This is a genomic window from Luoshenia tenuis, assembly GCF_014384745.1.
GTDB lineage: Bacteria > Bacillota > Clostridia > Christensenellales.
The window spans coordinates 112,754-170,424 of sequence record NZ_JACRSO010000005.1; the positions used below are offsets into that span (position 1 = coordinate 112,754).

Sequence of the window (57,671 nt, forward strand, 5' to 3'; positions counted from 1 at the left end):
CGGGTGGCGCAGATGCCCTTTGGGCAGGAGGCCGAGGCGCTGGTGCGCCGCGCCGTAGCGCGTACGCTGCAGCTCCAGGGGGAGACCGACCGCGTACAGGTGAGCATCCTGCTGCTGGATGACGAGGGCGTGCGCGCCTTAAACCGCGAGTACCGCGGGATCGACCGGGCCACCGACGTGCTGAGCTTCCCGCTTTTGGAGTACGACGGACTGGAGGCGGACGACGAGGGACTGGACCCGGAGGAACTGCAGGAGAGCACCGACCCGGAGACCGGGGAGATCATGCTGGGGGACATCGCCATCTCTTTGGAGCGGGCCAAGGTCCAGGCCGAGGATTTCGGCCATTCCCTTTCCCGGGAGGTGGCCTATCTGACGGTGCACGCCATGCTGCACCTTTTGGGGTACGACCATGTGAACCTGGAGGACCGGGCCCTGATGCGCCAGCGCGAAGAGGTCATTTTGACCGATCTGGGGCTGACCCGGGAGGCGTAGGGCATGGGTGGCCTGAAAAAGCAGTTTAGAAATTTTAATTATGCTATCGCGGGCCTGGTATACTGCGTGCGCACCCAGCGCTCCATGCGCATCCACTTTATCCTGGCCATCATGGCGGTGATTGCGGGCATCGTGCTGCGCATCAGCCGGGTGCAGATGGTGCTGCTGATGCTGACCATCGCCCTTGTGGTGTTCGCCGAGATGATCAACACCGCCATCGAAGGGGTGGTGGATATGGTCACCAAGGAGTACCACCCCTTAGCGGAAATGGTCAAGGACGTGGCGGCCGGGGCGGTGCTGGTCACCGCCGTGGTGGCCATCGGGGTGGGCTACCTGATCTTTTTCGAGCGGATCACCAACATCGCGCTGGTGGGCATCACCACGGTGCGCAACCTGCCGGTACACGTGACCTATGCCAGCCTGGCTGTGGTGGTGCTGGTGGTGATCGCGGTCAAATCCCTGGGGATCAACCGGCGGGGCACGTTTTTAAGCGGAGGGTTCCCCAGCGGCCACAGCGCGCTGGCCTTTTCGCTTTTTACCGCGATGACCGTAGTAGCGGGCGACCCGCTGGTGGCCACGCTGGGGCTGCTGCTGGCGCTGCTGGTGGCCCAGAGCCGCATCGAAAGCCACACCCATTCGCCCTTTGAGGTGATCGCCGGCGGGGTGATCGGCGTACTGGTCACGATATTGCTGATGCAGCTGGCCACGGTGGCGCTGGTGTAGCGCAAGGCCCGGAAAGGAAAATATGATGACAGCAGAGCGGATCGAAACACTCAAGGCGCGGGCCCTGCAGGCTATGCAGGGGGCATACGCGCCTTATTCCCACTTCCGCGTGGGCGCGGCAGTACTCGCGGCAGACGGCGCGATTTATACCGGCTGCAATATTGAAAACAGCGCCTACAGCGCCACCTGCTGCGCGGAGCGGGTGGCGGTATTCTCCGCCGTGGCGGCGGGGGCCAGGCAGATAACGGCCGTGGCCATCGTATCGGACAGCCAGGGGGCTACCTACCCCTGCGGGGTGTGCCGCCAGGTGCTCAGCGAGTTTGCCGCGGACGGAGAGATGCAGGTCTATTGCGGCAGCGCGGGCGGGCAATGGCTGGAGACCACTCTGTCGCGCTTGCTGCCCCACGCCTTTAAGGCGGCGGATATGCCAGGACATGAGGAAAAGGAGTAAGTGATTTGGAGAAACAATACCGTTCCGGCTTCGTAGCGATCCTGGGCCGGCCCAATGTGGGCAAGTCCACGCTGCTCAACGCTTTGGTGGGGGAGAAGATCGCCATCGTATCCCACAAGCCCCAGACCACCCGCAACACCATCCAGGGGGTGCTCACCGGGGAGGGCTTTCAAATCGTATTTTTGGATACCCCGGGCATCCATCAGCCCAAAAACAAGCTGGGAGAGTACATGGTCAAGACCGCCTGGCGCTCGCTGGACGAGGTGGAGGCTATCCTGATGCTGGTGGACGCGGCCGCCGGCATCGGCGAGGGGGATCGGGCGCTGTTCCAGTCCCTGCAAAACCGCAAGGCCCCCCTGATTTTGGCCGTCAATAAGATGGACGCGGCCAACGAGGATACGGCCAGGGCGCAGGTGGCGCACCTGCTCACCCTGGGCAGCGCCGACGAGGTGGTCTACATCTCGGCCCGCCGCCGCAAAGGACTAAATGAGCTGGAAGCGGCGCTGCAAAAGCGCCTGCCCGAGGGGCCGCAGTACTTCCCGGAGGATATGATCACCGATCAGCCCGAGCAGCGGCTGATCTGCGAGATGATAAGGGAAAAGATGCTGATCCTGCTGCAAGAGGAGGTGCCCCACGGCATTGGCGTTGAGCTGATGGCCCTGCGCGAGCGCCAGGGCCAGGCGCTGATCGATATCGAGGCCACCATCTTTTGCGAACGCAGCAGCCACAAGGGCATCATCATCGGCAAGCAGGGCAGCATGCTGCGCAAGATCGGGCAGCAGGCCCGCTACGATATCGAAAAGCTGCTGGGCTGCCAGGTGAATCTGCAGCTCTGGGTCAAGGTGCGGGAAAACTGGCGCAATTCTCCCCTGGCCCTTAAAGAGCTGGGCTATCAGGATTGAGGTGAAAAGCCGTGCCGCCTACCCTTAAGACCCTGGGCCTTACGGTACGCTATGCCAATTATAAGGATTATGACCGGATGCTCAGCGTGCTCACCCCCACCGAGGGGCGGATCGACGCCATCGCCCGGGGCTGCCGCAGGCCCAAAAGCCGGCTGTCCGCCGCGGCGCAGCCCTTTGCCATGGGGGAGTTTACCTTCAGCCTGCGGGGGCAGCGCCATGCGCTGAACCAGTTTGAACTGCAGGAGAGCTACTATCCCCTGCGGGAGGACCTGGGCCGCTTGAGCTATGCCAGCTATGTTACCGCCATGGCGGCGGAAGCCATCCAACCCCGCCAGCGGGCGGTGGATGAGTTTGCCCTGACGCTGCACGCCCTGGCCTTTCTGGCCTATTCGCAGATGCCGCCACAGGATGTGGCCATCATCTATACCATCCAGCTGATGGCCATGCTGGGCTACCGGATTGAAACGGGGCGGTGTGTGGCCTGCGGCCGGCGGGTGCAGGAGGGGGAGGCCGTGGGGTTTGATCCCCGGGCGGGCGGCGTGCTGTGCGCGGCTTGCACTGTGCGCGCCCCGCAGGCGCTGGCGGTGGACAAGGGTACCCTTAAAATGATGGGGTATATCGAGTCCATCGACCCGTCGCGCATGAACGTGCTGCGCTTAAGCGCCCGGGCGCGCGAGCAGCTGGGGGCGATCCTGCGGGGCTTTGCCGCCCACCGGATGGACGGGGCCCGGCGGCTGGGCCGCTTTATCGAAAAGATCGAGCAGGTGGAGGACAGCTTGCAAACCTTTATGAATAATGAAAGAAATACCCCGCAGGGCGGCTAAAATGGTTGCATTTAGCGGGCAATTGTATTAAAATATTAACGACTTGTCCGGCGGCTGTCGGAAAATCGGGCTTTTTTGCCTAACAAACCGGGCTTGCCCGGTTTTGCATATGGAAAATTTTGAGGAGGAATTGGTGAATGTCTAACAAGTACGTATACCTGTTCTCGGAAGGGAACGCCGAGATGCGAAACCTGTTGGGCGGCAAAGGCGCCAACCTGGCCGAGATGACCGGTCTGGGCCTGCCTGTGCCCCAGGGCTTTACGGTAACGACGGAAGCGTGCACGCGCTATTATGAGGACGGCAAAGTCATTGCCGACGAGATCGTAGACCAGATCTATGAGGCTCTGGCCAAGACGGAAGAGATCAACGGCAAAAAGTTTGGGGATCTGGAGAACCCCTTCCTGGTATCGGTCCGTTCCGGCGCCCGCGTGTCCATGCCTGGTATGATGGATACCATCCTGAACCTGGGCCTGAACGATGTGGCCGTTAAGGGTCTGGCTAAGCTGACCCAGAACGAGCGCTTCGCTTATGACAGCTATCGCCGTTTCATCCAGATGTTCTCCGACGTCGTGATGGAGATCGACAAGCGCAAGTTTGAAGATATCCTGGACGAGGTGAAGACCTCTGTGGGCGCCAAGGTGGATACCGACCTGAGCGCGGATGACCTGAAGGTGGTCGTGGAGAAGTACAAGGCCCTGTACCTCAAGGAGATGGGCGTGGAGTTCCCGCAGGATCCCAAGGTTCAGCTGCTCGAGTCCGTTAAGGCCGTGTTCCGCTCCTGGGACAACCCCCGCGCCAACGTATATCGCCGCATGAACGACATCCCGGGCGACTGGGGCACCGCCGTTAACGTGCAGGCCATGGTATTTGGTAACATGGGTGACGATTCCGGTACGGGCGTTGCCTTTACCCGTAACCCCGCCACCGGCGAGAACAAGCTGTATGGCGAGTACCTGTTCAACGCCCAGGGCGAGGACGTGGTTGCCGGTATCCGTACCCCCAACCCCATCGCCGACCTGCATAAGACCATGCCGGCCGTGTACGACCAGTTTGCCGAGATCGCCAACACCCTGGAGAAGCACTACCGCGACATGCAGGATATGGAGTTCACCATCGAGCGCGGCAAGCTCTACATGCTCCAGACCCGTAACGGCAAGCGTACCGCCGCCGCGGCGCTGAAGATCGCCGTGGACCTGGTGAACGAGGGCATGCTCACCAAGGAAGAGGCCGTGATGAAGGTCGAGCCCAAGCAGCTGGATAGCCTGCTGCACCCGCAGTTCAACGCTGACGCGCTGAAGAAAGCGGAAGTTATCGCCCGCGGCCTGCCCGCCTCCCCCGGCGCTGCCTGCGGTAAAGTTTACTTCACCGCGGAAGAGGCTGTGGAAGCGGCCAAGGACGGCAGCAAGGTCGTTCTGGTTCGTCTGGAGACCAGCCCGGAGGATATCGAGGGCATGTATGCTTCTCAGGGTATCCTGACCGCCCGCGGCGGCATGACCAGCCACGCGGCCGTTGTGGCCCGCGGCATGGGCACCTGCTGTGTTGCCGGCTGCGGCGACATCCGCATCAACGAAGAAGCCAAGACCTTTGAGGCCGCTGGCAAGACCTATAAAGAGGGCGACTACATCTCCATCGACGGCAGCACCGGTAATGTTTACGGCGAGGCCGTGGAGACCATCGACGCCGCTGTGACGGGCGACTTCGCCACCCTGATGGGCTGGGCGGACGACATCCGTACCCTGAATGTGCGCACCAATGCCGACACGCCGCGCGACGCCCGCCAGGCCGTCAAGTTCGGCGCCGAGGGCATCGGCCTGTGCCGTACCGAGCATATGTTCTTCGATGAGGACCGCATCCCCGCCATGCGCGAGATGATCGTGGCCAAGACCGAGGAGCAGCGCCGCGCGGCACTGAACAAGCTGCTGCCCATGCAGAAGGCTGACTTTAAGGGCATTTACGAGGCCATGGAGGGCCGCCCGGTGACCATCCGGTTCCTGGATCCCCCGCTGCACGAGTTCCTGCCCCACAACGATGAGGACATCGCGGCGCTGGCCAAGGAAATGGGCCTGACCTTTGATGAGCTCAAGGGCACCGTTGAGAGCCTGCATGAGTTTAACCCCATGCTGGGCCACCGCGGCTGCCGCCTGTCCGTCACCTATCCCGAGATCGCTGAGATGCAGACCCGCGCGGTCATCGAGGCGGCCATCGAGGTGAAGGCGGAGAAGGGCTATGACATCCTGCCCGAGATCATGATCCCGCTGGTAGGCGAGGTCAAGGAGCTCAAGTACGTCAAGGCCGTCGTGGTGGAGACCGCCCAGAAGGTCATGGACGAAAAGGGCGTGAAGATCGACTACAAGGTGGGTACCATGATCGAGATCCCGCGCGCGGCGCTGACCGCTGACGAGATCGCCACCGAGGCGGAGTTCTTCTCCTTCGGTACCAACGACCTGACCCAGATGACCTTCGGCTTCAGCCGTGACGACGCCGGCAACTTCCTGGATGATTACTATGCCAAGAAGATCTTCGAGAGCGATCCCTTCGCCCGTGTGGACCAGGTTGGCGTTGGCAAGCTGATGAAGATGGCCGTTGAGCTGGGCCGCACCACCCGTCCGGGGATGAAGATGGGCATCTGCGGTGAGCACGGCGGCGACCCGAGCACGGTGGTGTTCTGCCACAACATCGGGCTGAACTACGTGTCCTGCTCGCCCTTCCGCGTGCCGATCGCGCGCCTGGCTGCTGCGCAGGCCGTGGTCATGGGCAAATAAGCCTGCACACAAAACCAAACAGCATTGATAAAAGCGCTGCGGATTTTCCGCAGCGCTTTTTCTATCCGCCCGCATATGAATGCGCTTTGCAGGCACTTCTGGTTGAGGGCCGGATTTGAACAGCCGGCCAAACGGGGCCGCTGTTTGGCAACGGTTACGCTTCGCCGCTGTAAGGGGAGTTGAAGAGCTTGTCTATTAGTTTTGATGATGCTATAATAAAAAACAACATTCAACCAAAATGTATATCATTTCAAAAAGGTGGATTCTAATGAACAATATCCTTTACATCGTGATCCCCTGCTATAATGAAGAAGAAGTATTGCCGGAAACGGCTAAACGTCTGAAAGTCAAAATGAATAGCCTGATCGAAAAGCGCAAGATCTCGCCTGAGAGCCGCGTGGTAATGGTGAACGACGGCTCAAAGGACAAGACCTGGCCGATCATCAGCGCCCTGCACGAAGAGGATCTGCTCTTTAGCGGCATCAATTTAAGCCGCAACCGCGGCCATCAAAACGCGCTGCTGGCGGGCCTTATGACCGTAAAGGACCTAGCCGATGCGGTGATCTCCATGGATGCGGACCTGCAGGACGATATTAACGCCATCGACGAGATGGTGGACAAGTTCCTGGACGGGTGCGACATCGTGTATGGTGTGCGCTCCAAACGGACTACGGACAGCTTTTTCAAGCGTTTTACTGCCGAGAGTTTTTACCGGCTGATGAACGCGATGGGGGCCAATACGGTCTTTAACCATGCGGATTACCGCCTGATGAGCAAGCGCGCCCTGGAGGGGTTGGCTCAGTTTAAGGAGGTCAACCTGTTCTTGCGCGGTATCGTCCCCATGATCGGCTACCGCACGGATACCGTGACCTATGAGCGCAGCGAGCGCTTTGCCGGAGAAAGCAAGTATCCCCTTAAAAAGATGGTCGCCTTTGCCATGGAGGGCATCACCTCGCTGAGCGTCAAGCCCATCCGGCTGATCACGGGGCTGGGGTTTGTGGTCTTTATGGTCAGTATCATCATGCTGATCTATATCTTCGTGCGCTTTTGCATGGGCGCCACCGTGGCGGGCTGGGCCAGCGTGGCCGTATCGGTCTGGGCCATCGGGGGGCTGATGCTGCTGTCCATCGGCGTGGTGGGCGAGTATATCGGCAAGATCTACCTGGAATCCAAGGCGCGGCCGCGCTTTATTATCGAGCAATTTTTAAATGAGAGCCACGAAAAGGGCGGAGAGGAAAAGTAGGCGATGGCTAAAATATTTGATATGAAGCTGATCAAGTTTATCCTCGTAGGCGTGGCCAATACCCTGCTGAGCGCGGCGATCATGTTTTTGCTCTACAATCTGGCGCACTTTGGGTACTGGGGGTCGTCTGCCATCTCCTATGTGTTGGGCAGTATTTTAAGCTTTGTGCTCAACAAGACCTATACCTTTAAAAATAAGGATTCCATCTGGAAAACGGCGCTTAAATTTGCCCTGAATGTAGCGATATGCTATGTGATCGCCTATAGCCTGGCCCAGCCGGTGGTGACGACATTGCTGCGCAATACGGGGTGGGAGACCAGCGTAGTCGAGCAGATATCCATGCTCGTTGGCATGTGCCTGTTTACTGCGCTCAACTATATTGGCCAGCGATTTTTTGCCTTTAAAGAAAAGGGAGATGACAAAAAGGCAGCATAATGCTGGAAGCAGTTGGCCTTACCGGGAGCGCAGCTGTTCAATACTTGCGTAAGAGTTTTAAGATCGAGAAGGATTAAAACGTGCTGTATGGCTGAAAATAGGGGAGCGCCCGAGTCACTCGGGCGCTTCAGCTGTTTTAGCGGTGTTCATAACCTGGGTGTACGGACCAAAATGTTAACAGTTTTTTAGCGAAAGGTTAACGTTGTTTAATATCTGTAAAAAAAGGTGAAGGATGGTTTGACGCCAGGGCTTGACATGCTATAATGAAATACATGGCTGAATTTGTCATACCCTATGAGTAAAGGCGGTAGTATATTGACAGAGCAACTCCCTATTTTCGACCTGCACACCCACTCCACCGCGTCCGATGGAGCCTGCACGCCAGGCCAGGTGGTGCAGCAGGCGGCATGCCAGGGCGTAACTACCCTTGCCCTGACCGATCACGATACCGTATCCGGCGTGGCGGAGGCTATGAGCGCCGGGGAGAAGTTGGGGGTACGGGTGATACCGGGAGTGGAGCTGAGCGTGGAGCGCGCCTTTACCCTGCACATGCTGGGGTATTTTGTGGATACGCAAAAGGGTCCCCTGGTCGACCTGTTAAGCAGGATGCAGGCTCTGCGGCTGGAGCGCACGGCGCGCATGGTCGAGAAACTGCAAAAGCTGGGGATGGATATCACCTACGATGGGGTGCGCAAGTTTGCCTCGGGAGAGGTGATCGCCCGGCCGCACGTGGCCCGGGCGCTGATGGAAAAAGGCTATGTAGATAGCGTCAAGGAGGCGTTTGAAAAGTATATCGGCTTGGGCGGGCCCGCTTACGTGCCGAAAAGCAGCATGGACGCGCGGGAAGCCATTGGTGTGATCCGCGCCTCGGGCGGGGCTGCGGTGCTGGCGCACCCTCGGCTGATGCACCTGCCGCCGGACCAGACCGAGAGCCTGATCCGGGAGATGGCGCAGGCGGGGATGCGGGGGTTGGAGTGCTATTACCCCAAAAATCCGCCGGAGTTTACCGCATGGTGTGTGGGCTTGTGTGAGAAATACGGCCTGGTGGCTACCGGCGGCAGCGATTTTCACGGAGAGAACCGGCCGGGGCAGCCGGTGGGCACGGCGCAAAAGGGGGGCCGGCATCCGGCCGGTTACCCTGACTGCCTGCTGAATGATTAGCGTACGCGCTGAAAGTATGGGGATTGTGAGAGGTTGTTCATGAATAAATTTCGTTTTTCAAGCACGCGCAAGAAGAGAAAGTACCGGGTGCGTAACGCTAAGGCTTTGATCGCCGCGGGCGTGACGCTGGTGGCGGTCATCGCGGCGGTGATCGTATTAAATATCCAGATCGGCCGCAGTTATGAGAGCCAGGTGCTGCACCGGGGCGTAGTGATCGAGGGCGTGGAGCTGGGCGGCAAAACGCCGCAGGAGGCCCTGGCGCTGGTGCAGGAGCAGGAGAAGGCGCGCTTGGCCGAGATCAACCTGACGCTGACCTTTGAGGAGGAATCCTGGAATTTTGATGCCGAGAGCCTGGGGGTCACCTCGGACGCACAGGCGCTGATCGATCAGGCGTTTAACCAGGCCAAGGAGATGAGCTGGTTTGACCACCTGAAGATGGTGCTGGGCTTTGGGCAGGGCTTTTCAAGCCCGGTCACCTTCAGCTATGACGAGGAGAAGGTGGACGCCATCATCACCCAGGTGGCCGAAAAGGTCAACGTGCCCATGCAAAACGCCAAGATGGAGTTTGACCCCAACAAGAGCGGCTCGGAGATGTTCCATGTAGTCGCCGAGGTGCAGGGCCGCCAGATCGATACCGAGGCGCTGGATACCAACATCCTCTCTGCGCTGATGAGTGACCCTCAGGCGCAGCTGGAGATCCCCACCAAGACCATAGAGCCGACGCTTTTGGCCAGCGACCTGCAAAAAACCACCAAGCTGCGCGGCCGGTTTGTCACCAATTTGGGCAACAGCTCCGCTGCGCGCACCCATAACGTCAAAGAATCCCTCAAGCAGTTTAACGGGATGGTGGTCAACCCCGGGCAGGAGGTTTCCTTTAACGATACCACCGGCCCCCGTACGGCGGAGAACGGCTACCAGGATGCGCCGCTGATCGCCTCGGATAAATCGCTGCAGGATGGGCCGGGGGGCGGCGTATGCCAGTCCTCCACCACGATCTATAACGCCATTTTGAAGGCGGGGCTCAACTCCACCGTGCGCGCGCACCATTCTTTCCCTTCCTCTTACGTGGATAAGGGGTTTGACGCGACGGTAAACTACGGCTATCAGGATTATAAATTTATCAACGATACCGATCTGCCCTTTTATATCAAGACCTACGTCAGCGGCAAGGACGTGGTGGTGGAGATCTACGGCGAGCCGCTGGAAGAAGGGGTGTCCATCTCTCTTGAGAGCGAACTGGTCAACACCACGCCCAAGGAGGAGCCCGAGATCGTGCAGGATACCGAGGGCAAGTATGTGACCTATACCGATGAAAAGAAGGAGGTCGTCCTTTCGCGGGACGGCTATGTGGTCAAAGCCTGGCGCATTTGGAAAAAAGACGGCGAGGAGATCAAGCGCGAGCTGCTGCATACGGATAACTACGAGGCCATCCGCGGCAAGACCTATGTGGGCGTGAAGGAGCGCGGCGCGGACACGCCGGCCACCGCATCGCCCAGCAAGGATGGAAATAACGATAACGGAGATACTAACCCGAACGAAAACGGCGGCAACGGAGAGGGCTCGCAAGAATAATGGCGCTTCACAGGCCGGGTTAAAGGATAGCAGGAGTGAAAGGCATGGGTCTTGGAAAGGGCGGGTCCCAGGCCGCAGGGTTTGGCGGTTTTCGAAGGATCCTTTTTACAAAGTGGCATAAGATACTGCTGCTGTTCGTACTGGTGGCGGCGGTATCCGGGCTGATGATCTGGAACGCGCTGGGACTTGGACAGGCCGTCGACCGGCGCACGGAGGTCTACGTTTCGGATGTGAGCACCCAGCTGGCCGGCGATATCGACTATCGCCTGGGCAAAAATATCCTGGACCTGACGCTGATGGAGGATGGATTGCTGACCAGCCTGGGCGATCCGTCGGAGAACAATAACGAGTTGGAAGCCTATCTTGAAGGGCGCGCGGCGCTTTTAGGCTTTAATAAAATCGTTATCACCCTGAAGGAGGAGCAACCGCTCGGCAGCGCCCTGGTGGACCAGAGCGTTGCCGGCTATCCCGGGGTGCAGGCGGCCCTTGAGGGAGAAAACGGCGTCTCTTTTCTCGACCAGCAAAGCCTGCTGTACTCGGTCCCCCTGCACGATGGGGATGAGATCATCGGCGCGCTGAGCGGCGTGCGGGACAAGGCCAACATGCAGCGGCTGATCCAGCCGTCCAGCTTTTCCGGTAGTGGGCTGACCTGCATCATCAATCATCAAGGCGAGGTCATCATTTCGCCCACCGAGCTGGATGTCTTTATGCAGCTGGAAAGCATTTTTCAAGATGGCGCCGGCGGACAGACCGCGCAGCATATCCACCAAATGGAGGAGAATATGAAAAGCGGCCAAAGCGGCGTGTTTTCCTTCACCGCGGTAGATGGCACGCGGTTGGTCTTATCCTACCAGCCGCTGCACAGCTACAACTGGGTGCTGCTCACGCTGGTCCCGGCGGATATCATTTCCCGCGAGACCGATCAATACATCCATCAGTCCTTTATCATCGTCACGGCGGCGGTACTGGTGCTGGTGGTGCTGGTGGTGCTTCTGCTAAAAAATTACCAGACCCATTACCGCAAGCTGGAGCGGATCGCCTTTGTGGATCCCGTGACCGGGGGGATGAACGGGCCGGCCTTTAGTCTGCGCTGCGGGGAGCTGATCGGGGCTGCACCGCCGGACAGCTATTGTGTAGTAGCGCTAAATATTTCTGACCTTACCCTGATCAACGAGAGCTTTGGCAGTGTTGAGCGGGACAGGACCTTGCGCTATGTGATGCAGGTGCTGCAAGGCGCTGTAACCCAGGATGAGGCTGCGGCCTATGCGGCCAGGGACTACTTTTTCCTCTGCCTGCGGGAAAGCAATCCCGAGAATATCTCGCGCCGCCTGGCGGAGCTGGTTCAGCGCATCAACGCCTTTAACGCAGACCTGCGGGAACCATATTATCTCAGAATTCAGCAGGGCGTCTATATCGTAGAAGAACCCGGGCAGGATACCACCATTATCCGCGACCGGGCGCTGACCGCCTGCCGGAACCATCTGCCCGATAGCCAGGAGGTTTGTGCGTTTTACGACCAGGCGTTAACGCAGATGCTGCAAAGGGAGCATGAATTGAATGTCCTGTTTGAGGCTGCCCTGGCGAATGAGGAGTTCGAGGTCTACCTCCAGCCCAAGGTATCGCTGACGGACGGGCATGTGCACGGGGCCGAAGCGCTGGTGCGCTGGGTACGTTCTAAACAGGGCACGATCTTCCCGTCTGACTTTATCCCGGTATTTGAGCGCAACGGCAAGATATGCCAGCTGGATTTTTACGTGTTTGAGCAGGTCTGTAAGACCCTGCGGCGCTGGCTGGACGAGGGCCGCGCGCCGATGGTAGTATCGGTCAACCTGTCGCGCCAGCATTTTAAAAATCCGGACTTTTTGCAGGCGTATGCGCAGACCGCCCGTCAATATGGGATACCGGAGGGCGTGATCGAGTTTGAACTGACGGAATCCATCTTTTTTGATGACCAGGGCATCGCCCATGTAAAAGAGCAGATCGGGCAGATGCACCGCTTGGGCTTTGGCTGCTCGCTGGACGACTTTGGCGCGGGTTATTCCTCCCTGGGGTTGCTGATGGAGTTCGACGTGGACGTGATCAAACTGGACCGGCGCTTTTTCACCAGCGTGGATAACCCCAAGACCCGTAAAGTGGTGGACGCCATCGTATCCCTGGCGCGGGAGCTGAAGATGGATACCGTGGCCGAGGGCATTGAGACCCAGGAGCAGCTTGAGTTCCTGCGGCAGGTCCACTGCGACAGGGTGCAGGGCTATATCTATTCGCGTCCGCTGCCCATACCGGAATTTGAGGCGTGGCTGGATGGGCGCGGGAAGGATACCGAAACACGGAACTGATGCCTAAAGGGATAGAAAAAGGACCGCGATGAGAAATCGCGGTCCTTTATTGAGTGATGGGCTTACGCCTTGCCGCAGAGCATGCGGGCCACCCGCTCTACCGTGCCCGCGCCAATGACCAGTACCAGATCCCCGGGCTGCCAGCGGCCCTGGATGTCGGATACGATCTGCGCAAAGGGGCCGATGTAGCGGCAGTTTACGCCCTTTTGGGCCAGCGCGTCGCACAGGGCCTGGGCGGTGATGCCAATGGTGTTCTGCTCGCGCGCGGCGTAAATATCGGTGACGATCACCTCGTCGGCCTGGTCAAAGGCCGTTAAAAATTCGTTAAACAGCGCGGCCGTGCGGGTAAAGGTGTGAGGCTGAAATACCGCGATCAGCCGGTTATGCTTGCGGCGCGCGGCGGTCTCCAACAGCATGCGGATCTCGGTGGGATGGTGGGCATAATCCTGCACCACTTCGACCCCGCAGGGCGTGCCGATGGTCTGGAAGCGGCGGTTAGCCCCGGCAAAGGCCCGCAGCCCGCTAAGCGCGGCCTCCACCGTGATACCGTGCTGCAGGGCGGCCACAAAGGCGGCCAGTGCGTCCAGTACGTTGTGCCGGCCGGGCACCTGCAGCTGTACGCGGCCCAAAGAATGACCCTCATGGATGATGGAAAAGCCCGCGCAGCCCATATCGTCAAATTCAATGTCGGTAGCATAATAGTCGTTTTGCCGGCCAAAGCCGTAGGAGATGGCCTTGCGCCCGGCCTGCGCCATCAGGCGGACGACCCGCTCTTCATCCCCGCAGCCGATCAGCAGCCCGTCGGGCGGCAGCAGCTGGGTATAGGCGTAAAAGGCGCTGTAAATATCCTCGATGTCCTTAAAAAAGTCCAGATGATCCGCCTCGATGTTGGTGACGATGGCGCAGGTGGGGTGCAGCGTGAGGAAGCTTTTGACGTACTCGCAGGCCTCCGTAACGAAGATATCCCCCTTGCCGGATTTGACGCTGCCGCCGATCAGCTCCAGCTCCCCGCCGATATGGATGGTGGGGTCGGCCCCGGCCAGCTCTAAAACGGTGGCCAGCATGGCGGTGGTGGTGGTCTTGCCATGGGTGCCCGCCACCCCGATGGAACGGCTGTAGCGGTCCATGATCTGCCCCAGCAGCGTAGCCCGGTCCATCATGGGCAGGTCCAGCTCCTGGGCGCGCAGGTACTCCGGGTTATCCCGGGCGATGGCGGCGGTGTAGACCACAAGGTCCGCGCCGTCCACCTGCTCGGCCTTGTGGCCGATAAAGACGGTGACGCCCTGGCGAGTCAGCTTTTCGCACGCCAGCGAGGCGCTCATATCCGAGCCTGTAACGATAAAGTTGTTATTTTGAAGGATGGTGGCCAGCCCGCTCATGGAGCTGCCGCCGATACCGATCATATGGACGCGCTTGCCTGAAAAATCGATTATACTGGGCTGCAACGTTTTAAACCTCCTTGGATATTCCTAAAGCTCATATCATTATACTTCTCCCGGGGCTAGATTATCAACTTTTTTATCGATAATGCTTTCATTATTACAAAAAGTGAATTATAATAGTAAAGGTTTTAGAAATGTTCGGAATTTTTGGGAGGTGCAATGTGGAAAAGGTCAAGCGGAACGAGCGCATCGGCGCGCTGATCAAGATTTTGACGGAGGCCCCCAACAGGATATTTACCCTTTCTTATTTCAGCGAGATGTTTGGCGCGGCAAAATCCACCATCAGCGAGGATATCGATATCGTTCGGGATATCTTTAAAAAATACGGGCTGGGCGAGATGGAAACGGTGACCGGGGCTGCCGGCGGGGTCAAGTACCTGCCGGTGCCGGCGCGGGACAAGGCACTGGCCTTTACAAACGAGATGGCCCTGCGGCTGTGCGCGCCGGACCGCATCCTGCCCGGGGGCTACCTTTATATGGGGGATGTGCTCTCCACGCCCGGGCATATCGAGCGGATGGGCGAGATACTGGCGGCCCAGTTTTACCGCAACAGCCCGGATTTTGTGCTGACCTGCGAGACCATGGGGGTGCCGGTGGCCATGATGTGCGCCCGGGTACTCAACGTGCCCATGATCATCGCCCGCCGCAACCGGGGCGCGGGGGTGGCCGAGGGCTCGGTCATCACCATCAACTACGTTTCCGCCTCCTCCAAGCGCCTGCAGACCATGACACTGCCCAAGCGCCTGGTGGGCAGCGGCCAGCGCGCGCTGATCATCGACGATTTTATGAAGGGCGGCGGCACCGCCAAGGGCATGATCGATATGATGAAGGAGTTCGCCGTCACCGTGGTGGGCGTGGGCGTGGTCATGGCCACGGCTCTGCCGCAGCACAAGCTGGTAGATAATTATAAATCCTTGTTGGTGCTCGACGAGATCGACGAGGCGCGCAGCCTGGTCAAGGTCAGCCCGGCGGCCTGGTTGACAAATTTTTAGAATAGTATAAAAAGTGGAATAAATGTGAAAAAATCGAGAATTCTCGCGGCAGGAATCATCCCTTAAAACGTCGAAATATGGGCTAAACTCCTAGCGTAGACAGAGACAGACAAAGGAGAAAAGGCTAATATGAAGGGGCGTGTACTTATGAACATTACGGACATTCGTGTGAGAGAAGTACAGACTGACAGCAAGATGAAGGCCGTTGCATCCATTACGTTTGACAACAGCTTCGTCGTGCACGACATCAAGATCGTAGAAGGACAGGAAGGGATGTTTATCGCCATGCCCAGCCGAAAGCTTTCCGATGGAAGCTTCCGCGACATTGCACACCCGATCAACACCTCCGCGCGGGCGGAACTGCAACAGCTGATTCTGGATAAGTACCAGCAGCTTAAAACGCCCCAATCCTAAAGGGCTTTGGGGGATTTGAACGGCAATATAGGGGGATGCGCCTTTACGGTGCGTCCCTTTTTTTATGTGCTTAGGGGTTTACACTTCCCTTGACAGGCCCATCCTTTTCGCCTAAACTTGAAAAGGATATCGTATTCTTGCAATCACGCTTTTAATAGGAAGATCGCTTTGTTTAAGGGGGATAAAAATGGACGTTAAAACGTTGATCATGGCCGCTGGCGCGGGCACGCGCATGAAGAGCGAGCTGCCCAAGGTGCTGCACAAGGTGTGCGGCCGCAGCCTGGTGGAGTGGGTACTGTGCGCCGCGGGCGAGGTTTCGGATGAAAAGCCGGTGGCGATTATCGGCCACGGGGCCGAGCAGGTGCGTGCGCACCTGGAGGGCCGGGCCCAGTTCGCGGTGCAGGCCGAGCGCAAGGGCACCGGCCACGCGGTGATGATGGCGCGGGATTATATTGCCGACGGCAAGGGCTATACCCTGATCCTGGCGGGGGACATGCCCCTGATCGGCGGGGAGACGCTGCGGGCGCTCTGCCAGCAGACGCAGGACGCCGGCGCGGCGGTGACGCTGCTGACGGCTAAGCTTTCTGACCCCACCGGCTATGGCCGCGTGCTGCGGGATGGCGAAGGGAACGTGAAGGGCATCGTCGAACAGAAGGACGCGACCCCCGAGCAGCTGGCAGTATGCGAGGTCAACGCCTCGGTCTATTGCTTTGAGACCGAAAAACTGCTCTGGGCGCTGAACCGGATCGACGATAACAATGCCCAGCACGAGTATTACCTGACCGATACCATCGGCCTTTTGGTGGCGGATGGGCAAAAGGTGGCGGCCTATTGTACAGATGACTTTACCCAGTGCATGGGCGTCAACACCCGGGCCCAGCTGGCCGAGGCCGGGGAGATCTTGCGCCGGCGCATCAACCATGCCTGGATGGTTGCGGGCGTGACCATTCTCGACCCCAACGCCACCTATATCGACGCGCAGGTGCGCATCGGCGTGGACACGGTGATCTATCCGGGCAATATCCTGGAGGGGGAGACCGTGATCGGCAGCGGCTGCACGCTGCTGCAAAATAACCGCATTTCCGGCAGCCGCGTGGGCGACGGCGCGCAGGTTCAGTCCTCCGTGCTGCTGGACTGCGCCGTGGGCGCGCACACCCAGGTGGGGCCCTTTGCCTACCTGCGGCCCAAGGCCAACGTGGGGCAGGGCTGCCGCGTGGGCGATTTTGTGGAGCTGAAAAACGCCAATATCGGCGATGGTACCAAGATCAGCCACCTGACGTACGTGGGGGACAGCGACGTGGGCGAGCGGGTCAACCTGGGGTGCGGGGTGGTGTTCGTCAATTACGATGGACAGGTCAAACAGCGCTGCACCGTGGGGAACGACGCCTTTATCGGCTGCAACGTCAACCTGGTCGCCCCGGTCAAGGTGGAAGATGGGGCGTATATCGCCGCGGGTTCCACCATCACCGAGGATGTGCCCGGGGACGCGCTGGCCATCGCCCGCTGCCGCCAGACGGTAAAAGCGGGTTGGGCCGCGCAAAAGCGGCAGGCGCGCAAAAAATAAAAGAGAGATTAAACGGGGGGACTTGGGGCAATGATCACACACGGCAAGAATATCGTCGTCTTTTCCGGCAACAGCAACCCCGGCATGGCCGCGGATATCGCGCGCCTGCTGGATCGGCCGCTGGGCGAGAGCAAGGTGGGCCGCTTTTCCGATGGGGAGATCAGCGTGAACATCGGCCAGACGGTGCGGGGAATGGACGTGTTTTTGGTCCAGTCCACCTGCACGCCGGTCAACGAGAACCTGATGGAATTGTTGATCATGATCGACGCATTTCGCCGCGCCTCCGCCGGGCGGATCACCGCGGTGATCCCCTACTTTGGCTATGCCCGGCAGGACCGCAAGACTAAGCCCCGGGACCCGATCACCGCTAAATTAGTGGCCGATTTGATCACCGCCGCGGGGGCGGACCGGGTGCTGACCATGGACCTGCACGCCGCCCAGATCCAGGGCTTTTTCGATATCCCGGTGGATCACCTGCGCGGGGCGCCGGCCCTGGCCGCCTACTATGTAGAAAAGGGCTATGCCGGGGAGGACCTGGTGGTGGTCTCGCCGGACTTAGGCTCGGTCACCCGGGCGCGCAACTTTGCTAACCGCCTGGGCGCGCGGCTGGCTATCGTGGATAAGCGGCGGCCCCGGCCCAACGTCAGCGAGGTGATGAACATCATCGGCGAGGTCAAGGGCTGCCGGGCGATCCTGGTGGACGACCTGCTGGATACCGGCGGCACCCTGGTCAAGGCGGCGGAGGCGCTGATGAAGATGGGCGCCAAAGAGGTATCGGCCTGCTGTACCCACGGGGTGCTCAGCGGGGAGGCCGTTTCCCGCATTGCTGCTTCCCCTCTGCGGGAGTTGGTGATTACCGATACCGTGCCGCTTGGCGATAAGCACTGCGATAAGATCGTGGTGCTGTCGGTGGCATCGGTATTCTCCCAGGCCATCGAGCGTATTTATAACGACCTGCCGGTCTCTACCCTTTACGAGTAGGGCCGCAATTATACGAATGGATGAAAAAGGAGATTATGATCAAGGCATTTTTATTTGACCTGGACGGGACACTTTTGCCCATGGAGGTAGACCGGTTCTTAAAACTCTATCTGGGGGATTTAGGGCAGGCACTGGCGCCGCACTTCCCGGGCGAGCAGCTGGTGGAGCCGGTGGTCAAGGCCACCTATGATATGATCGCCCAGCCCCAGGATGGGATGACCAACGAGCAGGGCTTTATTGCCGCCTTTACCCGCCGCACAGGCCGGGAATGGGCGGCCTACGAGGGCCCGCTGAACGATTATTACGCGGGGCGCTTCCCCAAGCTGGGGGTGCACTTCCCGCCCCACCCGATGGTAGCGGGCATCGTCAAAAAACTCAAGGACGCGGGCAAGACGCTGGTGGTGGCCACCAACCCGGTTTTTCCGGACGCGGCGCTGCGCGCCCGCGTATGCTGGACGGGGCTGGATCCGGCGGACTTTGCCTTTATCACCACCTATGAAAACAGCCACGCCGCTAAGCCCCACGCGGCCTATTATGAGGAGATCATGGCCAAGCTGGGGCTGGAGCCGGGGCAGTGCTGCATGGTGGGCAACGATATCGGCGAGGATATGCTTGCTCCCATGGCCCTTGGGATGCACACCTTCTTTTTGAACGAGCAGCCTTTGGGCGACTGGGGCGAGGTGACGCCCTGCCGCGGGGGCGGCTATGCGGAGCTGGACCGCTTTATCGACGAAGTACTGGAGGCGGAATAATGCCGCTGCCATGGCAAAGGAGCAAACAGGACGTGTACCTGATCGCAGGCCTGGGCAACCCGGGCGTAAAATATGCCCGCACCCGGCACAACGCGGGCTTTGAGGTGGTGGAAAAGCTCTCGGGGCTGCTGCGTATCCTGCCCCAGCGCCAGAAGTTTGACGCGCTGCTGGGCGAGGGACGGGTGGGGGATAAGCGGGTGATCCTGGCCCAGCCCATGACCTATATGAACGAGAGCGGACGGGCGATATGCGCCATCGCCCGGTTTTATAAGATCCCGCCGGAGCGGATCCTGGTGATCTACGACGATATCGACCTGCCCGAGGGGAAGGTGCGCATCCGCGCCAAGGGCGGTCCGGGCACCCATAACGGCATGCGCTCCATCGTGGGGGCCCTGGGGACGCAGAACTTTCCCCGGGTGCGCATCGGCGTGGGCGCGCCGCCGCCCCAGTGGAATTTGGTGGATTACGTGCTGGGCGGCTATCCGCCCGCCAGCCGGGCGGAAATGGAGCTGGCCTTTGCCGCCGGCGCCGAGGCCGCGCGCTGTTTTGTGGAAAACGGCATCGATATTGCCATGAACCGCTATAATACCCGCTGAAAGCGGACAAAATTAGACACATTGCCTGATTTTAGCGCCCTTTAAAAGCCGCGCGAAAAGGCATAAAATAAAATGAAGATCGCGATGATGCATGAACCCGGCAAGGACGGTAAACAGCCTTGCCGGGTAAGGCGCGTTTGGAGGAAAAAGATGCCAGAACTTTCGCCGCTGTGGCGGCAACCGCTGGAAAAGCAGCCGGAGTTTTTGCGGTTGGAGCAGGCCTACCGGGCGGGGCGCACGCCGCTGATGGTCTACGGCCTAAGCGAGGGACAAAAGGCCCACGTGCTGTGCGCCTTAGAGCAGGAGCGGGCGCTGGTGCTCGTCACCCACACCCTGCCCCAGGCCCATATGCTGGCCGCGGATGTGGCGGCCCTGTCCGGCCGGCGCACGGGCGTGCTGCCCCCGCGGGAGCAGCAGCTTTTCCGGGCGGCCGCTGCCTCACGGGAGCTGAGCGCCCAGCGCATCCGCACCCTGTACGGCTGGGCCGCCGGAGAGATCGACGTGCTGGTGGCCCCGGTAGATGCGCTGCTGCAAAGCGTGATGCCACGGGAGGAATTTGCCGGCCATACGCTGAAGATCAATGCCGGCGCGCGCCTGGCCCAGGAGGAGCTAAGCGCCCTTTTGGTGGCGGCGGGCTACCACCGGGAGGAGATGGTGGAGGCGCCGGGGCAGTTTGCCCTGCGCGGCGGCATTGTGGATATCTTCCCCATGCAGGAGGAGTGGCCCAGCCGCATCGAGTTTTTTGACGACGAGGTGGATTCCATCCGCACCTTTGACCCGGACACCCAGCGCTCCCGCGAAAAGCGGGAGGCACTTTCCGTGCTGCCCGCGCTGGAGGTGATCCCCGGGGAGGCGGCCTGGGCCAGGGCCAAAGCCCAGCTGGCCGCCGCCGTGCGGGAGGGCAAGCGCCGGCAAAAGCGGCGGTTTGACCAGCTGCAAAAAGAGCGGGCGCGGGACGCCTTCCCCGAGGGAGAGAGCGAAGGGGACGCGCCGGACCGGGATAACGGTTTTATCGACGCGGCCCTGCGATTGGAGCAGCTGGCCAAGGCCATGACGGAGGCCGTGACGGCCCGGGAGCCCTTCCAGGGGATGGAGCACTACCTGGGGTTGTTTTACGAGCGGCCCGAGAGCCTGCTCGCCTGGCGGGAGAACGTCGCCGTCGCCCTGGATGAGCCTGCCCGCATTCGCGAGCGGGCCCAGGATGTGGCGCTGACCTTTGCGGAAATGCTGACCATGCAGCTGGAGCAGGGGCAGGCCCTGCCCGCCATCGCCAAAGGGCAGCTGGGGTACGAGCAGCTGCTAGAGGAAATCGCCCTTTATAAGGTGGTGGCCTTTCAGGGCCTGGTGCGGGCCGTGCCGGAGCTGCACGCCCGGGAGACCTTCCAGTTTCTGGTGCGCTCGGTGCCCGCCTTCCCTGGCCGCATTGAACTTTTGGCCGAGGAGATACGCACCTGGCATGCCCAGCAGTACAGCGTCTTGCTGCTCTCGGGCGAAAAGGCCCGGGGCAAGCACCTGCAAAGCGCGCTGCTGGACCAGGGGGTGGAGGCCGTCTATGTGGATGGGCTGGAGCGGCCCGCGCAGGGCGGGGAGACCCTGATCCTCCCCATTGGCTTGAGCCACGGGTTCGAGTATCCGGAGGCGAAGTTTGCGGTGATCGCTACCGGCGAGGTGCTTTCCGCGCCCCGGCAGCAGAAAAGCACCCTGCGCAGCCGCCACGCGGGCAAGGGGCAAAAGATCGGCTCGCTGTTTACCGACCTGAAGGTGGGGGACTACGTGGTGCACGAGCTGCACGGCGTGGGGCTGTACCACGGCATCCAGCGCATTACGGTGGAGGGCAAGTCCCGGGATTATCTGGACTTGAGCTTTGCCGGCGGGGATAAGCTGTTTGTGCCCACGGACCAGATGGACCGGGTGCAAAAGTACATCGGCGTGGATGAGGGCGCGGCCCCCAAGCTCAGCCGCATCGGCGGGTCGGAGTGGAAGCGCACCAAAAAGAAGGTCTCCCAATCGGTCGCCCTGCTGGCCGAGGATTTGGTGGCCCTGTACGCCCAGCGGGCGCAGACCCCGGGTTACGCCTTTTCGCCGGATACGCCCTGGCAGCGCGAGTTTGAGGATAACTTCCCCTATCAGGAAACGGCGGATCAGCTGGCCTGCATCGAGGAGATCAAGCGGGATATGGAAAGCCCCCGGCCCATGGACCGGCTGCTGTGCGGGGACGTGGGCTACGGCAAGACCGAGGTGGCCATCCGCGCGGCCTTTAAGGCGGTGGCCGATTCCAAACAGGTGGCCTTTCTGGTGCCCACCACTATCCTGGCCCAGCAACACTACAACACCCTGGTGCAGCGCCTGGGAGATCTGCCGGTGCGCTGCGAGGTGCTAAGCCGGTTTAAGACCGCGGCCGAGCAAAAGGACATCCTGCGCCGGTTGGCAACGGGGCAGGTGGATATCATCGTGGGCACCCACCGCCTGCTGGGCAAGGATGTGCGCTTTAAAGACCTGGGGCTGCTGGTGGTGGACGAGGAGCAACGCTTTGGCGTGGCGCATAAGGAGAAGATCAAAAAACTTAAAAAGAATATCGACGTGCTCACCCTCTCGGCCACGCCCATCCCGCGCACGCTGCATATGTCCATGATCGGCATTCGCGATCTTTCGGTGCTGGAGAACCCGCCCGAGGAGCGGTATCCGGTGCAGACCTACGTCATAGAGTATAACGAGGCGCTGGTGCGCGAGGCGGTAAACCGGGAGCTCTCCCGGGGCGGGCAGGTATATATGGTCTATAACCGCGTGGCGGGGATCGACCGGTTCGCCGCCCATCTGCGGGGGCTGATGCCGGGGGTGCGCATCGGCGTAGCCCATGGGCAGATGCCCGAAGGGGCGCTGGAGGACGTGATGATGGCCTTTATGAACCATGAGATCGACCTTTTGCTGTGCACCACCATCATCGAAAACGGGCTGGACATCCCCACCACCAATACCATTATCGTGTGCGATTCCGAGCGATTGGGCTTAAGCCAGCTTTACCAGCTGCGCGGGCGGGTGGGCCGCTCCAACCGGCTGGCCTACGCCTACTTTACCTACCGGCCGGATCGGATCATGAGCGAGGTGGCCGAAAAGCGGCTGCGGGCCATCCGGGAGTTTACCGAATTCGGCTCGGGCTTTAAGGTCGCCATGCGGGATCTGGAGATCCGCGGCGCGGGCAACCTGGTGGGGGCCCAGCAGCACGGGCACATGGCCGCCGTGGGGTATGAGATGTACGTCAAGCTCATCGAGGAGGCCGTGCAGGCCCTGGGCGGCGGGCCCAAGGAGGAAAAACGGCCCGAGACCCAGGTGGAGGCTCGGGTGGACGCCTTTATTCCCTCCAACTATATCCGCGGCGAGGCCGGCCGCATCGCCATGTACCAGCGCATTGCCGCCATCGCCTCCCGGGAGGAGATGGACGACGTGATCGACGAGATCATCGACCGCTACGGCGACCCGCCCGAACCCGTGATGGGCCTGCTGGCGGTGGCCCTGGCCCGGGCGCTGGCCACCAAGATGGGCGCGCAGAAGCTCAGCGTCAAACCCGGCTTTGCCACGCTGCTGTTTTACGAGGATGCCAAGCTGGACCCCCAGGCCCTTTTTGAGGTGCTGGGGCGCTATAAGGGCCGCGCCAAGCTCAGCGCCGCGGTGCCCCCCTCGCTGCAGCTGCGGGGCAAGGATGCCACGGCCGAGGCGCTGCTAGAGGAGATGACGCGCCTGATGGAAGAAGTTTTGAATTGCAAAACCGGCCCGGATTCTGTATAATGTTGCTATTCTTGTATGGTTCAGGGCCCGGGGCAGGGCAGCCATAAAGGGGCGCTGATACGGGCCCCAGTTGCGATAGAGAAAGGATGATCCTGATGAAGAAGTGGGGAGCCAAGTGTGCGGCCGGCCTGATGGCGGCGGCCATGGCCTTTTCCCTTACCGGGTGTAACATCGTCGAGGTAGATGAAGCGAAAGACCGCCAGCAGGTGGTGGCCAAGGTGGGGGATGTGGAGATCCTCAAAGGCGAGCTGCTGGACCTTTACGACCAGCAAAAGGCTTATTACGGCATTACGGAGGATTATGAAAAGAGCAGTCCGGACCAGGTCAAGGAGTTTAAGACCGTGGTGCTGGATGCCATCATCGCCCAGCACGTGATGGAGGCCCAGGCCGAAAAGGAGGGCTATACCGACTTTACCAACGAAGAGCAGGCCGCCGCTGAAAAGCAGGTGGATGAGATGCTTGACGCCCAGCGCGAGCAGTTTTTGACCGAAGCGCAGGCCGAAAAAGAAGAGGATCCCTCCATCGACGTGGAGGCCAGGGCGGACGAGAAGCTGGCCGAGCTGATGGAGAAGAATAAGATGACCCGGGAATCCCTGATCGAAGATCAGCTGATGGAAACGGCCATCCAGAAGATGCAGGATGAGCTGTTTAAGGATATCGAAGTCACCGATGACGAGATCAAGGAAAAGTACGATACCCTGGTGGAAGAGGCCAAGGAGAAGTACGACGAGAGCATCGACCAGTTCTATTACGAGCAGAGCTATGGCTACACCATTTACTACCAGCCCGAGGGCTTCTTCTACGTCAAGCATATCCTCATCGGCATCCCGGAGGATAAGCAAAGCGAGATTGCCGCCCTGCGTAAGGATGGGGACACCGCTGGGGCGGATGCGCTGCGGGATGAGGAACTGGCCAAGATCAAAGAGCAGGCCGACCTGGTGCTGCAAAAGGTAAACGACGGGGAGGATTTTGACGCCCTGATCGCCGAATACGGCGCGGATAAGGGCATGGAGGTCTCCCCGGCTAAGGAAAAGGGTTACCTGGTGGGCGAAAAGTCCAGCTTTGTGACCGAGTTCTTAAACGCTGCGCTGGGGCTAAGCGAGGTGGGGGATACCACGGATCTGGTGGCCTCGGATTACGGCTATCACATCATCCGCAAGGTAGCGGATGCCAAACCCGGCCCGGTGGATCTCAACGAGGTCAAAGACGCGGTGCGCTCCTCCCTGCTGAGCGACAAGCAGAACGAAAAGCTCTCCACCCAGGTGGAAGAGTGGCGCAAGGGGATGGATGTGCAGGTGTACGAAAACCGCTATTAAATTGTAAAGCAAAAGCCGGCCTATGGCCGGCTTTTTTGTTAGACGAAAGGAGGGCCCTGCAATGCCAAACCGGGAATTGCTGCACCGCTGCCCCCTGATCGGCCGGGGCCGGCAGGCCGAGGTCTACTTGTACGAGGGCGCGGCTTATAAAGTCTTTAGGCCGGATTATCCCGAAAGCTGGGTGCGCTATGAGCTGGAGGTGCAGCGGGAGATCTGCAGGACCGGCCTGCCCGTGGTGCGCTATTGGGAGACAGAGGATGCGCACATCATCAAAATGGGGTATATCCCCGGCCCGGCGCTGGGGGAGCGGATGGGCGAGGAACCCGCCGGCAGCCTTGCGCAGCTGGCCGCGCTGCACCTACGGGTGCACGCGGTAAAGGGGTTAAAGCTGGCGCGGCTGCAAGAGACGCTGGCCGGGCAGATCGACCGGGCGCTGGCGGACGCCTGCCATAAGGCGCGCGCACGGGCGGCGCTGGCGGCGGTAGGGGAGGGCGATGCGCTTTGCCATCTTGATTTTCACCCTTATAATATCCTCTGCGGGGAGGGGCAGCTTTATATCATCGACTGGGTGAACGCCCGGATGGGCAACCCGATATTCGACCTGGCGCGCACCTATGTGCTGCTGTACGAGGCCGCGCCCCAGGCGGCCAGGGGGTACTATGCCGCCCTGGAAGCGCAGGGCGCGGCATTAGACGATTTTGAAAGAGCGCTCTACGTTATGGCGCTTTGCCGCCTGTGCGATTGTGATAATCCCGCCGCGCGGGCACTGTTGGCGGAACTGCAAACGTGCATTTGGTAAAACGCAACATTAGTTGCAGGATTTGGGCATAAAAACCTTGCGGATTGCGGATAATGATGGGCGTAGACTTTATTATCTAAAGCAAGGAGGACCCAAAATGAAAGCCACGGGCATTGTGAGAAGAATCGACGATCTGGGCCGCGTCGTCATCCCCAAGGAGATCCGCCGCACGCTGCGCATCCGGGAGGGCGACCCGCTGGAGATCTTTACCGACCGGGAGGGCGAGGTCATCTTAAAAAAATACTCCCCGATTGGGGAGCTGAGCGATTTTGCCAAAGAGTATGCGGAAACGCTGGCCGCCACGTCGGGCCATCTGGTGGTGATCTGCGATAAAGACCTGGTCATCGCCGTATCCGGCGGGCCTAAGCGGGATTATATGGATAAGGCCATCAGCCCGGATCTGGATAAGGCCATCCGCGAGCGCAGGGCGGTCACCACGGCCAAGGGCGGCACGATGCTGGCCATCACCGCCGAGGACGAGGCGAACTATACGGCCCAGGTGGTAGCGCCCATCATCTCCCAGGGGGACGCCATCGGCGCGGTGGTGCTGCTCTCCACCAAAGAGGGGGCGGCCATGGACAATACCGAATTGAAACTGGCCCAGACGGCGGCGGGTTTTCTGGGCAGCCAGATGCTGCAATAGCCTTTGCTTTTATGGGGCGGCGCAAGATGCGCCGCCTTTTTTATACCGCATAAAGCGCGGGGCGTATGAAAAAGCCGCGCGGGGAATCTCCCGCGCGGCTGCAAACGCCCTGTCCTTTAATCCATGGTGTCGGACCAGTCCGACCACTGCTGGCCGGCGGCGGTCACCTTGCCGTTTGTCACCTTGCCGGTGGTGGTATACTGGTACTGGCCGGTGGCCATGTCGTACTTATAAACCTTAATGTTATCGGCGGATTCGTCCGCGCCGTAGCGCACCTCGGTCAAATAAATGCGGTAGCCTGCGGTGGTCCTGACGATGGACCAGGAGACCTCATCCAGCGCGGCGCGCTGCCCGGCGGGGAGGGATTGGTAGATGGCGTGGGCAAAGGTCCCCTCGGTCTTTGCGTTCACCCCGTCAATAGCGGTGGCACTAAAGGGCTTGCCGCCCTCGACGCCCGCAAAACCGGCGCTTGTTGCGGTATTAAAGCCCTGCACGACGGATTGCAGCGCCGTGCCCATATCGCTTTTCACCGCGCCCTGGCGCAGGTCGTACACATCGCGATTGCCGCATCCATCGGCCCCGGCATGGCGGCAGTAAAAGATCTGGGCGCCGCCCGCATCGGTATAGAGCAGGTGGGCGATGGTACCGCTGTCCGTATCGATGCCGATGTTGGATACGCTGCCGTCCACCTGGGCCAGGTCCAGCACCGCCTGCGCGTCCAGCACCGGCGTCTCGCCCGGGCGGTATTTTTCCGAGAGCAGGGTCTGCGCGGCCAGCACGCAGGTGCGACAGCCCACCACCGCCGTCTTCTCCTCGGCTTTTTTGATCCAGCCGATCATGGAGGGCACCAGGATCGCCGCCAAAATGGCTAATATCACCACCACGACGATGACCTCTACCAGCGTAAAGCCCTGGCTGCGCTTTTTCTTCATAGCTGACCACTCTCCCGCCTTTTTCCCATAAGCGCCTGTCCATAGGGGGGCGGGCACTACCCGTATCGTACCACAGCGGCAGCGCTACGGCAAGAAAATGCCGAATATTGTTGGCACTAGGAAACCATGTGGCTGCCCACCGTATAGCGCCACACACCGTCCTGCTTTAGGGCCGTACAATCGTAGAACACATAGGCGCCCAGGGCGCTGCGCCACTTTTCCGCGTCAAAGGTGATGCGCCCGTCCGCCTGTTCTTTGAGCTTGAGGCTAAACAGCAGCCCGTCCTCAAAATAGGGCTCGGCCGGGTCGATGCTGCCCTCGCTTTGCAGGGTTTCATAGCTGCCCGTCTCAGCCTCATACCCCAGCGCCTGGCCCATGCGGTAGACAAGGGCGCTCTTTTCGCTCTCGCTCAGGTTTCCGGCGGCGGAAAGATCGAATACCGTACGGGAAATGCCCTCGTTTAATCTCTCGTCCGCGCGGAACAGGTCCTGCAGCACTTGGGCGTAAAGGCCCACCCAGTCTTCGCCGGTCTCAATCACCCGCAGGCTGACCGGGCCCGCCAGCTGGGCGGGGTAGGTCTCCAGAATTACGCCGCTGTAGCCCACCTCGACCTCCATGCCGCCGGATAGCCCAACTTTAAGCGGTTCGCCATAAGCGTCGGTCAGGGCCACGTCCTTTAGCGCCAGGGTGCAAAGGTCGCCCTGGCCGCCCTGGCCGGCCAAAAGCAGGGTATCCGTCCCGGCCTGCACAACTTTGCCCCGGTAGCTGGCCTGCGCCCCGGCGGGCGCCTGGGAGGGCGCGGCGGCGCTGGCCTGCGGCGTGGGAGAGGGTACGGCGCTGGGTTGGGGCTCGCTCTTAGGCGGTGCGCAGCCCCACAGCGCCAGGCAGCCAAGTGCAAGGCAAAGGGCTAGTATGCGTTTCATCAGCTCCTACCTCCTTTATCGCTTCTTTAATATCAGTATAACAGATGCTGCGGCCGCATTTGCGGGCGCACACTTTGCAAAAATGTAAAATATGGTTTTGAGATAGGGCAAATAATGATATAATACTGATAACGCCTCTTGGGCGGCTAAATGGATGAATATGAAATAGTGCGCGCCCGGCGAAGCAGCCAGGGCGCGCGCCCATGATTTAGAATAACCGCCTTCCCCTTTGGAGAGCGGCAGGGCAAGAAAGGCTGGAAGCATGAGCAAAACAACCAAATCGTTTGTCGCGGGCGCGGCCATACTGGGCTTTGCCGGGCTGATCGTCAAGATCATCGGCGCTTTTTACCGCATTCCGCTGACCAATATGATCGGCACCGAGGGCATGGGCATCTATCAGGTGGCCTACCCCATCTATTCTACGCTGCTGGTGATCTCCACCTCCGGCATTCCAACGGCTATCAGCAAGATGGTGGCGGAAAAGACCGCCGTGGGGGATTACCGAAATGCGCACCGCATCTTTCAAGTCGCCTTCCGGGTGCTGCTGATCATCGGCCTGATCACCAGTCTGGTGATGCTGGCGGGCAACCGCCTCATCGCCCAGGGCCTGGGCGATGAGATGGCGGCAAGCTCCATCATGGCCATCGCGCCGGCGCTGTTCTTCGTCTCCCTGCTCTCGGCCTACCGGGGCTATTTCCAGGGCCTGCAGCGCATGGTGCCTACCGCGGCCAGCCAGGTGGTCGAGCAGATCGGCAAGCTGGCCATCGGATTATACCTGGCCTACCAGATGTACCTGACCGGCGGCCCGGCCGCGGGCGCGGCGGGCGCGCTTTTGGGCGTCACTTTAAGCGAAGTGGCGGCGTTGGTGCTGCTGATCGGCATGTATAACCGCAATAAAGGGGAGATCAAGCAGGATATCCGCCAAAGCCCGCGCAGGCACATCCTCTCTTTCCGCGCGGTGTTGCGCAACCTGGCGGCCATGGCCATCCCCATCACCCTGGGCGGCATCATCATGCCGGTGGCGCAGATGATCGATACCGCCATGATCCACGGGCGGCTGGAGGCCATCGGCTACGCGCTGGAAGCCCGGCGCACGCTGCTGGGCATCCTGACCGGCCAGGTCAATACCCTGGTCAACATGCCCGCAGTGCTGACGGTGGCCCTGTCCATGAGCCTGGTGCCGGCCATCTCCGCCTCGGTGGCGGAGCGCTCGCCGGTGGCGGTGCGCACCAAGGCCGAAACCGGGCTTAAGCTGGCCATCCTCATCGGCCTGCCCTGCGCGGTGGGCATGTACCTGATGGCGGAACCCATCTTATCCATGCTCTACCGCACCGGCACGGCGGATGAAATGGCCATCGCGGTGGAACTGCTGGGGGTGATGAGCATTGCGGTGTTCTTCCTGAGCATCGTGCAGACCATGACCGGCGTGCTCCAGGGCCTGGGCAAGGTCGGGGTGCCGGTGTTCGCGCTGCTGATCGGCGCGCTGACCAAGGTGGTGGTCAACTACATTTTGCTGGGCATCCCCGAGATCAATATCAAAGGCGCGGCGATCTCTACCATCTGCTGCTACTCGGTAGCGGCGCTGGTGGATGTGGTGATGGCCGCCAAGCTCTCGCATATGCGGCTGCGCTTTGGGGATATGCTGGTGCGCCCGCTGCTCTCGGCCGGGGGCATGGGCGTGGCGGTCTACTTTGTCAACCTGTGGGCGCGCAAGCTCATCCACAGCAATACCATCGTCACGATCCTGGCCATCGGCGTGGCGGCGCTGGTGTACGTATTCATGCTGCTGATCACCAAGGCCATCCGCCCGGCGGATATGGCCTATATCCCCGGCGGGGCCAAGATCACGCGGCTGCTGTGCCGGATGCATATTTGGAAAACGCCCCGCAAAGTCAAGGGAGGGAACGGACGATGAAGCAGTTAACGCTGGTAGGCCTGGGGCCGGAGCAGGCCAAATGGCTGACGCTGGAGGCCGTGCAGGCGCTAAGCGGCGCGGACGCGGTGCTGCTGCGCACGCAAAAGCATGGCGCCGCAGACTATCTAAAGGAAAACGGGCTGGCCTTTACGGCGCTGGACGCGCTATATGAGGAAGCGGCGGATTTTGACGCGCTCAACGCCGCGCTGATCGCGCGCATCCTCTCCACACCGGGGGAAAATGTGGCCTTCGGCGTGCCGGGGGACGGCATTCACGGCGAGGCCGTGGTGCAGCCGCTGCTGCGCGAGGCCAGGGCGCGGGGCATCGCCTGCCGCTTTGTGGCCGGGGTATCGGCCGCCGCGCCCGCCGCAGGGGCTGCGGCGCTGGAGGGCCTGTTGCCCGAGGGGGAAGGGTATACCCTGCTCAGCGCGCAGGACCTGCCCGATACCCGGCCAAACCCCGAACTGCCGCTGATCGTCGCCCAGCTGGACAACCCTTTGCTGGCGGGGGCGTGTAAGCTGGCGCTGGCCGAAAGCTATGGGGACGATATGCCCGCCTGCCTGTATGATGCCGGCGAGGATAAGGCCCAGACGCTGCCCCTTTACGAGCTGGATCGCCAGAGCGTTACCCACCTGAGCACCCTGGTGCTGCCCGCCCAGGCGCGCAGGGAGCGGGTGCGCTATACTTTTGATGATCTGCTCTCCATCATGCGCACGCTGCGCGGGCCCCAGGGCTGCCCCTGGGATAAGGAGCAGACCCACGAGAGCTTAAAGCCGTATGTGATCGAGGAGGCCTACGAGGTGGCGGATGCCATCGCCCTGCAGGATATGGACAAGCTCTCCGACGAGCTGGGGGATCTGCTGTTGCAGGTGGTGTTCCACGCCCAGGTGGCTGCTGAACGCGGGGATTTTGACGACCGGGACATCTGCACCCACATCTGCGAGAAGATGATCCGCCGCCATCCCCACATCTTTGCAGATGGTAAGGCGGGCGATGCCGAGGCGGTGCTGGATACCTGGGAGGAGATCAAGAAAAAGGAAAAGCAGCTGCGCACCCAGACCGAGGTGATGCAGGACGTGCCCCGCACCTTCCCGGCGCTGATGCGGGCGGCAAAAGTGCAGCAAAAGGCCAAAAAAGTGGGGTTTGACTGGGAATATATTGAAGACGCCCTGGGGAAGATAGAAGAAGAATCGCGGGAATTCATGGCGGAGTACAAGGCGCAGCCCCGCAGTGAGGATAAGCTGACCCTGGAGATGGGCGACCTGCTCTTTGCCGTGGTCAACGTGGCCAGGATGGCCGGCGTACAGCCGGAAATGGCGCTTAACGCCTCTACGGAGAAGTTCATCCGCCGTTTTAACTATGTGGAAAGCCGCGCCGCCCAGCTGGGCCGCAGCCTGCAGGAGATGACGCTGCCCGAGATGGACGCCCTGTGGGAGGAGGCCAAGGCTAAAGGCATCGGCTAAAGGGCTTGGATACAGAATATTTACGGTTTTTTTCGGCCGTAAGAGAAGGAGATTCCAATTATATAGCGAATTAAGATTAATTCAGGTTCGTTTATCTTTTAAGTAAAATAGGAGGTTTCAACTTATGAACAAAGCAGAATTGGTTATGGCGGTTGCCGAAAAGTGCGATTGCACGAAGAAAGATGCAGAAGCGGCCGTAAATGCCTTTGTGTCGGTTGTGTCGGAAGCGTTGGCAAAGGGCGACAAGGTCCAGATCGTGGGCTTTGGCAACTTTGAGGTGCGTGAGCGCGCCGAGCGCATGGGCCGCAATCCTTTGACGAAGGAAGAGATCACCATCCCGGCGTCCAAGAGCCCGGTTTTCAAACCCGGCAAGCTGCTCAAGGATTCCGTGAACCACTAAACCATAAAATGGGTTGGCCGGGCTGCGCGCATGCGGGCCCGGCTTTCTTATGCTATAGGGGGATAAGATGAGGTTAGATAAGTATTTGAAGGTTTCGCGCATCATCAAACGCCGCACCGTGGCCAACGAGGCCTGCGATGCGGGCCGCGTATCGCTCAACGGCCGGCAGGCCAAGGCGGGCAGCGAGGTCAAGCCGGGGGATGAGATCGCCATCCAGTTTGGCGAAAAGCTGCTGCGCTATGAGGTGCTGCGGGTATCCGAGCACGTGCCCAAGGGCGAGGCGGCGGAGATGTACCGCCCGCTGAACTAGGGGGCGCATTTGGGTATGGAGGTAGGAGCGGTCATCGTCGCGGCCGGGCGGGGCAACCGCATGGGCGCGGATGTGAATAAGGTGTTTTTGCCGCTATGCGGTAAAAGCGTTTTGGCCTGGTCGGTTCAGGCTTTTATGGACTTTGGGGTGCGCCGCATCGCCGTGGTGCTGGCCCCCGGCGAGGAGGGGGCGGCGCGTGAAGCGCTGAAGCCCTTGAAAGGGGAGGCCCAGGTGACGTTTGCCAATGGGGGCGCCCAGCGCACCCAATCGGTCTGCGCGGGGCTGTGCGCCCTGGGGGAGGGGATCGATTACGTACTGATCCACGACGGGGCGCGGCCGCTGGTCACGGGCGAGGTGATCGGCGCGGCGCTGGCCTCGGCCCGGGAGAAGGGCAGCGGCATTGCGGCCCTGCCGGTGAAGGATACCATCAAGCTGACCGACGGAGAGGGGAAGATCCTCTCCACGCCTGAGCGGGCCAACCTGTACGCGGTGCAGACCCCGCAGGCCTTCTGCTTTGAGGCGATCATGCAGGCCCATGCCGCCGCGGCGCAGGCGGGCGCCAACGCCACGGACGACGCGGCCCTGCTCGAGGAGATGGGACAAATGGTTTACTTATCCAAAGGGGACGAGGAGAATATCAAGCTGACCACGCCCCAGGACATGGCGCTGGCCCGCCAGATCCTGCGGCGCAGGCAGGGTGCGCGGCCCGGCCCGCGGATCGGCACCGGCTTTGACGTGCACGCGCTGGTGCAGGGGCGGGCGCTGATCCTGGGCGGGGTCAATATCCCCTACGAAAAGGGGCTTTTGGGCCATAGCGATGCGGACGTGCTGACCCACGCGGTGATGGATGCGCTGCTGGGCGCCGCTGCGCTGGGGGATATCGGCAAGCTGTTTCCGGATAACGACCCGGCCTATGCGGGGGCGGACAGCATCGCGCTGCTGGAGCAGGTGGCCGCGCGCGTGCGGCAGGCCGGGTATGCCATCGGAAATGTGGATGCCACCATCGTGGCCCAGGCCCCCAAGTGCGCCCCGCATATTGGGCGCATGCGGGAGAATCTGGCCCGGGCCATGGGCATCGGCTTAGGGCAGGTGGGGCTCAAGGCCACCACCACCGAGCATATGGGCTTTGAGGGCCGGGGCGAGGGCATCAGCGCCCAGGCGGCCGCAATCCTCTATCCATCGGATGCGGATATTTAAGCGCCGCCCGCGCATAGGCTATTATAACCAATACGTGCGCCGCGGTATTTGCGGCGACGCCGTTTATTGGTATAATGAGGGCATCAATAAAGAGCTGAGAGGTCAATATGCAGCGCAAGCGTTATCACCACAACCGCAAACGCAACCCCATGGCCGTAGCGCCAAGGCCCCGCGCGGGGAGCAGACCGGCCCCTGCCCGCGGCAAGGCTATTGCCGCAGGGGCCGGCGCGTTGGCCCTGGCAGCGGCGCTGGGGCTATTTCTGTGGCGCCCCTGGGTAGATGAGCCGGCGCCTGTCAGTGTAAGCGCACCTGGCGGGGAGATTACGTTAGCGCCTGCAACGCCCGGCCCAGGCGAATCCCGGGCGCAGGCGGGGGACGCTACCGCGGGCGTGTGGGCGCCGGAGCTGGATTTTCAGTACCTGAACCAGCCCTGCCTTTATGGGGATGAGCTGCTCTTTTCCGCCGGGGATGGGGCGATCGATAAACCGGTGCTCAGCGGGCTGTACCTGTACTCGCTGCGGGATGAGACCTGCCAGCAGGTGGCTAAGACCGAGATCGAAAACGGGGAGATCTACGAAACCCAGATAAACGACCGGTATATCTGCTATGTGGATAGCGATATGGCCCAGAATAACGTGATCTATTGTATCGACCGGGCGAGCGGGGCGCGCACCCGGATCAAGGAGTGCCCCAACGGCAAGCCCAAGCTGCGCCTGGCGGGGGACAGCCTGATCTGGATGGAGCAGACCGACGAGAATGTGGATAAGCTCTACCTGATCGACCTGAAATCGCAGGAGAATATCGCCCTTGCCACCTTTGAGGATGCGGCCACCTATGGGGTGAGCGCGCCCTGCATTACGGATAGCGCCATCCTTTGGGCCGCGCCGGATCCGGACCAGAGCGCGCAGCAACGGGAGGCGGGCGAAAAGAGCGTGATCCAGGTGTTCCAGTATCTCTCCGAATCCCAGGTGGACGAGGAGGGCAACCTGATCTTTGACACCTATGCGCCCGGCACCTATGTGCACGAGCCGGTGGCCTGTGGGGACGCCATCGCGTGGATCGACGCCAATAAGGCGCCGGAATCCAAGCTGTACTTGAGCGTGGGCCAGGGCAAGGCCCATCTGGTAGATGAGAATGTGACCGCCTACGCCATAGGCGAGGGATACCTGTGCTACAGCCGGGATGAGGCGATATGGGCCTACCGCTGGGCGGATGGGCAGTACTTCCGACTCTCGCCCGAGGGGCAAAAGGCCATGCTGCCCGCCATGGCGGGCAAGACCGTGCTCTGGTTCGACGTGACGAATTTGCAGGAGCAAAAGGACAAGTATTGCCTCCAGCGCCTGGATTGCGAGGGCGGCATGGCGGCCTACCGGGCAGAGCTGGCCGCGCAGCCCGCGCCGGAGCCCGAGGCTACGCCGGAGACGGAACCTGCGCCAGAGCCCACGCCGCAGGAAGATTCGTAAAGGGGAAGGATAGAGCGATGGCCAAGGAAAAGACGGTTTTTTTCTGCTCCAACTGCGGGCAGGAGTCCATCCGGTGGGTGGGGCGCTGCCCTGGCTGCGGGGAATATAATACCATGACCGAGCAGAAGGTGGCCGCGGCCGCCAAGCCCGGGGCCCGGGGGGCGCGCAGCACCGCGCACAAGATGCGGCCGGTGCGGATCGACGAGATCCCCGCGCAGGACCATGCGCGCCGCTCCACCGGCTTTACGGAGCTGGACCGGGTGCTGGGGGGCGGGCTGGTGCCGGGCAGCCTGGTGCTGCTGGGGGGCGACCCGGGCATCGGCAAATCCACCATCCTTTTGCAGGTATCCGGCGCGCTGGCGGCGGGGGGTACCCGGGTGCTGTACGTGTCCGGGGAGGAATCCGCCCGGCAGATCAAGATGCGGGCGGCCCGGCTTTCTGTGGACGCGCCGGAGCTTTACGTCCTGGCTGAAACGCAGATGGAGGCGGTGCTCTCCGAGGCCGAGGAGATGAAGCCCGACCTTTTGATCATCGACTCGGTGCAGACCCTGTACTGCGAGGCGCTGACCAGCGCGCCGGGCAGCGTATCCCAGGTGCACGAGGTGACCGGGCACCTGATGCGCCTGGCCAAGACCATGGGCTGCGCCATCGTGCTGGTGGGGCATGTGACCAAGGAGGGGGCCATCGCCGGGCCGCGGGTGCTCGAGCACATGGTGGACGCGGTGCTGTATTTTGAGGGGGATCGCCACCATCAGTTCCGCATCCTGCGGGCGGTCAAAAACCGCTTTGGCTCCACCAACGAGATCGGCCTTTTTGAGATGAAGAATCAGGGCATCGTACAGGTGGACAACCCCTCGGAGATGTTTCTTTCCTCCCGGCCGGAGCCGGTGCCGGGCAGCGGCGTGGTCTGCGCCATGGAGGGCACCCGGCCGGTACTGGTGGAGCTGCAGGCATTGGTCACCACCACCTCGTTTGGCATGCCGCGCAGGCAGGCCTCGGGGGTGGATTATAACCGGTTGATCTTGATGGCGGCGGTGCTGGAAAAAAAGATGCACCTGGCGCTTGGCAACCAGGATATCTATATCAACGTGGCCGGCGGCCTGCGCCTGGACGAGCCGGCGGTGGACCTGGGGATCGCCATGATGATCGTCTCCTCTTTCCGGGGCAAGGCCCTGCCTATGGACATGGTGTGCATCGGCGAGATCGGCCTGACCGGGGAGGTGCGCGGCGTGCCCCAGATGGAGCGGCGGCTGGCCGAGTGCGTAAAGCTGGGTTTTCACCGCTGCGTGGTGCCCAAAGACGGGCTGCGGGGCGTGGCCTTGCCGGATGGGATCGAACTTGTAGCTATCGAGCACGTGGGCGACGCGATGGAATTGATGATGTAAAGGAATTGGGGCGTTTGTGCAAACCGGTTACGCCCTGGCGGGGCTGCGGCAGGCCCGATAGAAACGCCCCTTGGATCCGCTGATAGCTGGCCATGCGCGCCGCCTTGAGCTGTTTGAAGCGTTTTGCGCGGGCGGATGAGCTTGCACGGGGTTTTTGCCCCGGCCCCCAACCTGCGAAGGCGGGAAGGCTAGCCCGATGGCGCGCGTGAGGAGCGGTCGGCAGCACCGCTTCCTTTTGCGTCTGGCGGCTGGATTCCCGTGCGCGGCTGTGGTAGAATAAAGCTTAATGGGGAATGAAGTGCTCCCCGGACCATAAGGCCCGAACCGCTGGTAAAGCTGATGACTTCTGCAGGGATGCAGGAGAAGTCGGCTTATTTTTATGCCCTAAGGGCAGGGAGGTCATTTGAGATGCAGATCATGATCAATTGCGTGTTCGTAGGCTTGGGCGGCATGCTGGGCGCAGTTGCGCGCTATCTTCTGGGGCTGATCCCCGTTCGGGAGATGGGCGGGTTTCCGCTCATCACACTGGGCATCAATATCTTAGGGGCGCTGGTCATCGGGCTGCTCGCGGCGCTGGCGCAAAAGCAGGCCTTTGACCCGGGATGGATGCTCTTTTTAAAGGTGGGCCTTTGCGGTGGGTTTACCACGTTTTCTACCTTTGCGCTGGAGGCACAGGGCCTGCTCTCGGGCGGACGGTGGGGCGCGGCTGTGCTGTATGTAACGCTAAGCGTAGCGGGCTGCATCGCCGCCGTGGCGCTGGGGAGGGTGCTGGTGCGGTAGGGGAAGGGAACATGCGGTTTTGTACCGAGTAAAAGACGGTTTGCCGCCCTGCATGGCCGGGCTATGGTTTACCTGGCGCCTAAAAAAACAAGGGCTTTGGATTTCCAAAGCCCTTGCGTTTTACAAACCGTATTCGTTTACCAACCCAGCTGGCGCAGGTATTCCCGGCTCAGGGTAATGGCCTCCATGGGGGTGCGGCCCACCGAGCGATCCTGCTCGACGACCACCCACTTGGCGCCGGAGGCAACGGCCGCGTCCAGCACGGAGGGCATATCCTGGTGGCCATAGCCCACGGGGCGGAACTCAAAGGCGCCCTGCTCCTTGGGCTTTTCCCCGTCGATGCCGATCAGCTCGTACATGGCGCCCGCCTCTTTGCCCTCTTCTTTGTAGTAGTCCTTCAGGTGAACCACCGGGCAGCGGCCCGCATACTTGCGGATGTAGGCACTGGGGCACTCGCCCGCCACGCGCACCCAGCAGATATCAAGCTCCGTCTGCAATAAATCCGCGGGGATGGCTTCGTACATATAATCCAGCGCATACTGCCCGTCCGGCATTTTGGCAAACTCAAAGTCGTGGTTGTGGTAAAGCAGGGTCACGCCCTTTTGCTTGCAGGCGCGGCCGATGCGCTCGATCTCCTCGATCACGTGGGGATACTCGGGCGTGCCCGGGCGGTATTCCTCGGTGAGGTAGGGCACGGCGATGTACTCGCAGCCGATGGTGATATAGTCGTCAATGGTCTTTTCGGTATCGCCAATCAGCTCCACATAAGGCACATGGGCGGACAGGGCGCGGATGCCCACCTCGTCCAATACCTTGCGCACCTCCTGGGCGCTCATGCCGTAAAGGCCGGCCAGCTCCACCGCGTCATAGCCAATATCTTTGATTTTTTGGATGGTTCCCTTAAAGTCCTTCTCAGCGTCCTCCCGTACGGAGTAGACCTGTACTGCAACCGGAAGTTTTGCCATAATATGACCCTCCTTAAAAAGTGTTTACTCGGTGTAAGTATAGCATATTCGCGCCGGATTGGGAAGGGATAGGCCCACATCCCCTGGTAAAATTTGTATAAAATGGCGAAAGGGCCGCAGGATCGTCCTGCAGCCCCTTCGCGTTGAGAGGGTTTAATTTGGCAAAATCGGTTTGCGTATTAAGGGGAACAGCTCGCCGATCGCCTTGCGAATGTAAAGATCCCAGAAATCCCACTCGTGCCCATAGCCGGGGATCTCCTCGAGCTGGGTATCGTACCCCAGGGATTTCAGGTGTTCGTGCGCTTTGCGCACGGTCGTTAAGGCAAAATCATCTCCGCCGCAGGCAAAATAGAATTTGGGCATGGGCTTGCCCTGCGCCAGGTTGCGCTTGGCGACGAAGAACATATCCTCTTCACTGCCCTCAAAGGCGTTAAGGTCGCCATAGGTATCCTCCATATCCGGCATGGCGATGCGCCCCGCGGTATTAAAGGGAGGCTGGGCTGCCCGGCGCTTGAGCTCCTGCACGTCAAAGGCGGCGCCGCTCATACACAGCGCCTGGCTGTACAGGTCCGGCCGCTTCAGGGCCAGGCGCATGGCCCCGTTGCCCCCCATGGACAGCCCGGCGATAAAGGTATCTTCCCTTTTATCGGAAATGGGGAAGAAGGCCTGGCAGACCTGGGGCAGCTCCTCGGTAAAAAAGGTGAAGTACCGCCCCCCGTGGACCATATCCACATAGGAGGAGTTGAAAGCCGGCGCCATGATGATGGCCAGCTTGTTATCGTCGGCATAGCGCAGCACGGAGGAGAAATTGACCCAGTCGCTGTCATCTCCCGAGCCGCCGTGCAGCAGGTAAAGCACCTGGAACTTCATCCCCGGCACGTAATAACTCTGGGCTCCCTGCACGATATCCGCAAAGCTGAACGATGGCAGCGCCACGGTGATGTTGGTCTGCATCCCCAGCACCTGGGATAAAAAGTTCATTTTGATAAGTGCCATAAAAAATGATCCCCCTTCTTATTCTCTCTTTATGACTATTATAGGAGGGCGATTTACGGTATGTCAATAAGATATTTAGCAAACTAATAAAAATTCGCCCGGTTGCGGCCAACAGGCAAGGCGTGGTATAACGGATAGGAATAAAGTGCTTGAGGAGGATGGGTAGATTGGCGATCAAGGGCGCGATTTTTGATATGGATGGGTTGATGATCGATACCGAGCGGCTGATGATGAAGGCCTGGCGCAGGGCCGGGGAGCAGATGGGTTTCCCCATCGGGGAGGACGTGGTCAAGCGCACGCTGGGGCTGAATGCGGAGAATACCAAAAAGGTGTTTGCCGAAGTTTTTGCCCGGGAGGAGGACTTTCTAGCCTGCCGCCAGGTGCGCAACCAGCTGCTGGCGCAGGATATTGAGGCAAATGGCCTGCCGGTCAAGGCGGGGCTTTACCAGCTGCTGGACTTTTTAAAGGCCGGCGGCTATAAAATCGCCGTGGCCACCTCCACCGCGCGGGAGCGGGCCACCGGCTACCTGAAAAAGGTGGCGGTGGACGGGTATTTTGACGCCATCATCTGCGGGGATATGATCGCCCGCGGCAAGCCCGAGCCGGATATCTACCTGGCCGCGGCGGGGGCGCTGGGCCTTGCGCCGCAGCGCTGCATCGCCCTGGAGGATTCGCCGGTGGGCGTACTCTCGGCCTATCGGGCCGGGTGCCGGCCCATTATGGTGCCGGATCTGATCGTCCCCTCTCCGGAGACCCGGGCGCTTTTGTATGCGCAGGTATCCTCGCTTGACGAGGTTATCCCTTTGCTGGAAGGGGAATAGATGTATATAGGGGGCCTTTACTTAGACGGCGGTGAAAACGCGCGGGCTGCCCTGGATGGCGGGCGGCGCCAATGACTTTAGGAGACCATAAAACATGAAAGTTCACGGGAAAAAGACGGGCGCGGGCGGCGCCCTGCGCGAGCCCACGCCGGAGCGGGGCCTGGAGGAGAGCGACGTAGCGCTGCGCAAAGCCATGGGCCTTGTCAACGTTGCGGTGGACGCGCAGAGCAGAACCGTCAAAGCGATCATCCACGACAACGTCTTTACCTTTTTCAACCTGATATTCGTGGTGCTGGCCGTGCTGGTGGCGCTGGTGGGCTCGTACCGGAGCCTGACCTTTATGCCCATCGTGGTGCTCAACACCCTGATCGGCATCGTGCAGGAGGTGCGCTCCAAGCGCACGTTGGAAAAGCTGACCATGCTCAGCGCCCCCACGGCGCGGGTGCTGCGCGGCGGGCGGGAGCAGACGCTCAGGGCCGAAGAGCTGGTGCTGGACGACGTGGTGATCTTTACCGCGGGCAACCAGATCTGCGCGGACGGCGTGGTTCTGGAAGGCGAGGCGCAGGTCAACGAGGCGCTGCTCACCGGCGAGGCGGACGAGATCGCCAAGGGCCCGGGGGATCAGCTGATGAGCGGCAGCTTTATCGTTTCAGGCGTCTGCAAGGCCCGCCTTGTCGCCGTGGGGGCGGACAGCTATATCTCCCGCCTGACGCTGGAGGCCAAAAAGAGCAAGGGCGTGGGCCAAAGCAAGATGATCCTGGCGCTGAACCGGCTGATCAAGGCCGTGGGGCTGATCATCATCCCCATCGGCGTGATCCTGTTTTTACACCAGTGGCTGCTGGTGGGCAACACGGTGGAAGAGAGCGTGGTGGGCATGGTGGCCGCGCTGATCGGCATGATCCCGGAGGGGCTGTACCTGCTGGCCAGCGTGGCGCTGGTGATCAGCGTGATGCGCCTGGCGCGCAGCAAGGTGCTGGTGCACGAGATGAACTGCATTGAAATGCTGGCCCGGGTGGATGTGCTGTGCGTGGATAAGACCGGCACCATCACCGAGCCGGAAATGCGGGTAGAGGGCGCGGTGCCCCTTTCAGATGAAGGGGATATTTTGCCCTTGCTGGGGGATTTTGCCGCCGCCCAGGCCAGCGATAATATCACCATGGAGGCGGTTAAGGCCTATTTTACCCAAGGGCAGGGGCGCAGGCCCCTGGGGGTGACCTCGTTTTCCGCCGCCTGCAAATACAGCTCGGCCACCTTTGAGGAGGGCTGCTATGTGCTGGGCGCGCCGGAGTTCGTACTGCGCGAGCGGTTCGGCGAATATCAGGCGCTGATCCAGAGCCACGCCGCCCGGGGGGCGCGGGTGCTGGTCTTTGCCCAATACGCCGGCCGGGCCGATGGCCGGGCGTTGACGGCGGGGGTGCGTCCGCTTTGCCTGGTGCTGCTGCGCAACCCCATTCGCAAAGCCGCCGCCCAGACTTTTGGCTACTTTGCGCAGCAGGGCGTGCAGGTCAAGGTGATCTCCGGAGACAATCCTGTAACCGTCTCCCAGGTAGCGATGCAGGCCCACATCGACGGAGCCGAAAACTATGTGGACGCCTCCACCCTGCAAACGGAGGAGGCGCTTTGCAAGGCCGCTACCCGCTATACCGTCTTTGGCCGGGTAACGCCCGCCCAAAAGCGCGCGCTGGTGCGGGCGCTGAAAAGTGCGGGGCATACCGTGGCCATGACCGGGGACGGCGTGAACGATGTGCTGGCTTTAAAGGATGCGGACTGTTCCATCGCCATGGCCTCGGGCAGCGATGCGGCTGCCCAGGCCGCCCAGCTGGTACTGCTGGACAACGACTTTGCCCGCATGCCGCTTGTGGTGGACGAGGGGCGGCGGGTGGTCAACAATATCGAGCGGTCGGCCAGCCTGTTTCTGGTCAAAAATATCTTTTCCTTTCTCATGAGCTTTTTCTCCATCGTGCTGATGTGCACCTATCCGGTGGGCCCGGCGCAGATCTCGCTGATCAGCGCCTTTACCATCGGCGCGCCGGCCTTTTTACTGGCGCTGGAGCCCAACAAGCGGCGGATTAAGGGCACCTTTTTGCGCAATGTGATCGAACGGGCCTTTCCCGCCGGAATTACGGACTTTATCCTGGTCAGCATTCTGATGCTGGTGGGAAGGTGGATGGGGATACCCGACGAGATGATCTCCACCGCCGCGACGATACTCATGTCCGTCGTAGGGCTGCTCATCATCTGCTATATCGGCCGGCCCATGAACCTGTGGCGCTGGGCCATTGTGGCGGCGATGGTGGCGGGCATCGCCCTTAGCGCCACCTACTTCCACTGGTTGTTTGATATGAGCCGCCTTTCGTTGCACTGCACGGTGCTGCTGCTCATCCTGTGCGCGCTGGCGCTGCCGGTGATGCTGGGCTTAGGAAGGGCGACCCAAACGATGGTGGATTTCAGCTTCCGTATGGCGCGTCAATTCCTGCGCCGCTGCAAGGGGCTGGGCGCGCGCCGCAGAAAAGAGGAGGGGCGTTAATGATGAAGCGGGCCAGGCGTTTTTGCGTGCTGTTGATCTTTTCCACACTGGGCGTGTATATCGGCAAGTGGATCTGGCTGATCTGCGATTATGCCGCGCATCCCGGCTTTTATGAGCAGTTCAGCGCGCCCTGGTACGCGCAGATGGCGCCCTATACCTTGATGGCGGCGGGGCTGATGGCGGCCGGGGCGGCCGTATATCTGGCCCTGCGCCTGGCGGAGAAAAGGCGAAAAGAAAGGGAGAAGGCATCATGAAAAAAGCGCCGGAATAATCCGGCGCTTTTTTGTCCCTGTCTAAACATCGGGACTGGGAAAGGTATCCCAATAAAGGTTACTTGGTCAGCTCGTTTTCCATCTTGCAGTAGGTCTGCTTGGCCTGGTCAATATCCTGGGCCTGGGCCTGCTTGATCTTGTAAAAGCCCTTTTGCTGCATGTAGTCAAAGGTCTGGTACTGATCCTGCGTGGTGTTGGTAAAATTGTTCCCCAGCACCTGGCGAAACTCCGGCGTGGAAGCCTCGGTGATCGCCACGGAATAAAGGCCGACGATCTGCTTTTCCTGGCTGAGCAGGTCGGTCAGCATGTCCTGCTCAGTCAACTGTACAAAGGGATTTTCATTCATGTTCTCGGATCTCCTTTTTTCTTAAAGGTTAATGTTGGTTCAAAAACGCCATCAGCCCCGAATAACGCTGCTGATGGTGGAGCGCCAGCTGGCTGGCGAAATTCGACAGCTGCTGGTCGTTAAACTGGCGGGCGTAAAACTCGCACACCTTGCAGGCGTGCGCCTCCTGCCCCAGCACGTCCTCCAACATGCTCAGATCCTTGGTAGAAAGGCTGCAATTGTTGCTCATGTCTTTCATCTCCTTTATTGGAATACGTCCCTATTTTCCGCTTGGGCGTCCGAAAGTATACCGGCCAATTTCTGGACGTTTGCCTGGAAGGGCAAAAGCGTTTATAATGATTTTGATTCGAATTTTTAAAAGGGGGCGAGAAGGACATGGCGCTGGTCACGGCTATTGAGGATCAAAAGCGCAACCGTACCCGGGTCAACATCTATCTGGATGGGGAATACGCCTTTTCGCTGGAGAAGGAGACCTGCGCCAGGCTGCGTATCGCCATGGGGATGGAAATCGAGCCGGAGCAGGTGGCCCAGGCCGCGGCGCAGGACGAGCGGCGGGTGGCCTTTGACCGGGCGCTGACCTGCCTGGAGCGCCGCGCCCGTACCGAAAAGCAGGTGCGCGATTACCTGCGCGCCCGGGAGTTTGCACAGGATGTGATCGACGATACGCTCCAAAAGCTCAAGGGCTACCGCTTTGTGGACGATGCAGCTTATGCCAAAAACTTTGCCCAGGGGAAGCTGAACGCCGCGGGCCAGGGCCCGCACCGCATCCGCCGGGCGCTGAAAATGCAGGGCGTGCCCGATGCGGTGGCCGAGCAGGCCGTTTCTGAGCTGGATGAGGAGCGCCAAGCCCAGCTGCTGGCCGCCCAGGCCGAAAAGGCGCTGCGCCGCTACGCGGCGCTGCCCCGGCGCGAGGCCATGGGCAAGGCAGGGCAGGCGCTTTACCGCAAGGGCTTTGGCTGGGATGAGATCGCCTCGGCCCTGCGGGAGGCCTATGAGGCGCTGGAGCTGGATAAAGACGAGTACGAGGATTTTTAGTGCGCATGGCCTCTGGCAGTAAAGCTGCATAAAACCTTTTGCGGCTAGGGAAAAGCCGGCCCCAGCGGTTATAAAAGAGATTCCTCATATTCGCGCGGAATGATAGAATTAGAGATGATGACCTGCGCGGGAAAATATGGGCTTTCGTTCAGAGATAAAAACGAAGATAAAGCAAAGCAGGGAGGAAAGTTAGGGAACGGATTATATATGTTAAGGGGGAAGGGGGATTCCGATTTCCCCCCTAGGCTAAAGCCCCTCTGTTCGCTGGGGCTTTCTGCAGCGGCAAGCCTTGCAGAAAGCTGACGCTCACAGAAATCATCGCGCCCTTTTCCCGCCACTGGCGGCGGGCGCTATAGATTTCCCTTAACAATCCCTAAACCTAAAGGTTCTCTGTTCACTGTGGGTTTGCCCATCGCGGCGCGTCGGCCGCTTGGGCGCACCTCACGTTCACAGAAATCATCGCACCCTTCATCTGCCACAGGCAGCGGGTGCTATAGATTTCCCCAAACGGCCACTCCGTGGTGGGGACGGAGGTTTTCAAGCCCTCCGATGCTAATGAACCAATTAATTCTCCAGCCGTTTCGCTTATGCTATGCCCTTCGATTTACCCCCCACTTGCCTCCCTCTGACGAGGGAGGTGGCGCGCCTTTGGGTGCGCCGGAGGGAGAGATGCATCTGAACCAAAATCATTACCTGAACGTTCTCATCCTGTTGTCATTCAGAGCGCAGGCGAAGCCGGAGCGAAGAATCTAGTGCACGCCTTCTTGGCCCTGCGCATTCTGGGCGATCGTACCTAATGCGCAGACAAATGGCTGCCGTGAGATTCCTCGCATCCGCTCGGAATGACTAGCACATAAACCGATAGATCTCGCGCGCGCATGAAACAAGGGGCGAACCATCAAGCTTATCAATAAAAATCAGGAGGAAAGACATGGAGCAGGATTTAAGAAAGCTGAAGTCCGGAACCGACGTGCGGGGCGTGGCCCTGCCGGATGCGGGACGGGAAGTGAACCTGACCGACGAGGCGGTGCGCCGCATCGCCCATAGCTTTGCCCTATGGCTGGCCGGGAAAAAGGGCGCCGAGGCCGAAACGCTGCGCATCAGTGTGGGGCACGATTCCCGCCTGTCCGCGCAGCGGATCAAGGCGGCGGTGCTGCAGGGCCTGGGCGCGGCGGGCTGCGCCGTAACGGATGTGGGGCTGATCTCCACCCCCGCGATGTTTATGACCTGCGTGACAGAGGGCTTTATGATGGACGGGGCGGTGATGATCACCGCCAGCCACCACCCCTTTGACCGCAACGGGCTTAAGTTCTTTACCCCTGCAGGCGGCCTGGAGGAGGCGCAGCTTAAAGCTATCCTGGAGATGGCCAACGCCACCCCCTGCCAGGGCGCGCCGGCCCGGGTGGAGCGGCGGGACTTTTTGCCCCTGTACGCCCAAATGCTGGTAGATAAGATCCGCGCCGGCGTAAACGACCCCGAGGATTACGCGCACCCGCTAAAGGGCCTGCACGTAGTGGTGGACGCGGGCAACGGCGTGGGCGGCTTTTTTGTGGACGGGGTGCTGGCCCCCTTGGGCGCGGATACCGCCGGCAGCCGCTTTTTAGAGCCGGATGGGCGCTTTCCCAACCACATCCCCAACCCGGAGGAGCCCGAGGCCATGGCCTCCATCCGGGAGGCGGTGCTGCAAAGCGGGGCGGACATCGGCCTGATCTTCGATACCGATGTGGACCGGGCGGGCGCGGTGGACCGGGCGGGCAACGAGATCAACCGCAATAAGCTGATCGCGCTCATCGCCGCCATCGAGCTGGAGGCGCATCCCGGCGGGGTAGTGGTCACCGATTCGATCACCTCTACCGGCCTTAAAACCTTTATCGAGCAGCATCTGGGCGGGGTGCATTACCGCTACCGCCGGGGCTATAAAAACGTGATCGACAAAATGGTGGAGTTAAACGCCGCCGGCAAAGACTGCCCCATGGCCATGGAGACCAGCGGCCACGGCGCGCTGGCGGAGAACTATAACCTGGACGACGGGGCCTATCTCATGGTCAAGATTCTGATCCGTTTGGCCCGGCAGCGCCGCGCAGGCGGGGATATTGCCGACCTGATCCGGGATCTGAAAGAGCCGCTGGAGATGCAGGAGGTACGCCTGCCCATCACCGAGGCCGACTTTGCCGCTTGCGGACAGCGGGTGATATCTGATCTGGAGGCCTATGCCGCGGCACAGCCGCTCTGGCAGGTGGCCGACGATAACCGCGAGGGCATCCGCGTCAGCTTTGGCCCCGGGGAGGGGGAGGGCTGGTTCCTTTTGCGCCTGTCGGTACACGACCCCATCATGCCGCTGAATATCGAATCCGACGCGGCGGGCGGGGCGCGCATAATCGCCCAAAAGCTTTTGCCGGTGCTGCAAAGCATGCCCGGCCTGGACGTAAGCCCGCTTGAGAAAAGCCTGTAAAGGCCTTTCCATCGTGGCGCAAGTGCGTTATAATAGATGCATATGGGCTTTTGTCAAAAGCCTTTGCGTGTAAGAGAAAAAATCAACCGCTCAACAAATTAAGGGAGGTAAATTTTCATGCCCTGTGTCAAGGAATTATCGGTCAACACCATTCGCATGCTCTCTGCCGAGGGCGTGCAGAAGGCCAACTCCGGCCATCCCGGCCTGCCGATGGGCTCGGCCCCCATGGCCTACGCGCTGTGGGCCGAGCAGATGAAGCATAACCCCAAGGATCCCCAGTGGATCAACCGGGACCGCTTCGTGCTCTCCGCCGGCCACGGCTCCATGCTGCTGTATTCGCTGTTGCACCTGTTCGGCTACGGCCTGACCATCGAGGATTTGCAGCAGTTCCGCCAGTGGGGCTCTAAGACCCCCGGCCATCCCGAGTATGGCCACACGGTAGGCGTTGAGACCACCACCGGCCCCTTGGGCATGGGCGTGGCCAATGCCGTGGGTATGGCTGTAGCTGAGGCGCATTTGGCCGCCAAGTTCAACCGCGAAGGCTACAATGTGATGGATCACTACACCTACGCGCTGGTGGGCGATGGGTGCCTGATGGAGGGCATCTCCTCGGAGGCTTCCTCCCTGGCCGGCACCTGGGGCCTGGGTAAGCTGATCGTGCTGTACGACAGCAACACCATCTCCATTGAGGGCAACACCAATATCGCCTTCCGCGAGGATGTAGCCAAGCGCTATGAGGCCTATGGCTGGCAGGTGATCGACGTGGCAAACGGCACGGATGTGGACGCCATCTCCGCTGCCATCGCCAAAGCCAAGCAGGAGACCGGCAAACCCTCGCTGATCGTGGTGCATACCGAGATCGGTTACGGTTGCCCGGCCAAGCAGGGCAAATCTTCCGCCCATGGCGAGCCCCTGGGCGAGGAGAACCTGGAAGCCACCCGTAAAAATCTGGGCTGGAATTACCCGCCCTTTACCGTACCTGAGGAAGTTAAGGCCCATATGCAGCAGTGCATTGACGCCGGCGCCAAGGCCCAGGACGAGTGGAACGCGCTGTTTGAAAATTATAAAAAGGCCTTCCCCGAGCTGGCCAAGGAGTGGGATTGCTGGTTTAGCGGCAAGGTGGACGAGAGCATTTTTGCGGACGAGTCCTACTGGGATTTCCCCAAGGCGGACGCCACGCGCAACAGCTCCGGCATCGCCCTGAACCGCCTGGCGGCCAAGGTGCCCAACCTGATCGGCGGTTCGGCGGACCTGGCGCCCTCTACCAAGACGCTGATGAAGGACCGCGGGGATTTCTCCGCTGAGGATTACAGTGGCAGCAACATGCACTTTGGCGTGCGCGAGTTTGCCATGGCGGCCATCGGCAACGGCATGGTGCTGCACGGCGGCCTGCGCGCCTATGTGTCCACCTTCTTCGTATTTAGCGATTATATGAAGCATGCTATCCGGCTTTCCGCCATCATGCAGCTGCCGCTGACCTATGTGCTGACGCATGACTCCATCGGCGTGGGCGAGGACGGCCCCACCCATGAGCCCATCGAGCAGCTGGCCATGCTGCGCTCCATCCCGGGGATGACGGTGCTGCGCCCGGCCGACGGCAAGGAGACCGCCGCCGCCTGGCAGGTGGCCATGACCCATCAGGGCCCCTGCGCGCTGGTGCTGACCCGCCAGAACCTGCCCCAGTACGAGAATACCGGCTGCGGCGTGAAAAAGGGCGCTTATATCCTGGCGGACAGCGAAAAGGCTACGCCGGATGTGATCTTGATGGCCACCGGCTCCGAGGTGGAGCTGATCATGCAGGCCAAGGACGCCCTGAAGGAAAAAGGGGTGGACGCCCGCGTGGTTTCGATGCCCTCCTTCGAGCTGTTTGACGCCCAGGATGAGGCTTATAAGGAAAGCGTGCTGCCCAAGGCCGTGCGCGCCCGCGTGGCCGTGGAGGCTGCCAGTCCCTTTGGCTGGTACAAGTACGTGGGCCTGGATGGCGAAGTGATCGCGTTGGATCACTTTGGCGCTTCCGCTCCGGCTTCCATCCTGTTTAAGGAGTTTGGCTTCACGGTGGATAACGTGGTTGAAAAGGCCCTGGCCGTTTGCAAATAAGGCTTAAGGCTCAATAAAGCGGTGGCGCCGCCTTTTATGGGCGGCGCCGCTTCTTTTAAGATAGTGAGAAAGGGGGCGCTTGCATGCGCAGCAAAGGGGAACAGGCTTTAAGCATCCTCTGGTTTATCTCGCTGGCGGGTTCGGCCTGTATTTTATACATGTCGGTATTTTTGCACATGTCCATCGCTATGGGATGGCTGGTCGCAGTGCCCGCCGCGGCCGTGGTGCTGACGGCTATAAACCTGTACCTGACCCGCCGCCGGGAAAAGGCGGAAAAGGCCGCCCGCAAGCGGGAGCAGGCGGAAGATCAAGCGTAACGGTAGCCTTAAAACCGGCCCTTGGGGCCGGTTTTTTCTTTTCATCATGTACGGCGCGGCCTGCGCATATTCATAGCCCCTTGCGCTCCACAAACCAGCGGTTCTCCTCCAGAAAGATAAAAGTCTCCTGCTGGCCGATGCGCACGGTGTAACGCATGCCCGCCCCGCCTGCGCGCAGGCTGGCCGCCGGGCGGATGTCCACCACCTGGTCCACCGCGTAGCGCCGGCCATCCTCCCATTCTACGCACCGGGGCAGGATCTTCCCCTCCGGGCTGAAGTAGGCCTCCACACCCACGTAGGCCTTGGGGGAGTAAGCGCTGCCAGTCATCGTTCATCCCTCCTTTTAACCGGCATGGAAAAAGCCCACCGGATGGATCACGTGTTCTTCCTTGGGGTGGATGCGCCGCAGCGTATCATCCAGCCCGGTGGCCGCCCGCCAGATCGCGTCCGGCCCAAAGCGGGCGCGGATATCCTCTACGGCCCGCTCGGCGGCCTCCCGGCGCTCCCGCGCGGCCTCCGGCTCAAAGAGCAGGGTCTGGCTGGGCTGGGCGGCGCTATGCAGCCCGCAGGCCCTAAGGCCGATGGAGCGCAGGGGCTTATCCCAGCTATAGTTGGCCTGCAATATGGCCATGGCCGCACCGCATATGTCCGCTGCCAAACAGGTGGGCCGAGGCAGGCGCATCTGCCGTTCAAAGCGGAATAGGCCGTTGTCCCGCAGGCTGATCTGCACCGTATCGCATACAAAGCCGCTCTCCCGCAGCCGGGCCGCCACGGATTCGGCCAGCATCCAGAATATCGTGCGCGCATCCCGGTCGTCCTTTAGATCCCGGGGCGTGGTGGTGGAGTTGCCAATGCTCTTGATGGCTTCCGCTTCGTCCAGCGCCCGCACGGGCGAGCAGTCCTGCCCGTTGGCAAAGGCGTGCAGGATCAAGCCCCATTTGCCCAGCCATTGCTGCAAAAGCCGGGGCGAGGTCTGGGCCAGGTGGCCGATGGTGGGGATGTTGCGCTTGTATAGCTTTTGCCGGGTGGCCGGTCCCACATACAGCAGATCGCCCACCGGCAGCGGCCAGGCTGCCTGCCGGTAATTTTGGGGGGAGAACAGGCGCACCTCATCCGGGCCCGCCACATCGCTGCCCAGCTTGGCAAACACCTTGTTAAAGGAGACCCCCACCGAGACCGTGATGCCCAGCTCTTGTTTCATCCTGCGGCGGATCTCCTGGCCGATGGCGCCGCCGCCCCCGTGCAGGGCGCAGCTTGCGCTTACATCCAGCCAGGCTTCGTCCAGCCCAAAGGGCTCTACCTGATCGGTATATTCGGCAAACAGCGCCCGGGCCAGGCGGCTAAAGCGCAGGTAGCGGGCAAAATCCGGCTCCAGGATGATCAGCCCCGGGCACTTGGCCCGCGCCTGCCACAGGGCCTCCCCGGTCTTGACGCCCCGGGCTTTGGCCAGTTGGTTTTTGGCCAGAATAATGCCGTGGCGCGCCTCCACATCCCCGCCCACAGCCACGGGCTTGCCCCGCAGCTCCGGGTGGTGCAGGCACTCGATGGCGGCGTAACAGTTGTTGATATCCACGTGCAGCACCGTACGCATGCGCTCTCACTCTCCTTATAAGCGACTATAATGATTATAATTCTCTTTTAAAGAGAAGTAAAGTGGAAATATTCTCTAAATAGGAGAATATTCGGTTGCGCTCCCGTGGATATTCCGCTATAATGGGCAAAAGGGGTGAAACAGATGGAATTAGCAAAAAATCTGGCCCGCCTGCGCCGTGCGGCGGGGATGACCCAGGCCCAGGCGGCGGAATACCTCAGCCGCCAAGGGCTGGCGGTGACGCACAAGGCGGTCTCGAAATGGGAGCAGGGCGCCAGCCGGCCCGATGGACTGCAGCTGCTCTATCTATGCCGGCTCTATGGCGTGCGGGATCTGTTGGCCGCCTTTGACGGCGCGGGGGAGAAAGACCTGCTCTCCGGGCTCAATGCCACGGGGCGCGCCCGCGCGGCTGAATATATCCGCCTGCTGCGCGGGGATGAGGCGTTTGCCTTGCATCCATCTGCCGGCGGCGCGGCGCGGGTGCGTACCCTGCCGCTATACGATATGCCGGTATCCGCCGGCACGGGCCTGTTTTTGGATAGCGACCATTACGAGCTGCTGGAGGCGCCTAATGCCCCGGCCGAGGCTAACTTTGCCGTGCGCGTGCGGGGGGACAGCATGCAGCCCCGCTTTGTGGACGGGCAGGTGGTGTTCGTGCGCCAGCAGCAGACCCTGGAGGATGGGGAGATCGGCATCTTTCTGCTCAACGGGGATGCGTTTTGTAAAAAATTCCAGCAGGGCGAGGTGTGCTATCTGCTCTCGCTCAACCCGCAATACGCGCCCATCCCCATCCGCCCGCAGGATGAGCTGCGCATGATCGGCCGGGTGGTCGGGTAAGCTAGGGGACGGAGGGATGCAAAATGTGCGGAAGATATTTTATCGACGCGGGGGACCGCGAGTGGATGCGGGTGCTGGAGCTGCTGGCACAGGAGGACCGTCAATCGCCCGCCTTTGCGGATATGCGTACCGGGGAGGTCTATCCCACCCATATCGTGCCGGTGCTTACCGCGCCGGACCGGGCGCATTTGATGCAGTGGGGCTTTACCCGGTTTGACGGCAAGGGCCAGGTCATCAACGCCCGCAGCGAAACGGCGGGGGAAAAGAGCATGTTCCGCCGCCCGCTGTCCCAGGGGCGCTGCCTGATCCCGGCCAGCTGCTATTACGAGTGGCGCAGGCTGGAAGGCGGAGGCAAGCAAAAATATGCCCTTTCGCCCCAGGAGCCGCTCTATATGGCCGGGCTTTACCGGCGCGAGCAGGGCGCCGCCCTGCCCCGCTTTGTGATCATGACCCGGGATGCCGCACCGGAGATCGCCTTTATTCACGACCGGATGCCCGTGATCTTCGATAAGCCCGCCCAGCAGAAATGGCTGGAGCGGGATGTGGCGCTGGACGCGCTGCTGGCCCAGGCGGAAAACGCCATCCGCTTTGAACCGGCCGATGGACAGACGGCCCTGTTTTAAAAGAATAAATGCCTGTAAGGCCCGGCCCAGTGCCGGGCCTTTGCTGTGCTTTAAAAAAATGAAAAAGGCTATTGACAAAAGAAAGGGCACGCTGTATTATTGTATTAACCACTTAATACAGTGACACAACGGCAAAAGGGGTGAAGCAATGGAATGGCAATTTAGCACCGACCGGCCGATCTACCTGCAGCTGATCGATATGATCAAGCAGAAGATAATATCCGGCCAGTACGGCCCGGGGCAAAAGCTGCAGTCCGTCCGGGAGATGGCGGGGGTTCTCGCCGTCAATCCCAACACGCTGCAGCGGGCCCTGGGGGAGTTGGAGAAGGAAGGGCTGGTGTTTACCCAGCGCACAAACGGACGCTTTATAACGGAGGACACACAATTGATCGACGAGGTGAAAAAGCAGATGGCAACCGAGCGTATTACGCAGTTATTAAAGGAAATGGAGCAGATGGGCTACAGCGTAGAAGAGGTCATCGCGCTGATCAAGTCCACCGGCAAAGGAGAGTAGGGAAGTATGGAGAACATTATGCAATGCAAGGGGCTGGGCAAACGCTTCGGGCACAAGGTCGCGCTGGAGGGCGTGGATCTTGAGATCCCCAAAGGGCGCATCATCGGCCTTTTGGGGCCCAACGGCAGCGGCAAAACCACGCTGATCAAGCTGGCCAATGGGCTGCTGACGCCGGATGAGGGAACGATCACTGTCGGCGGCAACGCGCCCGGGGTCGCCAGTAAAAAGATCGTCTCTTACCTGCCCGAGCGCACGTATCTGAGCGATTGGATGCGGGTCGGCGATCTGCTGAACTTTTTTGAGGATTTTTATGACGACTTTGACCGTGGCCGGGCGCTTACCATGCTGGGCAACCTGGATATCCAGCCCGCCGACCGCATCAAGGCCATGAGCAAGGGCACACGGGAAAAGGTGCAGCTGGTGCTGGTGATGAGCCGGCAGGCCCAGCTTTACATGCTCGATGAGCCCATCGGCGGGGTGGACCCGGCCGCGCGGGATTATATCCTCAATACCATCATTACCAATTATAACGAGGAGGCCAGCGTCATCATCTCCACCCACCTGATCGCGGACGTGGAGAAGATACTGGACGACATCATCTTTATCCGCTCCGGGCGCATCATGCTCACCGGCGCGGCGGACGACATCCGCCAGCAGTATGGCGAATCCATCGACGAGATCTTCAGGGAGGTATTCAAATGCTAGGCAAACTGATGAAGTACGAGCTGCGCGCCACCGGGCGCACGTTTTTGCCGCTGTATGCCGCCATCCTGGTCTCGGTACTGGTCACGCGGCTGCTGATGGTCAGCAAGTTCGACGCGCCCAGCGCCATCGGCGGGCTGGTGGTGTTCTCGCTGTTTATCGCGCTGGGCGTGATCACGCTGCTGATCCTGATCCAGCGGTTTTACAAAAACCTGCTGGGGGACGAGGGATATTTGATGAATACCCTGCCCGTCACCACCGGCCGGCTGATCTGGAGTAAGCTTTTGACCTTTGCCATCTGGGCGGTGGTCAGCTGTATCGTAGGGGCGCTGTCCATTTTGATCCTGTCCGGCGTGGTGGGGGATTTCTTCCCCGCGATGTGGGAAGGGTTCGGGCTGCTGTTCCAGCACGCCAAGGCCTGGGAGGTCGTGCGCCTGGTAGCAGAATTCCTGCTCATGCTGTTGCTCAGCGGCGCCATGTTCGTTTTGCAGGTGTATCTTTCCATCAGCATTGGGCACCTGTTTAACAGCCATCGCGCGCTGATGGGCTTTGTGGCCTACATTGCCATCAATACGATCTGGCAGATCCTGTTTGTGGTCTGCTCCACCGTGGGCTTAAACCTTGCAGGCGTGGAGAGCTTGATGAATATCAACGCCGAGAGCATGATGCTGCTGGCCAGCGCGGGAATGGCCGCGGTCTGCGCCCTTTATATGGTGCTGACGCGCTATATCCTGAAAAACAAGTTAAACCTGGAGTAATGCGCCAAGCCCTGCAGTGCGGCCTGCCGCAAGCAAAGCCCCCGCGAAATTTTCGCGGGGGCTTTGCTCTGCCTTAAAATAAAAAATCGCCCGGGATTTTTCCCGGGCGATTGGGCGTATCGGGTTAACGCAGCGCCGCGTCGGCCTCTTTAAGCACATCGATGATGCTGATGGCCTGGGGGCATACCGCCTCGCAGGCGCCGCACTGGGCGCAAATGCTGGCATCCACGCCCTCTTTGATGGCATTGGCATATTTGGCCTTGGCCTTTTCCGAGGTCTCGGGGTCTACCAGGTCGTTATACATGGTAAAGGTATCCGGAATGTGGATCCCCTGGGGGCAGGGCATGCAATAGGCGCAGCCCGTGCAGCCCACTTTGGTGCGGGCCATGTAGATCTCCTTGGCCTTGGCAATCAACGCCTGCTCGTCGGCCGTCATCACGCCCGGCTTGGCGTCCGGCGCCGAGAAGATGCGCAGGTTATCCTGCAGCTGCTCCATGGAGCTGACGCCGCTTAAAATCGTGGTCACCTCCGGGAAGTTGTACAGCCAGCGGAAAGCCCATTCCACCGGGGTACGCTTGGGGCTGGCGCCATCCCACAGGGCCTGCACGTCCTTGGGGATGTTGTTTGCCAGCTTGCCGCCCTTGAGCGGCTCCATAATGACCACGGGCACGCCCTTGTCCGCCGCGTACTTGAGGCCCTCTACGCCCGCCTGGAGCTTGTCGTCCAGGAAGTTGAGCTGAATCTGGCACATCTCAAAGGGATAGCTGTCCAGAATGTACTTGAAGGATTCGATATTGTCGTGCATGGAGAAGGCGGGGTGCAAAATCTTGCCCTGCTCCAGCGCCTTGTCCAGGAATTTGAGCGCGCCCAGCTCCTTGCCGTAGTCAAAGCGCTTGCGGTCCAGCGAGTGCAGCAGCAAAAAGTCGATATGGTCGGTCTGCAACCGCTCCAGCATTTCGTCGAGCTTGCGCTCCATGTCCGCATAGGTATCGCACAGCCACAGCGGCAGCTTATCGGCAATGCGCACCTTCTCGCGGTAGCCATCCTGCATGGCCTTGCCCACGACGATCTCGCTGGTCTGGTTGTGGTAAACATAAGCCGTGTCAAAGTAATTTACGCCGCTGTCCGCCGCATGGCGGATCATGGCGATCGCCTCTTTCTCGTCGATTACCGTGTTGCCCTCGGCGTCCGTGGTGGTGGGCAGGCGCATGCAACCCATGCCAAAGGTGGATACGTCAAACCCCAGTTTTCCAAAAGGACGATATTGCACAAATGTAACCCCCTTGTTCAAAATAGAAGTGTTGGTTCCTAACATACACAGGTATTATAACATAGTTAACAATCATTAGCAAATAACGTTAATGTTTTGTCAATGTAGACGCTGGAGGGGACGATAAAGGGCCGCCCCACGGGCGGCCCCTTGCCATTTTGTTCCTCCAGCTGGCTTAAGCCCCGTGTCTGCGCGATCGCCGCCGGCGCAGGGCGCCGGGCAGCGGCAGCCCCAGGATGCGGTGCAGCAGGTAATACCAGCGCCCGCGGGCGTGGATCAGATACGCTGCCAGCGCATCGCGCACGTCCATCATGCTTTCAAAATCCTGCTCGTCGCACGCGTAGGGGGAGAGCAGCAGCCGGGTAGCGGTCAGCGCCGCGTCCGCCACTTTGACATCCTCCAAAAGCAGGCGCGCATCCGCGCGGCTAGCCTGCTTAAGGTCGCTCTCGCCTTTTTCCCGCTCAAGACCCAGGATGCGCAGCAACCGCTGCAGGTCCTGATAGCCGGCGATAAAGGCCGCATCCCAGCCCTTGGCGCGGCGGCGGATAAAGTTGCGCCGGGTGCGCAGGTAGCAATAGCTCATATATAGCCCCAGAGCCAGCACCAAGGCCGCCGCGGCGATCATCAGCGGCAGGGTCATATCCTCTTCGTCCTGTTCCAGCTTGCCGGTATCCTCTATCTCAATGGGTACGTAGTTACCGTCGCCATACTGGTCGGGCAGGGTAAAGGCCTCCCCGGTCTGGGGCAGCAGGTCCTCTACAAAAGAGGCCCAGTCCGGGGGCGTGGGGTCAAAGGTCACCCAGCCCACGCTGTCAAAGTAGACCTCCGTCCAGGCGTGGGCGTTGCGGTTGGTGACCGCGTAGTCCTGGATCGACTCGGCCCGGGGCAAGGCAAACCCCTCCACATACCGGGCGGGCAGCCCCAGGGAGCGAGCCATCAACGTCATGGCGGAGGCGAAGTAAGTGCAGTAGCCCCGGCCGTCTTCTAAAAAGAAGGAGACAAAGTCCTCGTCCTCAGGGGGATAGGGTACGTCCAGGGCGTAAGTAAAGTTCTCCTGGAGATAGCGCTCCAGCGCCTGGGCCTTTTCGTAGGGGTTCAGGGTATTTTCCTGGTAGCCGATGGCCTCCTGCGCGTGAAGATAGACCGTTGTGGGCAGGTTATCGGGCAGCTGCAGATAGTACTGCTCAAGCTCCGGGTCCATGGGGGCGAGCTGATCGCCCTTCTCGTCATACACATAGGCCATAAACTCGTCAAAGTACGGGTTAGAGCGGGTGATCTCGTACCCCTTCATGGCGTACTCGGTGCCAAAGGGCACATCCTTGGTGGCGAACACCTCGCTGACCGTATTAAAGTAGGGTACGACCTCAGAGCGGTCCGCCGGGTCCAGGCTGATCAGGCGGCTGGGGGCAAACAGGGTGCTGGGCCCGCTGGAGGTGGTGCGCACCTCGATATTCACCGTATCGATGGAGCGGCTGGAGGGGAAACGGCTGAGCAGGGTATAATCCGGCAGCGCCAGGCCAAAGACATCGCTTTGCTCCTGCTTGTTCCAGTATTGGGACAGGCGGATTCGGTTGGCCGGCGCGGCGTGTTCCCAGGCCTGGCCGGTATAATAGTCCAGCACGTTGCCCCGCAGATAGACCTCCCGCGTGGCGTTGACCACCATCACATCGTCATCCGAGGGGGAGATGGGCCCGCCCAGCCGGTGCTCCAGGGGCTGAAAGCCCATCTGCGCCATGGAAAAGCTGGTGCGCGGCTCGGTAAAGTTGCCGTAGGTATTGAGCAGATCGTTCACATTGGCGACCAGGTCCCGGAAGCCCTGGGAGCGCCAGGCGGAAGTATCCCCCGGCAGGAAGAATAGGCCCAGACCGCTGACCGCTACAGCCGTGAGCAGCGCGGCCAGGCGCAGTTTGAGGCTCTTTTGGGGCGAGGCGTAATCCCGCGCTTCGCCGCCAGCGCGGATAAACTGATAGCAAAGGGCGATCAGCAGCGGCCACAGGGGAGGCAGCTGCGCCCGCTCGTGCAGGGCGAAAAAGAATACCGTCACCACCGCTAGAATAAACAACGGCAGGTACCGCACTTTTTTGAACTTGTACTGTAAAAGCCAAACCGGCAGGGTCAAAAGCGCCGTGGCGATGCAGACAAAGGTAAAGGTGTCCCCGGCCTCCAGGCGGGAGACCCCGCCCAGCACAAAGGCCATAAAGGTGCCCAGCTGGCCGAAAAAGCCCGCCAGGTAGGCCTGCGCGCCCGGAAGGAAAAGATAGGCGCCCAAAGTGATCAGCGCCGCGGCGGCCAGGGTGATCCCCGTCGTTTTTCCATTATAAAACAGCAGGCTAAAGGCAACCGCCGCCAACAGGGCGATGGCGAGCACCTGCCAAAATACCGTTTCAAGCTGGAGATAGGTAAAGGCGGCGCTGCTTAAATACGCGGCAAACAGCGCGGCCATGCCGCCATCCAGCAGCAGGTGGCAAAGCCGGTCTCTCATCCTCATAATAGCTCACCCGCCTTTTGCTCCACACTGTCCCGTGGGGTGATCTGCACGCTCTTTACCCCATAGCGCCGCAACTCCAGCAGCGCATGGCTGGCCTTGGAGTCCGGGT

53 protein-coding genes and 1 riboswitch (2 of these 54 running past the window's edge) are annotated in these 57,671 nt (G+C 60.7%); of the genes, 41 read left to right on the forward strand and 12 right to left on the reverse strand.

Annotated features, from left to right (window positions below):
• The 11 genes from ybeY to H8699_RS11035 all read left to right on the forward strand — a co-directional run.
• On the forward strand, positions 1-492 hold the 3' portion of the coding sequence (gene ybeY / locus H8699_RS10985; RefSeq protein WP_249285730.1) for an rRNA maturation RNase YbeY. The gene continues 21 nt to the left of window position 1, outside the view; only the last 492 of its 513 coding nucleotides appear in the window; the start codon falls outside the window, past its left edge; its stop codon occupies positions 490-492.
• 3 nt (positions 493-495) lie between these two features.
• Positions 496-1,215, forward strand: a complete 720-nt coding sequence (locus tag H8699_RS10990) for a diacylglycerol kinase (RefSeq protein ID WP_249285731.1) — start codon at positions 496-498, stop codon at positions 1,213-1,215.
• 22 nt (positions 1,216-1,237) lie between these two features.
• Complete coding sequence (locus H8699_RS10995) at positions 1,238-1,666, forward strand: cytidine deaminase (protein ID WP_330605234.1); 429 nt, start codon at positions 1,238-1,240, stop codon at positions 1,664-1,666.
• 5 nt (positions 1,667-1,671) lie between these two features.
• The gene (gene era / locus H8699_RS11000; protein ID WP_249285732.1) at positions 1,672-2,568 is read left to right on the forward strand and encodes a GTPase Era; all 897 of its coding nucleotides are present in this window, start codon (positions 1,672-1,674) and stop codon (positions 2,566-2,568) included.
• A gap of 11 nt (positions 2,569-2,579) precedes the next feature.
• Positions 2,580-3,392 carry a DNA repair protein RecO gene (gene recO, locus H8699_RS11005; protein ID WP_249285733.1) on the forward strand — a complete coding sequence of 271 codons (813 nt, stop codon included), beginning with the start codon at positions 2,580-2,582 and terminating at the stop codon, positions 3,390-3,392.
• A 137-nt stretch (positions 3,393-3,529) separates the two neighbouring features.
• Positions 3,530-6,154, forward strand: a complete 2,625-nt coding sequence (gene ppdK, locus H8699_RS11010) for a pyruvate, phosphate dikinase (protein ID WP_249285734.1) — start codon at positions 3,530-3,532, stop codon at positions 6,152-6,154.
• 268 nt (positions 6,155-6,422) lie between these two features.
• The gene (locus H8699_RS11015; protein ID WP_249285735.1) at positions 6,423-7,397 is read left to right on the forward strand and encodes a glycosyltransferase family 2 protein; all 975 of its coding nucleotides are present in this window, start codon (positions 6,423-6,425) and stop codon (positions 7,395-7,397) included.
• A gap of 3 nt (positions 7,398-7,400) precedes the next feature.
• Entirely contained in the window at positions 7,401-7,832 is a 432-nt protein-coding gene (locus tag H8699_RS11020) for a GtrA family protein (protein ID WP_249285736.1), read from the forward strand.
• 315 nt (positions 7,833-8,147) lie between these two features.
• The gene (locus H8699_RS11025; protein WP_249285737.1) at positions 8,148-8,993 is read left to right on the forward strand and encodes a PHP domain-containing protein; all 846 of its coding nucleotides are present in this window, start codon (positions 8,148-8,150) and stop codon (positions 8,991-8,993) included.
• Positions 8,994-9,032: 39 nt separating this feature from the next.
• Entirely contained in the window at positions 9,033-10,565 is a 1,533-nt protein-coding gene (locus tag H8699_RS11030) for a VanW family protein (RefSeq protein ID WP_249285738.1), read from the forward strand.
• Positions 10,566-10,609: 44 nt separating this feature from the next.
• Positions 10,610-12,901, forward strand: coding sequence for a bifunctional diguanylate cyclase/phosphodiesterase (locus tag H8699_RS11035; protein ID WP_249285739.1), 2,292 nt, complete (start codon positions 10,610-10,612; stop codon positions 12,899-12,901).
• Between the two features lie 62 nt (positions 12,902-12,963).
• Here the strand turns inward: H8699_RS11035 and murC are convergent, their stop codons facing one another.
• On the reverse strand, positions 12,964-14,346 hold the full coding sequence (gene murC / locus H8699_RS11040) for a UDP-N-acetylmuramate--L-alanine ligase (protein ID WP_249285740.1): 1,383 nt from the start codon (positions 14,344-14,346) through the stop codon (positions 12,964-12,966).
• Between the two features lie 158 nt (positions 14,347-14,504).
• Here murC and purR point away from each other — a divergent pair, with 158 nt between their 5' ends.
• From purR to spoVT, 10 genes are all read left to right on the forward strand, one after another.
• Positions 14,505-15,335: a pur operon repressor gene (gene purR, locus H8699_RS11045; RefSeq protein ID WP_138296363.1), complete on the forward strand. Its 831-nt coding sequence runs from the start codon at positions 14,505-14,507 to the stop codon at positions 15,333-15,335.
• 147 nt (positions 15,336-15,482) lie between these two features.
• Entirely contained in the window at positions 15,483-15,749 is a 267-nt protein-coding gene (gene spoVG, locus H8699_RS11050) for a septation regulator SpoVG (protein ID WP_147518686.1), read from the forward strand.
• 187 nt (positions 15,750-15,936) lie between these two features.
• Positions 15,937-17,313 (forward strand): bifunctional UDP-N-acetylglucosamine diphosphorylase/glucosamine-1-phosphate N-acetyltransferase GlmU, encoded by a 1,377-nt coding sequence (glmU, locus tag H8699_RS11055; protein ID WP_249285741.1) that lies wholly within the window; start codon positions 15,937-15,939, stop codon positions 17,311-17,313.
• 30 nt (positions 17,314-17,343) lie between these two features.
• On the forward strand, positions 17,344-18,294 hold the full coding sequence (locus H8699_RS11060) for a ribose-phosphate diphosphokinase (RefSeq protein ID WP_249285742.1): 951 nt from the start codon (positions 17,344-17,346) through the stop codon (positions 18,292-18,294).
• A gap of 35 nt (positions 18,295-18,329) precedes the next feature.
• Positions 18,330-19,046 (forward strand): HAD family hydrolase, encoded by a 717-nt coding sequence (locus H8699_RS11065; protein WP_249285743.1) that lies wholly within the window; start codon positions 18,330-18,332, stop codon positions 19,044-19,046.
• Positions 19,046-19,642, forward strand: coding sequence for an aminoacyl-tRNA hydrolase (gene pth / locus H8699_RS11070; RefSeq protein ID WP_249285744.1), 597 nt, complete (start codon positions 19,046-19,048; stop codon positions 19,640-19,642). The genes H8699_RS11065 and pth overlap by 1 nt, the downstream gene beginning before the upstream one ends.
• A gap of 150 nt (positions 19,643-19,792) precedes the next feature.
• Positions 19,793-23,425: a transcription-repair coupling factor gene (gene mfd, locus H8699_RS11075; RefSeq protein ID WP_249285745.1), complete on the forward strand. Its 3,633-nt coding sequence runs from the start codon at positions 19,793-19,795 to the stop codon at positions 23,423-23,425.
• Positions 23,426-23,520: 95 nt separating this feature from the next.
• A complete protein-coding gene (locus tag H8699_RS11080) occupies positions 23,521-24,741 on the forward strand; it encodes a peptidylprolyl isomerase (RefSeq protein WP_249285746.1) in 1,221 nt (406 codons plus the stop codon).
• A gap of 61 nt (positions 24,742-24,802) precedes the next feature.
• The gene (locus H8699_RS11085; RefSeq protein ID WP_249285747.1) at positions 24,803-25,540 is read left to right on the forward strand and encodes an aminoglycoside phosphotransferase family protein; all 738 of its coding nucleotides are present in this window, start codon (positions 24,803-24,805) and stop codon (positions 25,538-25,540) included.
• 97 nt (positions 25,541-25,637) lie between these two features.
• Entirely contained in the window at positions 25,638-26,183 is a 546-nt protein-coding gene (gene spoVT, locus H8699_RS11090) for a stage V sporulation protein T (protein ID WP_138296370.1), read from the forward strand.
• A 116-nt stretch (positions 26,184-26,299) separates the two neighbouring features.
• On the opposite strand, the gene H8699_RS11095 is transcribed toward spoVT, so the two are convergent.
• Together H8699_RS11095 and H8699_RS11100 are read right to left on the reverse strand one after the other, a co-directional pair.
• Positions 26,300-27,115, reverse strand: coding sequence for a prepilin-type N-terminal cleavage/methylation domain-containing protein (locus H8699_RS11095; RefSeq protein WP_249285748.1), 816 nt, complete (start codon positions 27,113-27,115; stop codon positions 26,300-26,302).
• Positions 27,116-27,231: 116 nt separating this feature from the next.
• Positions 27,232-28,038, reverse strand: coding sequence for a hypothetical protein (locus tag H8699_RS11100; protein WP_249285749.1), 807 nt, complete (start codon positions 28,036-28,038; stop codon positions 27,232-27,234).
• Positions 28,039-28,300: 262 nt separating this feature from the next.
• Here H8699_RS11100 and H8699_RS11105 point away from each other — a divergent pair, with 262 nt between their 5' ends.
• From H8699_RS11105 to crcB, 8 genes are all read left to right on the forward strand, one after another.
• Entirely contained in the window at positions 28,301-29,953 is a 1,653-nt protein-coding gene (locus H8699_RS11105) for a putative polysaccharide biosynthesis protein (protein WP_249285750.1), read from the forward strand.
• Positions 29,950-31,416, forward strand: coding sequence for a nucleoside triphosphate pyrophosphohydrolase (gene mazG / locus H8699_RS11110; RefSeq protein ID WP_249285751.1), 1,467 nt, complete (start codon positions 29,950-29,952; stop codon positions 31,414-31,416). Before H8699_RS11105 ends, mazG begins: the two co-directional genes overlap by 4 nt.
• Positions 31,417-31,540: 124 nt before the next feature.
• Positions 31,541-31,816 carry an HU family DNA-binding protein gene (locus tag H8699_RS11115; protein WP_138296373.1) on the forward strand — a complete coding sequence of 92 codons (276 nt, stop codon included), beginning with the start codon at positions 31,541-31,543 and terminating at the stop codon, positions 31,814-31,816.
• A 67-nt stretch (positions 31,817-31,883) separates the two neighbouring features.
• On the forward strand, positions 31,884-32,126 hold the full coding sequence (locus H8699_RS11120) for an RNA-binding S4 domain-containing protein (RefSeq protein ID WP_138296374.1): 243 nt from the start codon (positions 31,884-31,886) through the stop codon (positions 32,124-32,126).
• Between the two features lie 15 nt (positions 32,127-32,141).
• Entirely contained in the window at positions 32,142-33,323 is a 1,182-nt protein-coding gene (gene ispD / locus H8699_RS11125; RefSeq protein ID WP_249285752.1) for a 2-C-methyl-D-erythritol 4-phosphate cytidylyltransferase, read from the forward strand.
• Between the two features lie 107 nt (positions 33,324-33,430).
• Positions 33,431-34,786 (forward strand): hypothetical protein, encoded by a 1,356-nt coding sequence (locus tag H8699_RS11130; RefSeq protein WP_249285753.1) that lies wholly within the window; start codon positions 33,431-33,433, stop codon positions 34,784-34,786.
• 17 nt (positions 34,787-34,803) lie between these two features.
• Positions 34,804-36,171, forward strand: a complete 1,368-nt coding sequence (gene radA / locus H8699_RS11135) for a DNA repair protein RadA (RefSeq protein ID WP_249285754.1) — start codon at positions 34,804-34,806, stop codon at positions 36,169-36,171.
• Between the two features lie 280 nt (positions 36,172-36,451).
• A riboswitch (Fluoride riboswitch) is annotated at positions 36,452-36,527 on the forward strand.
• A 61-nt stretch (positions 36,528-36,588) separates the two neighbouring features.
• Positions 36,589-36,951 carry a fluoride efflux transporter CrcB gene (crcB, locus tag H8699_RS11140; protein ID WP_249285801.1) on the forward strand — a complete coding sequence of 121 codons (363 nt, stop codon included), beginning with the start codon at positions 36,589-36,591 and terminating at the stop codon, positions 36,949-36,951.
• A gap of 137 nt (positions 36,952-37,088) precedes the next feature.
• Here the strand turns inward: crcB and H8699_RS11145 are convergent, their stop codons facing one another.
• Entirely contained in the window at positions 37,089-37,916 is an 828-nt protein-coding gene (locus H8699_RS11145; protein ID WP_249285755.1) for a sugar phosphate isomerase/epimerase family protein, read from the reverse strand.
• A 153-nt stretch (positions 37,917-38,069) separates the two neighbouring features.
• The gene (locus H8699_RS11150) at positions 38,070-38,912 is read right to left on the reverse strand and encodes an alpha/beta hydrolase (protein ID WP_249285756.1); all 843 of its coding nucleotides are present in this window, start codon (positions 38,910-38,912) and stop codon (positions 38,070-38,072) included.
• Positions 38,913-39,079: 167 nt separating this feature from the next.
• On the opposite strand from H8699_RS11150, the gene H8699_RS11155 reads away from it, so the two are divergent.
• The 3 genes from H8699_RS11155 to H8699_RS11165 all read left to right on the forward strand — a co-directional run bounded on the left by H8699_RS11155 (position 39,080) and on the right by H8699_RS11165 (position 42,514).
• Positions 39,080-39,733, forward strand: a complete 654-nt coding sequence (locus H8699_RS11155) for an HAD family hydrolase (RefSeq protein WP_249285757.1) — start codon at positions 39,080-39,082, stop codon at positions 39,731-39,733.
• Positions 39,734-39,827: 94 nt separating this feature from the next.
• Positions 39,828-42,260, forward strand: a complete 2,433-nt coding sequence (locus H8699_RS11160) for a cation-translocating P-type ATPase (protein WP_330605236.1) — start codon at positions 39,828-39,830, stop codon at positions 42,258-42,260.
• Positions 42,260-42,514: a hypothetical protein gene (locus H8699_RS11165; protein ID WP_249285758.1), complete on the forward strand. Its 255-nt coding sequence runs from the start codon at positions 42,260-42,262 to the stop codon at positions 42,512-42,514. The genes H8699_RS11160 and H8699_RS11165 overlap by 1 nt, the downstream gene beginning before the upstream one ends.
• A gap of 76 nt (positions 42,515-42,590) precedes the next feature.
• Here H8699_RS11165 and H8699_RS11170 read toward each other — a convergent pair whose 3' ends face one another.
• Both H8699_RS11170 and H8699_RS11175 read right to left on the reverse strand, forming a co-directional pair.
• Entirely contained in the window at positions 42,591-42,878 is a 288-nt protein-coding gene (locus H8699_RS11170; RefSeq protein WP_249285759.1) for a spore coat protein, read from the reverse strand.
• A 28-nt stretch (positions 42,879-42,906) separates the two neighbouring features.
• Positions 42,907-43,107 carry a hypothetical protein gene (locus H8699_RS11175; RefSeq protein ID WP_249285760.1) on the reverse strand — a complete coding sequence of 67 codons (201 nt, stop codon included), beginning with the start codon at positions 43,105-43,107 and terminating at the stop codon, positions 42,907-42,909.
• A gap of 146 nt (positions 43,108-43,253) precedes the next feature.
• Here H8699_RS11175 and H8699_RS11180 point away from each other — a divergent pair, with 146 nt between their 5' ends.
• The 4 genes from H8699_RS11180 to H8699_RS11195 all read left to right on the forward strand — a co-directional run bounded on the left by H8699_RS11180 (position 43,254) and on the right by H8699_RS11195 (position 48,779).
• Positions 43,254-43,913: a RecX family transcriptional regulator gene (locus tag H8699_RS11180; protein ID WP_249285761.1), complete on the forward strand. Its 660-nt coding sequence runs from the start codon at positions 43,254-43,256 to the stop codon at positions 43,911-43,913.
• 931 nt (positions 43,914-44,844) lie between these two features.
• Positions 44,845-46,365: a phosphohexomutase domain-containing protein gene (locus H8699_RS11185; RefSeq protein ID WP_249285762.1), complete on the forward strand. Its 1,521-nt coding sequence runs from the start codon at positions 44,845-44,847 to the stop codon at positions 46,363-46,365.
• A 117-nt stretch (positions 46,366-46,482) separates the two neighbouring features.
• On the forward strand, positions 46,483-48,462 hold the full coding sequence (gene tkt / locus H8699_RS11190; RefSeq protein ID WP_249285763.1) for a transketolase: 1,980 nt from the start codon (positions 46,483-46,485) through the stop codon (positions 48,460-48,462).
• 83 nt (positions 48,463-48,545) lie between these two features.
• On the forward strand, positions 48,546-48,779 hold the full coding sequence (locus H8699_RS11195) for a hypothetical protein (RefSeq protein ID WP_138296388.1): 234 nt from the start codon (positions 48,546-48,548) through the stop codon (positions 48,777-48,779).
• Positions 48,780-48,849: 70 nt separating this feature from the next.
• Here H8699_RS11195 and H8699_RS11200 read toward each other — a convergent pair whose 3' ends face one another.
• Together H8699_RS11200 and H8699_RS11205 are read right to left on the reverse strand one after the other, a co-directional pair.
• Positions 48,850-49,107, reverse strand: a complete 258-nt coding sequence (locus H8699_RS11200; protein WP_249285764.1) for a hypothetical protein — start codon at positions 49,105-49,107, stop codon at positions 48,850-48,852.
• A 15-nt stretch (positions 49,108-49,122) separates the two neighbouring features.
• Complete coding sequence (locus H8699_RS11205) at positions 49,123-50,370, reverse strand: DNA polymerase Y family protein (RefSeq protein WP_249285765.1); 1,248 nt, start codon at positions 50,368-50,370, stop codon at positions 49,123-49,125.
• 144 nt (positions 50,371-50,514) lie between these two features.
• Here H8699_RS11205 and H8699_RS11210 point away from each other — a divergent pair, with 144 nt between their 5' ends.
• From H8699_RS11210 to H8699_RS11230, 5 genes are all read left to right on the forward strand, one after another.
• Positions 50,515-51,207, forward strand: coding sequence for a helix-turn-helix domain-containing protein (locus H8699_RS11210; RefSeq protein ID WP_138296391.1), 693 nt, complete (start codon positions 50,515-50,517; stop codon positions 51,205-51,207).
• 23 nt (positions 51,208-51,230) lie between these two features.
• Entirely contained in the window at positions 51,231-51,830 is a 600-nt protein-coding gene (locus H8699_RS11215) for an SOS response-associated peptidase (RefSeq protein ID WP_249285766.1), read from the forward strand.
• A 148-nt stretch (positions 51,831-51,978) separates the two neighbouring features.
• Positions 51,979-52,344, forward strand: a complete 366-nt coding sequence (locus H8699_RS11220) for a GntR family transcriptional regulator (protein WP_138296393.1) — start codon at positions 51,979-51,981, stop codon at positions 52,342-52,344.
• 6 nt (positions 52,345-52,350) lie between these two features.
• Positions 52,351-53,049 carry an ABC transporter ATP-binding protein gene (locus H8699_RS11225; protein WP_249285767.1) on the forward strand — a complete coding sequence of 233 codons (699 nt, stop codon included), beginning with the start codon at positions 52,351-52,353 and terminating at the stop codon, positions 53,047-53,049.
• Positions 53,043-53,804 carry an ABC transporter permease gene (locus tag H8699_RS11230; RefSeq protein ID WP_249285768.1) on the forward strand — a complete coding sequence of 254 codons (762 nt, stop codon included), beginning with the start codon at positions 53,043-53,045 and terminating at the stop codon, positions 53,802-53,804. Before H8699_RS11225 ends, H8699_RS11230 begins: the two co-directional genes overlap by 7 nt.
• A gap of 124 nt (positions 53,805-53,928) precedes the next feature.
• On the opposite strand, the gene H8699_RS11235 is transcribed toward H8699_RS11230, so the two are convergent.
• The 3 genes from H8699_RS11235 to H8699_RS11245 all read right to left on the reverse strand — a co-directional run.
• Positions 53,929-55,074, reverse strand: a complete 1,146-nt coding sequence (locus tag H8699_RS11235; RefSeq protein ID WP_249285769.1) for an aldo/keto reductase — start codon at positions 55,072-55,074, stop codon at positions 53,929-53,931.
• A gap of 175 nt (positions 55,075-55,249) precedes the next feature.
• Positions 55,250-57,562 carry a DUF3488 and transglutaminase-like domain-containing protein gene (locus tag H8699_RS11240; RefSeq protein WP_249285770.1) on the reverse strand — a complete coding sequence of 771 codons (2,313 nt, stop codon included), beginning with the start codon at positions 57,560-57,562 and terminating at the stop codon, positions 55,250-55,252.
• Positions 57,559-57,671, reverse strand: partial view of a DUF58 domain-containing protein gene (locus H8699_RS11245; RefSeq protein WP_249285771.1) — the 3' portion only. It continues 1,099 nt past the right edge of the window; the window shows 113 of its 1,212 coding nt (coding positions 1,100-1,212); its start codon lies beyond the right edge, outside the window — the gene reads right to left on this strand; the stop codon is at positions 57,559-57,561. Before H8699_RS11245 ends, H8699_RS11240 begins: the two co-directional genes overlap by 4 nt.

Coding starts and splice junctions, on each gene's coding strand:
- H8699_RS10990 (WP_249285731.1), top strand. CDS start 496: ATGGGTGGCCTGAAAAAGCAGTTTAGAAATTTTAATTATGCTATCGCG.
- H8699_RS10995 (WP_330605234.1), top strand. CDS start 1,238: ATGATGACAGCAGAGCGGATCGAAACACTCAAGGCGCGGGCCCTGCAG.
- ppdK (WP_249285734.1), top strand. CDS start 3,530: ATGTCTAACAAGTACGTATACCTGTTCTCGGAAGGGAACGCCGAGATG.
- H8699_RS11015 (WP_249285735.1), top strand. CDS start 6,423: ATGAACAATATCCTTTACATCGTGATCCCCTGCTATAATGAAGAAGAA.
- H8699_RS11020 (WP_249285736.1), top strand. CDS start 7,401: ATGGCTAAAATATTTGATATGAAGCTGATCAAGTTTATCCTCGTAGGC.
- H8699_RS11030 (WP_249285738.1), top strand. CDS start 9,033: ATGAATAAATTTCGTTTTTCAAGCACGCGCAAGAAGAGAAAGTACCGG.
- H8699_RS11035 (WP_249285739.1), top strand. CDS start 10,610: ATGGGTCTTGGAAAGGGCGGGTCCCAGGCCGCAGGGTTTGGCGGTTTT.
- spoVG (WP_147518686.1), top strand. CDS start 15,483: ATGAACATTACGGACATTCGTGTGAGAGAAGTACAGACTGACAGCAAG.
- glmU (WP_249285741.1), top strand. CDS start 15,937: ATGGACGTTAAAACGTTGATCATGGCCGCTGGCGCGGGCACGCGCATG.
- H8699_RS11060 (WP_249285742.1), top strand. CDS start 17,344: ATGATCACACACGGCAAGAATATCGTCGTCTTTTCCGGCAACAGCAAC.
- H8699_RS11065 (WP_249285743.1), top strand. CDS start 18,330: ATGATCAAGGCATTTTTATTTGACCTGGACGGGACACTTTTGCCCATG.
- pth (WP_249285744.1), top strand. CDS start 19,046: ATGCCGCTGCCATGGCAAAGGAGCAAACAGGACGTGTACCTGATCGCA.
- mfd (WP_249285745.1), top strand. CDS start 19,793: ATGCCAGAACTTTCGCCGCTGTGGCGGCAACCGCTGGAAAAGCAGCCG.
- H8699_RS11080 (WP_249285746.1), top strand. CDS start 23,521: ATGAAGAAGTGGGGAGCCAAGTGTGCGGCCGGCCTGATGGCGGCGGCC.
- H8699_RS11085 (WP_249285747.1), top strand. CDS start 24,803: ATGCCAAACCGGGAATTGCTGCACCGCTGCCCCCTGATCGGCCGGGGC.
- spoVT (WP_138296370.1), top strand. CDS start 25,638: ATGAAAGCCACGGGCATTGTGAGAAGAATCGACGATCTGGGCCGCGTC.
- H8699_RS11095 (WP_249285748.1), bottom strand. CDS start 27,115: ATGAAGAAAAAGCGCAGCCAGGGCTTTACGCTGGTAGAGGTCATCGTC.
- H8699_RS11100 (WP_249285749.1), bottom strand. CDS start 28,038: ATGAAACGCATACTAGCCCTTTGCCTTGCACTTGGCTGCCTGGCGCTG.
- H8699_RS11105 (WP_249285750.1), top strand. CDS start 28,301: ATGAGCAAAACAACCAAATCGTTTGTCGCGGGCGCGGCCATACTGGGC.
- mazG (WP_249285751.1), top strand. CDS start 29,950: ATGAAGCAGTTAACGCTGGTAGGCCTGGGGCCGGAGCAGGCCAAATGG.
- H8699_RS11115 (WP_138296373.1), top strand. CDS start 31,541: ATGAACAAAGCAGAATTGGTTATGGCGGTTGCCGAAAAGTGCGATTGC.
- H8699_RS11120 (WP_138296374.1), top strand. CDS start 31,884: ATGAGGTTAGATAAGTATTTGAAGGTTTCGCGCATCATCAAACGCCGC.
- ispD (WP_249285752.1), top strand. CDS start 32,142: ATGGAGGTAGGAGCGGTCATCGTCGCGGCCGGGCGGGGCAACCGCATG.
- H8699_RS11130 (WP_249285753.1), top strand. CDS start 33,431: ATGCAGCGCAAGCGTTATCACCACAACCGCAAACGCAACCCCATGGCC.
- radA (WP_249285754.1), top strand. CDS start 34,804: ATGGCCAAGGAAAAGACGGTTTTTTTCTGCTCCAACTGCGGGCAGGAG.
- crcB (WP_249285801.1), top strand. CDS start 36,589: ATGATCAATTGCGTGTTCGTAGGCTTGGGCGGCATGCTGGGCGCAGTT.
- H8699_RS11145 (WP_249285755.1), bottom strand. CDS start 37,916: ATGGCAAAACTTCCGGTTGCAGTACAGGTCTACTCCGTACGGGAGGAC.
- H8699_RS11150 (WP_249285756.1), bottom strand. CDS start 38,912: ATGGCACTTATCAAAATGAACTTTTTATCCCAGGTGCTGGGGATGCAG.
- H8699_RS11160 (WP_330605236.1), top strand. CDS start 39,828: ATGAAAGTTCACGGGAAAAAGACGGGCGCGGGCGGCGCCCTGCGCGAG.
- H8699_RS11165 (WP_249285758.1), top strand. CDS start 42,260: ATGATGAAGCGGGCCAGGCGTTTTTGCGTGCTGTTGATCTTTTCCACA.
- H8699_RS11170 (WP_249285759.1), bottom strand. CDS start 42,878: ATGAATGAAAATCCCTTTGTACAGTTGACTGAGCAGGACATGCTGACC.
- H8699_RS11175 (WP_249285760.1), bottom strand. CDS start 43,107: ATGAGCAACAATTGCAGCCTTTCTACCAAGGATCTGAGCATGTTGGAG.
- H8699_RS11180 (WP_249285761.1), top strand. CDS start 43,254: ATGGCGCTGGTCACGGCTATTGAGGATCAAAAGCGCAACCGTACCCGG.
- H8699_RS11185 (WP_249285762.1), top strand. CDS start 44,845: ATGGAGCAGGATTTAAGAAAGCTGAAGTCCGGAACCGACGTGCGGGGC.
- tkt (WP_249285763.1), top strand. CDS start 46,483: ATGCCCTGTGTCAAGGAATTATCGGTCAACACCATTCGCATGCTCTCT.
- H8699_RS11195 (WP_138296388.1), top strand. CDS start 48,546: ATGCGCAGCAAAGGGGAACAGGCTTTAAGCATCCTCTGGTTTATCTCG.
- H8699_RS11200 (WP_249285764.1), bottom strand. CDS start 49,107: ATGACTGGCAGCGCTTACTCCCCCAAGGCCTACGTGGGTGTGGAGGCC.
- H8699_RS11205 (WP_249285765.1), bottom strand. CDS start 50,370: ATGCGTACGGTGCTGCACGTGGATATCAACAACTGTTACGCCGCCATC.
- H8699_RS11210 (WP_138296391.1), top strand. CDS start 50,515: ATGGAATTAGCAAAAAATCTGGCCCGCCTGCGCCGTGCGGCGGGGATG.
- H8699_RS11215 (WP_249285766.1), top strand. CDS start 51,231: ATGTGCGGAAGATATTTTATCGACGCGGGGGACCGCGAGTGGATGCGG.
- H8699_RS11220 (WP_138296393.1), top strand. CDS start 51,979: ATGGAATGGCAATTTAGCACCGACCGGCCGATCTACCTGCAGCTGATC.
- H8699_RS11225 (WP_249285767.1), top strand. CDS start 52,351: ATGGAGAACATTATGCAATGCAAGGGGCTGGGCAAACGCTTCGGGCAC.
- H8699_RS11230 (WP_249285768.1), top strand. CDS start 53,043: ATGCTAGGCAAACTGATGAAGTACGAGCTGCGCGCCACCGGGCGCACG.
- H8699_RS11240 (WP_249285770.1), bottom strand. CDS start 57,562: ATGAGGATGAGAGACCGGCTTTGCCACCTGCTGCTGGATGGCGGCATG.